Genomic DNA, 47,270 nt, shown 5'->3' on the forward strand with positions numbered 1-47,270 from the left:
TAGTTTTCAACTGAGAAACCCGGAAAATACCGCCGCTGGCCGCTTATTCTTCCGGATGGTTTCTACGATAGTTCAGATAGCTCTCCAAAATAATCGCCGCCGCCAGCTGGTCCACCGTTTCTTTACGTTTTTTGCCTCTGGTATCCGTTTCATTGAGAAAGCCGATGGCGGACACGGTAGTGCCGCGTTCATCCCACAAACGCACTGGAACTTCCACCATTTTTTCCAGCCGCTGGGCAAATTCTTCGCATAATTTTGCCCGGTCGCCGATGGTGCCGTTCATATTGATGGGATGTCCCACTACAATTTCTTTCACGTCATACTCCACTGAGGCCACTGCAACTTTTTGCAGGACGCTTTCAAAATTTCTATCGTGAATGACCCCTATGGGGGAAGCCAAAAATTCTGTTTTATCGCAGCAGGCAAGCCCCGTGCGAGCGTCGCCGAAATCTACCGCCATAATTTTCATAATCGATCTCCTGTCTCTTATTTTATTTTACCGCCGCCGGAGGTTTGGTTTTCCACCAGGCCACATCGCTGGGGCAGGTCTCTTTGTTTGGAAGATGAGAAGCGTCGCTGAGATATAGGATCCGAGGCCGCAGATCTTTATCATATTCAATAAGATTTACCGAGGTATTCTCGCACCAGCCTATTTCATTTATTTTTTCCACGCCCCAGCCATGAAGAAAACACTGATAATTGCGGATAGCGCATCCATGAGAAAACACCGCGATGGTCTTTCCTTGGTTTTCCTGTAAAATGGCTTCGATCCCCCGCTGCATCCGCTGGTATACCTGTTTCATACTCTCTCCGCCCGGAGCGGTGAAATGGGCCGGATCATTTTCCCACAGATCAAACTCTCTGGGAAACAGCTGAGGCAGATCGGCAAAAGAGTGTCCCTCAAACCGGCCGCCGTCAATCTCAATGATCTCCTTTTTCAGGAAAATAGGCAGATGATAATATTCATTGACCGCTTTCGCAGTTTCATATGCCCTGATCAGCGGGCTGGAGTAGATTGCCTGAATGCCATATTCCTTGCACCGCCGCGCCAAAAATTTGATCTGTTCCTGTCCGCGCGCGCTCAACTCGCCGTCCAGCCGCCCCTGAAACACCCGGTCGATATTTCCCTGTGCCTGGGCGTGGCGGATTAGGTATAGTCTTGTCATCCTCAGCACCTCTCATTCAGCGGACAAAGCCAATTACCAGGGCTTTACCGTGCCGACAATTTCATTGATATCGCGGACGCCCTGCTGATCCAGCCACTGGTCTATTCCCTCGATTACCTTTAGGGGAACATACGGGTCGTAAAACAGAGCCGCGCCGATCTGTACCGCCCGGGCGCCTGCCATCATCATCTCAACGGCGTCCTGCCATTTCTCAATTCCCCCCATGCCCACCACCGGGATACTCACCTGGCTGGCCACCTGCCAGACCATACGCACCGCAACCGGAAAGACCGCCGGGCCGGAGAGTCCCCCTACATTGTTATGGAGTATGGGGCGGCGGGTAGCGATATCAATACGCATCCCCAGCAGGGTATTGATAAGGGAAACAGCGTCGGCCCCCGCGTCCTGTACTGCTTTGGCAATGGATACGATATCTGTTACATTGGGGGAAAGCTTAACCATCATAGGTTTTGTCGTATATCTGCGCATATGGGAAACCACATTTCCCGCCGAAGCGCAGCTGGTGCCAAAAGCTACGCCCCCTTCTTTTACATTGGGGCAGGAGATATTTACTTCCAGCATGTCGATTTTGCTGCTGTCCAGCCGCTCGGCAATAGCGCAGTAGTCCTCCAAAGTGCTCCCCGCCACATTGGCGATCAGCACCGTGTCCCGCTTTTCCAAGAAAGGCATATCGTTTTGTAAAAACGCTTCTACTCCCGGATTTTGAAGCCCTACGGAATTAAGCATTCCTTTTGGCGTCTCGGCGATCCGGGGAGGAGGATTGCCCTGCCGTTCCCGGATAGTCATTCCTTTAAGCGAGATACCGCCCAACTTCTCCATCGGGTACATTTTATCATATTCCCGTCCGAAGCCACAGCATCCAGAGGCCGTGATTACTGGATTTTTAAAGGAAACCCCAGCGATATTTACACCAAGCTTCGCCATTAAAACACCACCTCATCTCCATCAAATACCGGGCCGTCCTTGCACACATGGGTAAAAATTTCTTTGCCGTCCCGCACCGTACGGCAGGCGCACACCAGACAGGCGCCAACCCCGCAGCCCATACGCTCCTCCAAGGAAACTTTTGTCGGTACATTGGCTTGCTGAGCGATGGAAACCACTGATTTGAGCATAGGCATAGGACCGCAGGCGCAGATCAAATCCGCCGGCCCCTGTTCCAGGCGTTCTTTTAACAGCCCGCTGACAAATCCATGATATCCGGCGGAACCATCGTCGGTGGCAAGGCGGGTGTCGCAGCCCAAAGATTCAAAGTCGCTTTTTAAAATTACCGCCTGGGAATTTCGGAATCCGATAATGGCGGTGGCGTTTTTTCCATAATGGGCCGCTGTCTCCACCATGGGCGGCACGCCGATTCCGCCGCCCACAACGATCACCTTATTTTCAGGGGAAAGCAGGGGAAACCCATTGCCCAAGGGACCCAAAATATCCATGCTGTCCCCCACAGAAAGGTGGGACATCTCTTGCGTTCCCCCGCCGCGCACTTCAAACACCAAACGGATGGTTTGCCGCTGCCTGTCAATTTGGCACAAGGAAATCGGCCGGCGCAAGGTAAAACCGTCCGCCCGAATGTGGACAAACTGCCCGGCTGCCGCTTGGGAAGCGATGGGAGGACAATACACCGTATAATCAAAAATCCCAGGAGCCAGTTCTTTTTTTGCCGTGATGGGAAAAAGCGACTGAATATAGGACATAATTTCACAATCCTTTGCTCGAAGTAAGCGTTACCGCCCAATTTAGAAAAAAGCCTGTCAAAAAAGGCGCTCCACTCTTTTTCTTATTATACTATACCCCCGTGACGGTTACAACGCTCAATCCAACACAAATCAGTAAGATTTTGCTGAACAAAGCTTGCAATTTTCATATAAAAGGACTAGAATAGCACTTGCTGAAAAATCTATTCTTTCAGTGGCCAGTCGCAAGTTCCTGGCCGCCGGCGGAAAAATTTTCCCGCCGGCAAAACAGCGCTCTGGCAAAATCCAAAGCTGTCAGCGCGCGGGCCGAGATGATCGGTCTTACTACGAAAGGAAAACTGAATATGAAAACAACAAACACCAAACGCATGGTAACCGCGGCGATGATCGCGGCTGCCTACACCGCAGTGAGCCTGGTGCTTTTGCCCCTGAGCTTTGGGCCGGTCCAGGTGCGGGTCTCTGAAGCCCTGACGCTGCTTACGGTATTTAGTCCGACCGCTGTTACCGGCGTCACCTTGGGCTGTGCTTTAACCAACGCCATCGGTTTGGCCACCGGCGCCAATATTATTGGCATACCGGATATCATTTTTGGCACCGCCGCGACCCTGGTGGCCGCCGTTTTAAGCTGGAAACTGCGAAAAATCCGATTCTGCGGCCTTCCGATAGCATCCTGTCTGCCGCCGGTAATTGTTAACGCTCTGGTCATCGGCGGGGAGCTTACTTATGTTGGCAGCGCAGGATTTCCTCTTCCTATTTTTCTTATCAACGCCGCTCAGGTGGCCTTAGGGCAGATCGCCTCCTGCTGTGTTATAGGGCTTTTGATGGTATATTTCATGGAGAAAAAAGGACTGGATAAGAAGATTTTTGCTGAAAGATAAAACAAACCGGGGAACTTCAAAATAGAAGTTCCCCGGTTTATTTATTATTCTTTATTCTTTTTCTAAGGTGTCTTCTCCTTGGATCACATATTTATTTAGCCCGTGAAAAGCGCAAAAGGTAGTGGTAAAGTTGGCCCAAGAGAAGAAAAAAGGAACCACCAAAAAAGTAGTCACGGGGAAAAACAACAACAGTAGAACAGCGATTATCGCAACAATCAGCAGAGCAAGAATATTATATCCCAGACATACAAACGACAGAATAAAAGAATTTTTAAACACCAATTTGATGGGCAGATCAATCGTGGAAACCATCGGGAACACATACAAGGACATGAGCAGCAAAACAAAAAAGATGGTAGTCACAATCGCGAAGGGAACAACCAGCAGTTTGTTTTCCTGAAGGATCTTCCAGTATATCCCCAAAGCGGAAGCAGACAGCAGCATGCCGCCAAAAACGATTAGGCCGGTGATCAGACCTTTTTTAAAATCCGCTTTAAAGCAGCCCCAAAAATCCCACCATAGAAAATGGTTGGTATCCCGCACCATTTTTGAAGTGATTTTTGCCATAGCGGTTACCACAGGACCTAAAAATATAAGGGGAACAAAGAAAGAAAACAGTTTAAATCCAGGGGGGACAGATAACGCCAATACAATGCCGATAATAATCATAGGCAGAGCAAACAATAAAAATAAGAAGTTGAGTTTTACCAGTTCCAGCAGTTCCCGCCAGAGAATTTCAAAATACAAAGCAAGTCCTTTTTTCTTTGGAGCATCCTTTGGAATTCCCGGGCCGGGCCGGCTATACCGGTCTTTGAAAAAGCCCATTTACGTGACCTCGTTCCATAAAAAATATATAATAGTATAGCATAAAATCAAAAAAAATCAAATAAAGGGGGCGGAGATCCTCCGCCCCCAAATAATGGGTAAAATCAGTTGCAGATAGTTTTTTCTGTTTCTTTATCGAACAGATGAATTTTAGTTCCGTCGATAGCAATTTTAATGGTATCGCCGTCTTTTGCGCTGGAGCGAGGTGGAACCCTGGCGATCATCTTTGTGCCGTTTGTGGTGAAGTACAGATAAATTTCAGAACCCATCAGCTCTGCCAGGTCAACAGTACATTCAATGGTGCTGTTGGTATCTATACCCATGTAAACTTCTTCATCATGCAGGTTTTCCGGACGGATACCCAGAATAACTTCTTTTCCTACATAGGGAGCAAGAACTTCTTCCGGAGCCTTGGTCTTCGGAATTTTGATGGAAGAGTCGCCGAACTTGGCTACAAACTGATCTCCGTCTTTCTGGATAGTAACAGGCAGGAAGTTCATCTGAGGAGAACCGATAAATCCTGCTACGAACATATTGCTGGGTTCATCATACAATTTTTGCGGAGTATCCACCTGCTGGATGAAACCGTCTTTCATAACAACGATCCGGTCGCCCATGGTCATCGCTTCGGTCTGGTCATGGGTTACGTATACGAAGGTAGTTCCCAAACGTTTATGAAGCTTTGTAATCTCGGAACGCATCTGGGTACGCAGTTTGGCGTCCAAGTTGGACAGAGGTTCGTCCAACAGGAATACGGCTGGATTACGAACCATCGCACGGCCCAGGGCCACACGCTGTCTCTGACCACCGGAAAGCGCCTTCGGCTTACGGTTGAGAAGATGTTCAATATCCAGGATTTTCGCCGCTTCTTCTACTTTTTTCTTAATTTCCTCTTTAGGAGTTTTGCGCAGCTGCAGGCCGAACGCCATGTTTTTAAACACGGTCATATGGGGGTACAACGCGTAGTTCTGGAATACCATGGCGATATCCCTGTCCTTAGGAGCCACGTCGTTTACCAGTCTGTCGCCGATATACAGCTCGCCTTTGGTGATTTCTTCCAGGCCTGCGATCATACGCAGAGTTGTGGATTTACCACAGCCGGAAGGTCCGACAAGGATAATAAACTCCTTATCTTCGATTTCAAGGTTGAAATCATGAACGGCGGTAACGTCGCCAGAATAAACCTTATAAATGTTCTTTAAGCTAATGCTAGCCATGAAATGCCCTCCTAATAGTAATTTATTGATTTAAGAATAAAATACTGTTATAATTAGTATTGTTACCTGATAATACTATTTTAGCAGGAACCTTATTAATTCACAATAGTAAAAAATTGATATATAGGGTGAATTATTGATGTTTAGTACGGATGCGATGGAATACGGGCGTTTTTTGCCGGATATGCCCGCGCCGGGTGATTTTTCGGGGGCGTACCCTTGTTTGTGTGTGTTCGAGAAAGCGTCTCGCCGCACAGTGCCGGTTTCGGATACTTTGCCCGGGCTTATTTATCTGCTGTCCGGCAGCGGATATGTGGAATATTTGGAATCCAGGCACACCTACCTGCCGGACAGCTTGCTTGTGGTGCCGGACATGTCTTTGTTTGTACTGGACCCGCTGGAGGACACGGAATATTTGTGTTTCGTCCTCTCCCAGGGCGGGGAGCTGATCGACCAGATATCCCAAAGGGCGGGAGCGGTTCTGGCCTTGGAAGGGGACAATGGGATCGATCAGAAGATGGGAAAACTATGTTTTGATCTCCAGTCCGGCCAGATAGCGTCGCCCTACTTGCTGTCCGCCCGGATGTATGAAATTCTTATGGGGGCGCTGGCTGCGTGCGAAAATAAGAAGGGAGGAGGATACCCGCCTTTGGTCCGGCAGGCGATCAGTATTATCCGGGAGGAATACGCCTTTTTGGCAGGGGTGGAAGAACTGGCCCAGATGCTGGAGGTGACGAAACCTCACCTTATCCGAACCTTTACAAAAGCTACGGGGATGTCCCCGGGGAAATATCTTGTCCAGGTAAAGATGGAAAACGCCTGCCTAATGCTTCAAAACCGGGACTACAGCATCGATATGATCGCCAGTATGGTGGGATATTCAGGGGCAAACTATTTTTGCCGGGTTTTTCGCCAGCATACAGGAGAAAGTCCCGGGGAATACCGGGCCCGCCATTTTGCGCCGTCGGCCAGCCGGGAAAAGGAACAAAAACTCAAAGAGCTGGAAGGAATTTACCATGTATAACAAAAAATGGCGGTTGTGAAAAGCGTAGTTTTATATTTCGGCTTTAAATCTGACAATAAAAACCCGCAGAGCCTTTAGCAATGCGGGTTTATTTATTGTACACCGGGGACAAAAAGACGCCTCGCGCCGCAGGCGGCGCCAAATAAAAACAGCCAGTCTTTTGACTGGCTGTTTTTATTTGGTGGGAGGAGATGGATTCGAACCATCGAAGCTGAAAGCAACAGATTTACAGTCTGCCCCCTTTGGCCACTCGGGAACCCTCCCATATTCATATTTTAATGGAGCTGGTGGACGGACTCGAACCCCCGACCTGCTGATTACAAATCAGCTGCTCTACCAACTGAGCTACACCAGCACGCACACCATCCCCAATAGCGACGAATTTTAGTTTATCATAACTGTACATTATTGTCAACAGATTTTCAGAGCAAAAATAAAATTTTCCCGATTTTCGGGGAAATTTGCCCCTGGGCAAAAGTCCAGGGGCTTCTTTTTCAAATTGCTTCGAAATACTGGCGCAGCATGCTTAAATAGTTTTCCGAAAGAAGGAAACTGCCGTCCTCCTCAGAGAGAGAACCGGACAGAGGGAGATTTCCCGCCGCATCCGCTTCCAGTCCGGCAAGGAAGTTTGCGGATTTCTGCCGCTGTTCGTAATCAGAATAATTGATGTCCGTGTCAATAAGATTGATGATAAACTTGAATAGGGAAGGGGAGGTGTCCAGGGAAGCACAGGATTTATTTTGATTAATTATCGCAGCAATTAACTCCCCTGCGAGCTGACTGTTTTTTTCCGGGTCGGACGTTAGCTCCGGCCAGCCCAAAATATTTGCCACGTCCTGCCCATCCAGCTGCCGCTCCCCCGCTGGAATAGTAATCTCGTAGCCGTCTTTGGAATAAGAGATGTCATAAGGAACCTCAAAAACCACAGAACCGACCTTTTCGGCGATACGAAGAAAGGGAGCTTTTTCCAGGCGGACATATCGATCTACCTTTACTCCCAAGGTTTCCTGCAAAGCCTCCCGCACCCCTTTGCCGCCGCTTTTTTCATATACTTGAGCCAGAGTAGTTTTTTCGGCCTGCAAGGTGACCTGTGATTGCATGGGGAGTACGGTTAAGGGAATCTGCCCATATTGCGGGTTAAATCGGATCAGCAGTACGCTGAACGGCGCGGCACTTTTGTCCGCGCTTCCCATTACCGCCAAGGTAAACGTATCTACCGCCGGCGGCCGCCAGGCGGACTGGGGCTGGGTTTGAGGCTCTTGCTGCGCCTGGGGATTGATTACCGGCTGCACTACCAGCACAATCAGCATCATAATTACCGATAAAAGTACAAAACTTAGTCCAAAAGCCAAAGCGAAAGAACGAAAACGGTCTTTTTTTTCATCCATTGTTTTTACCCCTTGTCAAACGAATAAGATACTCTTATCATTGACAGGTTTTGGCGCCGGCTATACCGAAAAGTAAAAACTTGATTGCAACCGATACCATTTGTTTTGGAAAGTTTACACGATATCAACGAAAAAACCATAGGATATTATTGAATAACAAGGCCGTGTGTGCTACACTTTGACTATGTGAAATTTTAAGACAGTTTACCATAAAGGAGAGAAAAATTTTGATAAAACTTTATGATACGGGGGCTTATCTGGTAGACGGAAGGGAGCTTATTGCCGACGACCAAAACGCCCAGGCCAAATTAAGCTCCCTGATAGGGAAGGCTCCCTCCAAGGAAGAAGCGGCAAAAAATACGATTGCCTATTCCATTTTAAAGGCCCACAACACAGGAAAAGACATGGACAACCTGAAGATTAAATTTGACGCTCTGGTTTCCCACGATATCACCTATGTAGGAATTGTCCAAACGGCCCGCGCCAGCGGGCTGGAGAAATTCCCGCTGCCTTATGTGCTCACCAACTGCCACAACAGCTTGTGCGCCGTAGGAGGCACTATCAATGAAGATGACCATATGTTTGGCCTCTCCGCCGCCAAAAAGTACGGCGGGATTTATGTGCCGGCTCATCAGGCGGTTCTCCATCAGTATATGCGGGAGATGATGAGCGGCTGCGGAAAAATGCTGCTGGGCTCTGACAGCCATACCCGTTACGGCGCCTTGGGAACAATGGCCATTGGAGAAGGGGGACCGGAGCTGGTAAAACAGCTGCTGGATAAAACCTATGACGTAAAACGTCCGGGCGTGGTGGCGGTTTATCTTACCGGGAAGCCCCAGATAGGGGTAGGTCCCCAGGATGTGGCTATCGCCATTATCGGTGCAGTGTTCGCCAAGGGCTATGTGAAAAATAAAGTGATGGAATTTGTCGGGGATGGAATTAAAAATCTTGGCGTGGAATACCGCAATGGGATCGATGTAATGACCACCGAAACCACCTGTTTGTCCTCCATCTGGGCAACCGATGAGCAGGTAGAGGATTACTATGCCATCCATGGGCGCAAGGACCAGTATAAAAAACTCTCCCCAGGGCAAGTAGCTTATTATGACGGGGTGGTTTATGTGGATCTGTCCACCATTAAACCTATGATCGCTATGCCTTTCCATCCAAGCAACGCCTATGAGATTGACCAGCTCAACGCCAATCTGGAGGATATTTTGGCGCTGGTAGAAGAAACGGGAAGAAAACAAATCGACAATCCCAATATCCGCTTTACCCTCCGTGACAAGATCAAAGACGGCCGCTTGCTGGTGGATCAGGGCGTCATTGCCGGATGTGCCGGAGGCACCTATGACAATATCTGCGATGCGGCGGATATTTTAGCGGGCCATTCCATCGGGGTGGATGAGTTTGCGTTAAGCGTTTATCCAGCCAGTCAGCCGATTTTTATCCGTTTGGTAGATAACGGAGCGATTTCTAAACTCATGTCTGCAGGCGCTACTGTGCGTTCCGCTTTCTGCGGTCCATGCTTCGGCGCAGGGGACGTACCGGCCAATGGGGGCTTGAGTATCCGCCACAGTACCAGAAACTTCCCCAACCGGGAGGGCTCCAAACCAGGCAGCGGCCAGATTGCTTCGGTTGCTTTGATGGATGCTCGTTCCATCGCGGCCACCGCCTTAAACAAAGGAGTGCTGACCCCGGCTACCGACGTTGATTGTAACTTTACCAAACCCAAATATTATTTTAACGGCCAGGTCTATGAAAACCGGGTATACCATGGCTGGGGAAATCCAGATCCCTCCCATGAACTGAAGTTTGGACCGAATATTGCCGATTGGCCGGCCATGTCCCCGCTGACAGACCATCTGCTGCTGGGAGTAGCGTCCTTTATTACCGACCCGGTAACCACGACCGACGAGCTCATTCCGTCTGGGGAGACCTCTTCTTACCGTTCCAACCCGTTTAAACTGGCGGAATTTACCCTCTCCAGAAAGGATCCGGATTACGTTGGGACGGCCAAGAAGATCCATGACTGTGAGAAAAAGCGTCTTGACGGCGGCCTGCCTCTGAGCGAGGAACCTCTTTATCATTTGGTTTCTTTAATTAAAACAATTCCCGGCAGCGAAAATGTGAGGGAAGAAGCCAAAAAAGGAGAGATCGGGATCGGCTCCTTAGTATATGCAGTAAAACCGGGGGATGGTTCCGCCCGGGAACAGGCTGCCTCCTGTCAGAAGGTATTGGGCGGCTGGGCAAATATTGCCAAAGAATACGCAACCAAACGCTATCGCTCCAACTTGATCAACTGGGGGATGCTTCCTCTTTTGATTGAGGGTGAGCCGGTGTTTGGAAAATACGATTGGATTTTCCTGCCGTTTATCCGCAAGGCGATTGAGGAAAAGAAAGAAAAAATCCAGGCGTATGCCTTGGTGGGAGATCAAGTGCGGCCGTTTATTGTAACATTAGGGGATCTTACAGACGACGAAAGGGAGATTATCCTTTCCGGCTGCCTGATCAATTACTATAAAAATCATTAAACAGAAACGGGCGCTTCGCCAGGAAGCGCCCGTTTTCAATAAAAAAGCGGCGGGCATAACATGCTCGCCGCTTTTTACCATTTGTTTTTTACAGGGTTTCTATAGTGATACTGTCAATAGTGATATCCTCACTGGGTTTATTCTGTTCATCTCTTGCAGCGGAGGCGATCTGCTCCACCACATCCATTCCTTCGATCACCTGGCCGAAAACCGTGTCTTTGAAATCATAGTTGGGAACGCCGCCTACCTCAAGATACTTGTCAATTACCTTGGTGGGGAAGCCGCCGTCGATCATTTCCTGGCCCAGTTCCTCAGAAATGCCATTGTTCTGGATAATATAAAACTTGCTGTCGTTGGCGTCAGAAACGCCGTTATTGTTCATAGCGACCGCGCCGTTAAAATGCCACAAATTCAGGCTGTATTCATCGGCAAATTTACCGCTGTCAAAACTGCTTTCCCCGCCGTTGCCGGAATTTTCCGGGTCGCCGGTGCTGATACGTACGGTTGGGATCACCTCATAGAATTTCAACCCGTTGTAGTATCCTTTTTCCGCCAAAGCAATCCAGTTTTCTACCGCTTTGGGAGCTTCTTTATCATACAGAGCGATTTTGATATCGCCGGCGCTGGTTTTTATAGTAGCAACTTTGGTTCCAGCAGCGGGAGTATCAAACTGGATCAAGTTAATGGAAGCCTCATCAATCTCTTCATTGTGGGCTTTGATCTCCTCCGGATCAGTGGGAATGGAAGCCGCCGGGACATCGCTTTCACTGGGCGCGGCGTCCTCGGGTTTGTCTCCGCAGGCGGTCAATAGCAGGGAGAGGGCCAAAACGGCACAAAGAAGTACGAATAATTTTTTCACAGTATTTTACCTCCAAATATATTTCACATAAAATTATTAAAATCAAACTTTGACTCTCCCTATTTTACCACAAATTCCTGTAAAATCAATCTATCCGCAAGAGAATTAACAATTTACAAACAAATTCAAGGCGGCAGCGATTTTTTAAACCGCTGCCGCCTGTTTCATTTTATTTGTTGTTGGTATTACATTGGACTATCCCTTTACATTAATTTAACTCTTTCCATCTATCTAAAAGTAACGTTTTTTTATTCTATCGAAGTACTTAACAGTCCAATTAAGAGAAGTAGCTGATTTTTATTTTCGATAGAACATACTTTCAGTACCTGTCTGCCGCGGTTACTATCACAGCAAACCCGGACTTTCTTTACAATCCGGCGTCTTACGTTTACACTACTGTTTAGACATGAGAGTTTTTTGCCTGACCGGAATGGAATTTCTTTTCTCATGTGATACAAAATAGGATCATATACTAAAAAGATATTCGCTATACATAGTTTATACAGTTTGCTTTGGGATACCAACACTGCTTTGGATATAAACTTCCGGCTAGGCACAGGCTGTTTTATGTTCTCATTTACATTTTTCGTTCTTAACAGAGATACCTCCGTCAGTCAACGAAATAGAAATGTACACGTTTAAAATTTCCTGTTGGGAGCCGCGGTATAAATCCGCCTATTTTAGATCCGGCATTATAGATTATTTGTCTTGCCTGGGATTAACTCACCTTTTCTCATAAACCTCTTCTTTCATAAGAACTTCTTCTTTGAACGAAAGTATTTACTTGCTAAGGAAATTAACTTAGAGTCACTACAAATAACTAAATTTTCGTTTATCTCATGGATACTAAACTTACTAACTTCGCATATACCACAGACGAAACAGAAACTATAATGCTACCTATCCCTGTTTTGCTTCCCTTACAGGCTACTCGCCGGCGTACAGTTCCTCAATGTAAATGAGAAACTGTGCTGTTCGGAGTACATGGGAACCACCGCCTTTCCTTTTCAGGTTGATTGTTCATCTTCCTTGTTTGTACTCTTATTATATGCAAATATTTATATATTGTCAATAGGAATTTTTAACAATTCACATTTTTTATATATATTTTTAACAGTTATGAAAAATAATTGACATTTTAATAAAGTTGCACTATCATATATCTGTATAAAAGAGGAATAACAAAGAAAAATCCATATAACAAGGCATAACGCCGCAGTAAAGGAGAACAATATTATGGCCCAAAGCGAATACGGAAACGATATCCTTACCCTGGTCGATGAGGACGGACAGGAGCATGAGTTTGAGGTAGTGGATACCCTGGAGATGGGCGAGGAGCGCTATATGGCTTTGGTCGCCAGCTATGACGATCCCCAGGAAACCCTCGAGGACGACGGGGAACTGGTTATCTTAAAAGTATTGGAAGACGAAGACGGAGAGGAATATCTGGAAGCGATCCAGGAGGAGGAAGAGTTTGATCAGGTAGCCGCTATTTTTATGGAGCGCCTGGAAGACGATTTCGACTTTAACGAAGAGGATGAATAAACAGTAAAACTTCCTGCTGTGTCCGACAGCCCTGCTTAAAATAATCCAACACACTGTTTAACGGGAGTCTGACTTCCGTGCTATGATTGCAGACCTCCCCATTTTGGGACGAAGGGAGCATGAACCCACGGAGAGGACGTACCCACCTTGTCTTGGGACGGGGTTAGCAGCGAGCAGGACATCGGCACCGCGGGATTTTTTCCGCCGGAAACTGAAAATTTAAAAAATAAGGCGGAAAACTCCGCCTTATTTTTATCCATAAAACAGGAGGACAAACCATTGAATGACTGGCTCCAGCGCACCCGGCTGCTTTTAGGGGAGCAGGCTGTGGAAAAACTGAAAAATGCCAAAGTGGCCCTGCTGGGGCTGGGCGGAGTAGGCGGCGCCTGCGCGGAGGCTTTGTGCCGCGCTGGGATAGGGTCGCTTATGCTGGTGGACAACGACAAAGTGGAGATCAGCAACCTGAACCGGCAGACGGCGGCCACAAGGGAAACGATCGGCCAGGAAAAATGCCGGGTTATGGGGGCGCGCTTAAAAGCGATCAACCCTGAGATTTCTCTTGTGCTGGAGAAGCGGTTTTATCTTCCCCAGGAAAGCGATTTTTTATATGACTGGGAACCGGACTATGTGGTTGACGCCATCGATACGGTGACGGCCAAGCTCCATTTAGCCCAGCAGTGCTATGAGCGGGGGATACCGCTGATTATGTGCCTTGGCACCGGCAACCGGCTGGATCCTGGAAAGCTGCGCCAGGGAAAAATGGAGGATACCGTCGGTTGCGGCTGTCCCCTTGCCAGGGTGATGCGCCGGGAACTGAAAAAGCGCGGCGTAGCAGGGCAGAATGTGGTATACTCCACGGAAGAACCAAAAAATGTGATCAGCGCGGCGAAGGATGGCCGTCACAGTCCGGCGAGCATTTCGTTTGTTCCGCCGGTAGCCGGGTATCTGATGGCCGCGGCGGTGGTAGGGGAGTTGACAGGATACAAATATGGGAAGTAGTATGCAGCAAATGATGGGATATATCCGCAAGGCGGTTACAGATTACCAGATGCTTTCTGATGGGGATAAGGTAGCGGTAGGCGTCAGCGGCGGGAAGGATTCCGTGGTGCTTTTGGCAGGGCTTGCCGGGGTGCGCCGGTATTTGGGAGTTGATTTTCAGCTGGAAGCGGTCACGTTGGATAATGGGTTTGCGGGTACGCCCATGGATTATTCTCCTCTCCAGGAGCTTTGCCGTCAGCTGGGAGTAGGGTACACTTTGAAAAGAACCGAGATCGGTTCGATTATCTTTGACGTGCGCCAGGAAGAAAACCCCTGCAGCCTGTGCGCCAGGATGCGCAGAGGCTGCCTGCATGATACCGCTAAAGCCCTTGGGTGCAACAAAATCGCCTTGGGGCACCATTTTGACGACGCAGTGGAAACTTTTATGATGAACCTGTTTAACGAAGGGAGAATCGGATGTTTTTCTCCGGTGACCTACCTGTCCCGCAAAGACGTTACTGTAATCCGTCCGCTGATTTACGCCCCGGAAAAGGAGATCCGCTCTGCACAGCGCAAAGCCGGTTTGCCGGTGGTAAAAAGCGCCTGTCCGGTGGATGGATGCACTAACCGCCAGTGGACAAAAGAGTTTTTAGCTAAGATGGAAAAAGAGCATAAAGGGATTACCAACCGAATTTTCGGCGCCATGAAACGGGGGCATATTTCCGGATGGTAACTCCTTTCAATAAATAAACCAAAGGAAAAGAAGGAGAGAGTAAAATGAATGTATTGGCACTTTATTCCAGCCCGAGAAGAAACAGCAACTCCACTTTCCTATTAAAGGAAATAATGAGCGCCGTCAAGGAAAAAGGAGTACATACAACCACTGAATTTGATGTGGCGAAAATGAACATCAAAGGCTGCCAGGCGTGCGAAGGCTGCCACAACCCCAAGGGAAACGGCGGGTGTGTGGTAAAAGACGATATGCAGCAGGTGCTGGCCGCAGTAAAACAGGCGGACTATATTTTTATGTCCACTCCCCTTTATTGGTGGAATATTTCCGCCCAGCTCAAAGCGGTGTTTGACCGTTTCTATTCCTTAAACAAGAAAAACGACCTGCAGGGGAAAACCATTCATCTGGTGATCACCGGCGCCTCTGAGGAGGATGATATCGGTTATGAGCTGGTGAATAAAACCTTTATGGAAATCTGCGATTATATCGGCTGTGAGTTTAAAATCCTGATAGTCAGCGGGGATGACAGCAATCCCGCCCAAAAAAATGAAAAGGCCATCGCCCAGGCCAAAGCCATTGGGGAAAGCCTTTAAAATGAAAAAGACGCCGGTCTAGCCGGCGTCTTTTATTTTTGCAGATACAAAGCAATTTGTCCGCACACAGGACACACCCCTGCGGCAATCTCCCCCGGCTTTGTCCGGCCGGGTTCCAGTTTAAGAGCACCATAAGTATTTACCTTTATTTTGTAGCCTTCCGCCATTTTTTGATGGCAGGAAGGACACATACGTTCATTCATAAAACCATTCCCCTACTCCGCTGTGTCTTCGTCCTCCGGCTCCTTGGGAAGCAGTTCTGCCCGGACTCGGGCGATTCGGCGGTCCTCCACCAAAAGGACGGTAAATTTTGCGCCTCCTACTTCTACGCATGGATGCTCGTCTGGAGCGGGGATACGTTCTAAAATTTCAGTAAGCAGTCCGCCGATGGTATCATAATCGGAATCTTCCGGCAGCTCGATATCCAGCAGACGCTCGGTTTCATCAATAGACAGGGTGCCGTCGATGGCGTAAACCCCTTGCGCCAGCTCAAAGACCTCTTCCTCCTCGCTGTCATATTCATCCTGAATATTGCCCACGATCGACTCCAAAAGGTCCTCCATGCTTACAATGCCTGCCGTTCCCCCGTATTCATCTACCGCCACAGCGATCTGCACCTTCTGGAGTTTAAACTGGGCAAACAGGTCTACGCATTTCATCCCTTCCGGGACAAACAGCGCCCGGCGCATATAGTTTTGGGCGCAGAATCCCTCTTCGTTTTTCCCAATCAGGCACAGCAGATCCTTTACGTACAGCAGTCCGATAATATCGTCGATATCGTCGCCGTACACCGGGATACGGGAGTATCCGCTGTCAATGGCCAAAGCGGTAATATCGTGCAGAGGAGCGGTTTTGGGGACTGCTATGAGCTCGGTACGGTGAGTCATAATCTCAGAAACCGTACGGTCATCGAACTCAAAGATATTGTTAATCATATCTTTTTCGCTCTGTTCGATCTGCCCCTTTTCATTTCCCACATCCACCATCAGGCGGATTTCCTCCTCCGTAACCGGTTCAGGCTCTTCTTGTTCATGCACCCCCAGCAGGGCGGCAAGCCCTTTGGAAACGGCGGTATTTAACAGGACGAACGGTTTGCACAGGCAGGAAAAAAACCAGCACAGCCGGGCCAAGGAACGGGAAACCCCCTCCGGATAACGACAGGCGATCCGATAGGGCAGCCGATCGCAAAAAATGCCGCACGCCAGCACGACCGCCACAGTGGAAAGAAGAATTAATATTAGACTGGACGCAGGCCCTGCGCCGTCCATCAGACGGGTACGAAGCGCCAGGCGCAGTATCGTAAGGCAGCCGGCAGTAGCGATAATAACCGTACAGATCAGTTTTGCAAGTTTAATCCCATCAAAAAAATCAGAGGGGCGTTTTAAAAGCTTGAAGATGAAACGCTCGATCTTCTCCTGAGAAGAAGACATTTTTTTTACCTTACTGTCGCTCAGAGCAGTAAGAGCAGTGCTGCCTGCGGTAAGCAGGGCATTGATTAACAAGAAAACGATAATTAAAAACAAATACGCAGTCAAATTGCCGTCGGGGTCCATGAAGCGTTCCTCCCGTATTTCTAAGGTTTTAGTCCCACTAAAATCTGTATTTAATATACCCATTTTAAGTACAATTGTCAATTTTACTTGGAAAGAGGGCAGAATATTAGAAAAATCTCGGTAACTCCCTTGTATTTTACAGGAAATCATATTTACAACCGGGGGTAAAGGTGATAAAATCTATAAGGATAGGTGCCTGTCTGTTTTATGGTTAAGAAGGCAGGAAAATCTAATATTTTACTAATCCTAATTAGTATAAATTTTTTAGGGAGGAAGATATAACATGGCAAGAAAAATGAAAACCATGGACGGTAACAACGCTGCGGCTCACGTTTCGTATGCGTATACCGACCTGGCGGCCATCTACCCAATCACACCGTCCTCGGTAATGGCTGAGGTCACCGACGTATGGTCGGCCCAGGGACGTAAAAACATTTTCGGCAATGAAGTAAAGGTTGTTGAAATGCAGTCCGAAGCAGGCGCCGCGGGCACCGTGCACGGATCTTTGGCGGCGGGCGCTTTGACCACCACCTATACCGCTTCTCAGGGACTTCTTTTGATGATCCCGAACATGTACAAAATCGCCGGTGAACAGCTTCCGGGGGTAATCAACGTTTCCGCCCGTGCGATAGCTTCTCACGCACTGAGCATCTTCGGCGACCATTCGGACATTTATGCGTGCCGTCAGACCGGATACGCTATGCTTTGCGAAAGCAGCGTTCAGGAAGTTATGGACCTGACTCCAGTGGCTCACTGCGCCGCGGTAAAAGGCCGGGTTCCTTTCTTAAACTTCTTTGATGGTTTTAGAACCTCTCATGAAATTCAGAAAATCCAGATTTGGGATAATGACGATCTGGCGGACCTGATCGATATGGATGCGGTCAACGCGTACAGAAAGAACGCTCTGAACCCGGAACATCCGGTTCTTCGCGGTACCGCGCAGAATCCGGATATCTTCTTCCAGGCCAGAGAAGCCTGCAACAAGTTCTATGACGCTCTGCCGGAAGTGGTCGAGCAGTATATGGACAAGATCAACGCCAAAATCGGCACCGACTACAAACTGTTTAACTACTACGGCGCTGCGGATGCGGACAATGTAATCGTAGCTATGGGTTCCGTGTGTGATACCATCGATGAGACCATCGATTACCTGAACGCCAACGGCAGAAAAGTGGGTCTTGTAAAAGTTCGCTTGTACCGTCCGTTCTCTGTAAAACATCTGTTGGCAGTATTGCCGGATACGGTTAAGACCATCTCTGTTCTCGACAGAACCAAAGAGCCGGGCTCCTTGGGCGAACCGCTCTACCTGGATGTAGTGGCGGCGCTCAAAGGCACCAAATTTGAAAGCTGCAAAGTACTGGGCGGCCGTTACGGCTTGGGTTCCAAAGATACCACTCCTGCGCAGATTATCGCTGTATATGACAATGCGGTGAAAGGCCAGAAAGAAAGATTTACCATCGGCATCGAAGACGATGTTACCTATCTGTCCCTGCCGATAACTGAAAATCCGGACACTACTCCGGAAGGCACCACCAGCTGTAAATTCTGGGGCCTTGGTTCTGACGGCACCGTCGGCGCCAACAAAAACTCCATTAAAATTATCGGTGACCATACTGATATGTATGCTCAGGCATACTTTGCGTATGACTCCAAGAAGTCCGGCGGCGTTACCGTTTCTCACTTAAGATTCGGACACACCCCCATCCGTTCCACCTATCTGATCAATAAAGCGGACTTTGTTGCCTGCCACAATCCTTCTTATATCGGCAAGTACGATATGGTAGAGGACCTTAAGGACGGCGGCACCTTCCTGCTCAACTGCGGCTGGGATATGGATGAGATCAACGCCAGAATGCCTGGAAAAGAAAAACGCTATATGGCGCAGCACAATATCCAGTTCTACACCATCGACGGCGTTGCCATCGGCCGTGAGCTGGGACTGGGCGGACGTATCAATACGGTTCTGCAGTCTGCGTTCTTTAAGCTTGCTAATGTTATTCCTGCGGCGGACGCCATTAAATATATGAAAGACGCCGCTACCGCTTCCTATGGCAAGAAAGGCGAGAAAGTAGTAGCGATGAACCATGCCGCTATTGAAAAAGGCGCAGAAAGCGTTCACAAGATTGAAATCCCGGCGGACTGGAAAAATGCTCCGGATACAGAAAACGAAGTGAAAGCTACCGGCGACAGAAAAGACTTGGTTGATTTCGTAAACGATATTCTGATCCCAGCCAACGCTCAGCGGGGCGATAAACTGCCGGTATCCACCTTCAGCGGCCGGGAAGACGGCACCTTCCCCCAGGGCTCTGCCGCTTATGAAAAACGTGGAATTGCCGTGGATGTTCCCTGCTGGATTCCGGAAAATTGTATCCAGTGTAACTTCTGTTCTTATGTGTGTCCTCATGCGGTTATCCGTCCGGCGGTTATGAGCGCGGAGGAAGCTGCGAAGGCTCCGGAAGGCATGAAGATGGTGGATATGACCGGTATGCCTGGTTATAAATTCGGCATGACGGTTTCTGTTTTAGACTGTACTGGCTGCGGTTCCTGCGCCAATGTCTGCCCGGGCAAAAAGGGAAACAAGGCTCTGGAAATGAAAAAGCTGGACACCCAGCTGGATCAGCAGGAAAAATTTGCTTATGGCTTCGATCTGCCGGTGAAACCGGAAGTTGCGGACAAGTTCAAACCTACTACCGTAAAAGGAAGCCAGTTCAAACAGCCGCTGCTTGAGTTCTCCGGCGCTTGTGCGGGTTGTGGTGAAACTCCGTATGCGAAGCTGGTTACCCAGCTGTTTGGCGACAGAATGTATATTGCCAACGCCACCGGTTGTTCTTCCATCTGGGGCGGCTCGGCTCCTTCCACTCCGTATACTGTTAATAAAGAAGGACATGGTCCTTCTTGGGCAAACTCCTTGTTCGAGGATAATGCGGAATACGGATATGGTATGTATCTGGCGCAGGCTACCCTGCGTAACCACCTGATCGAGAAAGTAAGAGCTTTGGCGGAAGGCGCGCAAAAGGCTTCTGTAAAAGCGGCTTGTGAAGGTTATCTGTCCACATTGGACGACGGCGCTGCCAACAGCGCGGCCACTGCTGCCATGGTAGCGGAGCTCAGCGCCTGCGGCTGCGATGAGGCGAAGGAAATCCTCAAGGATAAAGAGTTCCTGGCGAAGAAATCCAACTGGGTATTCGGTGGAGACGGCTGGGCGTTTGATATCGGATTTGGCGGTTTGGATCATGTGATCGCTTCCGGCGAAGACGTTAACATCCTGGTATTTGATACGGAAGTTTACTCCAATACCGGCGGACAGTCCTCTAAAGCGACTCCTACTGGCGCTGTGGCTCAGTTTGCCGCCGCTGGTAAGGAAGTAAAACAGAAAGATTTGGCCGCTATCGCTATGAGCTATGGCTATGTGTATGTAGCTCAGGTTGCTATGGGTGCGGACTACAATCAGTGTATCAAAGCTTTTGTTGAAGCGGAAAGCTATCATGGCCCATCCCTCATCATTGCTTACGCTCCTTGCATCAACCACGGAATCAAAGGCGGCATGACCATTGCTCAGACCGAAATTAAGAGAGCGGTGGAAGCTGGTTACTGGCACAACTTCCGGTTTGACCCGCGTCTTACCATCGAAGGTAAAAATCCGTTCCAGCTTGACTCCAAGGCTCCTACCGCGGACTACAAAGCGTTCATCGAAAACGAGGTTCGTTACAGCTCCCTGGTTAGAAGCTATCCGGAAAGAGCAGAAGAACTGTTCGCGAAAGCGACCCGTTCCGCAAAAGAGAAATACGATCATTTGCTCCGTCTTTCCAAACTCTACGATGTAGAATAAGTCAAATAACAGAAAAGGCGGTTCCCATACGGGAACCGCCTTTTTGCTTTGTTTGGGGAGGATATAAAGCGAAAAACCGCCCGCTGTTTTTCACTTTAGAGGCGCGGCAAAACGATTCATCACTCCTTGTTTCAAGTGTGCGCGGGGCGCAAAACCGCCCGCGGCGTTCTTTTTTACCGCTGAGTTAAGACTGTTAAACCTGGATATTTCGCCCTGGGGCCGGCGGATGCGCAGCGCCGGTATGGAAATATGCCGGCTTTGGGCGTCAGGCCCGGTTGAAGGGGAACGGATTTTTATTTTTAATAAATTTGGAAAGAGATGTTTGTAAAAAAGCAAAGAGAGGGAGATACTAAAACCAAAGGGGGCGTTTTGTGTGTCGCTGGTAAAGATAAAAGAGATGTACAAAATTTACAACGAAGGTGAAAATGAGGTGAGAGCGCTGGCAGGCGTTTCGCTTAATATAGAGAAGGGGGAATTTGTAGCGATTGTAGGCCAGTCGGGAGCAGGAAAATCCACTTTGATGAACATGCTGGGATGCTTGGACCTGCCCGACCAGGGAGAGTACGAACTTAATGGAAAAAATGTGGCGGATATCGCCGAGCTGGAACTGGCTAAAATCCGCAATCGGGAAATCGGCTTTATTTTTCAGGGGTTTAATCTGATTCCCAGTTTAAGCGCGTTGGAGAATGTGGAGCTGCCGCTGATCTACCGGGGAATGAAGCGAAAGGAACGGGGGGAGCTGGCTATGTCGGCGTTAAGACGGGTGGGGATTTCCAACCGGGCCAACCACCGGCCCTCCCAGCTATCCGGCGGTCAGCAGCAGAGGGTGGCGATTGCCCGGGCAATCGCCGCCCGCCCGCCGATTATCCTGGCGGACGAGCCTACTGGAAACCTGGACAGCGCCTCCGGAAAAGAGGTCATGGGGATACTCCACGAACTGCATCAAGAAGGGAAAACCATCGTACTGATCACTCATGACGAGGGCATCGCCGCGTCCGCCCAGCGAGTGATACGGATTGTGGATGGAAATGTAATAGAAGACGTTACAAACGCTTCTTAAACAAAAAACCGCCGCCCAAAAGAAAAGGGCGGCGGCTTTTTTTATTCCTTAACGATAATAACGCTCTCAAAAGGGGCTAAAGCGTCGTTTTCCATTCTGCCAAAAAGAATAGTTCCGCTACGAAACTCCGCCGGCAGGATAGGAGAAACCGGATGATCTGTGCGGTTGACAGCAGCATAAAAGCGCGTCTTCCCGCACACCCGGCAGAAGGCTGCCGCTTCCCCGGTAAAATATACCGGGATATACTCCCCGCTGGAAAGACCGGGATATTCCGTACGGATTTTTCCAAGGGAGCGCAGCGCCTGGAGCAGTTCCTGATCCTCCCGGCCCCAAGGATAGCAAGTGCGGTTAAAGGGATCCTTATATCCGTATAATCCCGCCTCATCCCCATAATAAAGACAGGGAATACCAGGCAGCATATACTGGATTACCGAAGCCAGAATAAACAGCCGTTTCCCCATCTGATAGCGCTCAGGGGACAGCGTGTTGTGCTGCGCCTGCCATTCCCGATTGTTCTGATCAACAGGATCTCCGATCAGAGCGGTAATAGCCCGCTCGGTGTCATGGGTTGACAGAGAGGTCATCAGCACCTCCAGCACCGGTTTGGGATAGTGCTCCAAAATATCCATAATTCCGTAAAACAATTGGTTGACGTCCCCATAGCGCAGGTAAGAAAGGATAGCGTTTTTCCAGGGGTAATTCATCACCGTATCCAGCTGACGGCCTTGCAGATACCGGCGGCGCACCCCGTAGCTGATTTTTACCGAGGCGTCCTCCCACACTTCGCCGATCACAGCGTAATCTGGGTTTTCCTCCTTCACCGATCGGGTAATCTCATCTAAAAAGCTGTCGGGAAGCTCGTCCGCTACGTCCAAACGATATCCGCTGGCGCCTGCCCGGAGCCACTTTTTAAGCACCCCTTGTTCTGCGCAGATAAAATCCACATAGGAAGGCTCATGCTCGTTTACATCCGGCAGAGTTTCAAATCCCCACCAGGAGCGATACTTGCAAGGATAATCAATAAAGTCATACCACTTCCGGAAAGGACTGTTAGGGTCGTTATACGCCCCGCCGTTCCCATAACGCCTATTCTTATTAAAATAAACGCTGTCGCTGCCTGTATGATTGAACACCCCATCCAGAACAATATGGATTCCTAATTCCCGGGCTTTTCCGCAAAGCTCCCGGAAGTCCTCCTCCGTCCCCAAAAGCGGATCAATTTTATTATAATCCGCCGTATCGTACCGGTGATTGGAGTGAGCCTCAAAAATCGGGTTCAGGTAGATGGTGCCGACCCCCAGACTCTTTAAGTAATCCAGCTTGGAAGCAATCCCCTTCAGGTCGCCCCCAAAATAATCTGAATTGGTGATTTTTCCTTCCTGATTGGGGCGATAGTGGGGCCATTCATACCAGTCCTGATGAATCACCCGGTCAGGGGGGACATTTTCCTTGGGAACGCCGCTGCTGCAAAAACGATCGGGAAAAATCTGATACATAATCCCCCCGGTTAAAACCTGCGGCGCTTTCATTTCAGCGTCATATACACTTAGCTGCCACATGCCGTCCCCCTGGAAATCCATTTTGGCAAACCCGCCTTCGTCCCGAAAAACACAAACCGTCTGCCCGGCAGAAACCACCTCAAACCGATAAAAATACAGTTGAGGCTCCTGGGGGGTGAAGGTACAGGTATAACTGTGATACACCCCGTCGCTTTTTTCATATTCCATGGAGATTCTCTCAGGCTGATCCCATACATCTACCTTGTACATCAAAAGGACGGGGCGCCCCACCCGGCCAAGAATGGGAAACAAAATACGGAAAGTAACGGTTTCCCCTGCTTTTACCGCTCCAAAAGGAGATTTATGAAATATGTCACGGCTGTCAAATAGTACCGCGTCCAAAATAAAATCACTCACAATCTAATACATTTTCAAAAAATCAGCGGGCAAAACCATTGTTTGCCCGCTGTCAGCGCTACAGTGTGAAAAGCGTTATAACTGCATTCCCCAAATATTGCGGGCATATTCCATAATCGCCCGATCGGCACAGAAATAACCGGATTTAGCGATATTTATCAGGGACATCTTTTGCCATTTCATTCTATCCTCATATACCTTAGAGGCTTTGTTTTGGATAGCGCGGTAGGAGTCAAAATCCGCCAGAACCATATAATGGTCGTCATACCGCAAATTGTTGGCGATATCAGGGAAGGTCTGCCCTTGAATACCGCAAGAAAGCATATCGATCATCCGTTTAATTTCACGGTTTTTATTATAATAATCCGTTGGACGATATCCTTTTTCCCGCAGATGCGCCACCTCCGGGGCGGTCATGCCAAAATAGAAAATATTATTTTCCCCTACCAGTTCTCCGATTTCCACATTAGCTCCGTCCAGGGTTCCCACCGTCACCGCGCCGCTGAGCATCAATTTCATGTTGCCGGTACCGGAAGCCTCCGTACCTGCCAAGGAAATCTGCTGGGAAATCTCACTGGCGGGCATGAGAAGTTCAGAGATGGTCACGCTGTAGTTTTCCAAAAAGACGATCCGCAGCTTTTCCCGGACAGACGGATCCTTTTCAATCATATCCCGCAAGGTACAGATGAACTTAATAATCTGTTTGGCCAAAAAATATCCTGGGGCGGCTTTGGCCCCGAAAATGTAGGTTTTTGGAATAAACGGCTCGTTGGGATGATCCTTGAGATAAAGATACTGAGAAAGAATATGCAAGGCGTTTAAATGCTGGCGTTTGTACTCATGGAGCCGCTTGACCTGCACATCAAAAATAGAATCCAAATTGACCTTGACCCCGCTGGTCTGCTCAATATAATTGGACAGGCGAAGCTTGTTTTCCTGCTTTACTTGGGCAAGCCGGGTCAGCACAGCGCTGTCGTCCGCAAACTTTTCCAACTCTTCCATCCGGGAAAGATCCTTTAGCCAGCCGTCCCCGATGGTATCGTTAAGAAGATTGGTAAGTCCTGGATTGGACTGATACAGCCAGCGCCGGGAGGCAATTCCATTGGTGACATTTTTGAATTTTTTCGGAGTCAGAAGATAATAATCGTGGAAAACGCTGTCTTTGATAATTTGAGAATGGAGCTTAGATACTCCGTTAACGCTCTGAGAAGCGATGACCGATAGATTTGCCATGCGCACCTGGTAATCATAAATAATACGCATCCGGTCGATATCATAATTGTCGTATCGGCGATCTTTTAAGGTGTCAACGAACCGCCGGTCGATTTCACAAACGATCTGATAGATACGGGGAAGCAGATTGCGGAAAATATCTACGTTCCATTTTTCCAACGCCTCGCTCATAACTGTATGGTTGGTGTAGGCAAAGGTACGGGTAACAATATCCCAGGCTTTTTCCCAGGAATAGCCGCAGTCATCCAGCAAAACCCGCATCAATTCAGGAATTGCCAGAGCCGGATGGGTATCGTTTATCTGCACCGCGTTTTTCTGAGCGAAATTATCCAGCGTACCGTAGGTGGTGATATGCCGGCGGATAATGTCTGAAATAGAAGCGGACACCAAAAAATACTGCTGTTTTAAGCGCAGTACCTTTCCTTCCGTATGGTTGTCGTTAGGGTACAGCACCTTGCTGATGGCTTCGGACATCGCCGACTGTCCGATGGCGTTGACATAATCCCCCCGGTTAAAACTTTCCATATCAAAACCGGGACTTTGCGCTTTCCATAAACGCAGAACAGCCACGCCCTCGCTGTCATAGCCGGAGACGTACATATCATAGGGCACGGCGGTCACGGTGGTATATTCTACATGGTTGGTCCAATGATGCCCGGCCTCCCATCCTTCCTCAATGCGTCCGCCGAACTTGATCGCTACGCTGCGGTCGGGTTTCATCTTGATCCATACATTTCCCCCAGGAAGCCAGTAATCGGGGGTTTCTGTCTGCCAGCCATCGATAATCCGCTGTTTAAAGATCCCATATTCATAAAGGATGGAATATCCCATAGCGGGCAGTTCCTGGGTAGCCATCGCATCCAGATAGCAGGCGGCTAAACGTCCCAGTCCGCCGTTGCCCAGCCCGGCGTCCGGCTCCAGCTGGTACATGCGCTGGATATCAATCCCCAGTTGTTCCATGGCGGCCTGCGCCTCTTTGTGAATTTCCAGGTTGTAAAGACTGTTTTTTAAAGAGCGCCCCATCAGAAATTCCATGCTGATGTAATAGATGCGTTTTTTTGCTTGCGCGTTATGATGGGCGGAAAATACTTTTTGTTTTTCTGCGAGGATTTCCCGAACCACCAAACAAAGGGCCTGATAATACGCTTCATCTGAGGCGTGTTCCGGATCAATGCCCATATCGTTATTCATAGTATCCAAAATCAAGTTTTTCAAAACTTCTGTGGTATATTGCTTCTTACTATTCATTATGTTCCTCCTGCCAGGCAGTAGATATATGTAAAGATACACTATTCTTAAATTAGCCTGTATTAAATTATAACTTAATTATGCCCCCTGCGCAAGTAAATTAACGATACAGCAAATGTAAAACCCTCTGGGAAAAAATTGAGAGAAACTCTTTTTTAATAGGGGAAAATGTATTATACTATATATTATATGGGAAACAGACAGAGAGGTCCCAAAAAAGAGAATGTACAGACGGGTTGCGCCGTCTTATGAATATAGGAGGAAAAAATGAACAAGGTAAGAATTAGTATTAATGGAGTGCATTATACGATCTCTACGCCGGAAAGCGAAGAATATGTCCTTTCTCTGGCGCAGGAACTGGATGGACAGATCAAAGAAATTGTCGAAAAAAATTCCAATATTTCGTTTAACGACGTTATGGTATTATGCGCCATGAATTATGTGGACGCATATAAACGCAGCGAGGAAAACGCGGACCGTATGAGAAACCAGATATCAGAATATTTGGAAGACGCGGCCAAGGCGAGAATTGAATTGGACGATGTAAAAAGAGAAAACGCCAATTTGAAAAAGCAGCTTGAGGCGAAAAATACCCAGCATGGAGCATAAAGTCTTGCCGGAGATATTGGCCCCCGCGGGAAGCGCCGAGGCCCTTTACGCAGCGATTGCCTGTGGGGCAGATGCGGTCTATTTGGGAATTGACGTGCTTAACGCCCGCCGGGGGGCGGAAAATTTCACTGCCGAAAATTTAAGACAGACGGTTGCAAACGCTCATATTAAGGGGGTTAAAGTATATTTAACCCTTAATATTGTCGTACTGGAAAATGAGATTTCCCAGCTAATGGATACCGTCAAATTGGCCTGTGAGGCGGGCGTGGATGCGGTGATTGTACAGGATCTGGGAGCGGCGGCTCTGATAAAAAAATGCGCCCCCGCCCTTCGAATGCACGCTTCTACCCAGATGGCAGTGCACAACCCTGAGGGGGCCAGGGTACTGGAGGAGCTTGGATTTTCCCGGGTAGTGCTGGCGCGGGAACTGAGTAAAGAGGAGATTGCCGCCGTAGTTCGCTTCACTTCTATGGAAGTGGAAGTGTTTGTTCACGGGGCTCTTTGCATGTGCGTGTCCGGACAATGCTATCTTTCCAGCGTACTGGGGCAGAGAAGCGGAAACCGGGGACTGTGCGCACAGCCCTGCCGCTTGAGCTTTCAATCGGCGGCTACCGACTATGCCCTTTCCCTTAAGGACATGAGTTTAATTGCCCGGGCGAGGGAACTTCAGGAGATTGGCGTGGCCTCCTTAAAAATCGAGGGCCGCATGAAGCGCCCGGAATATGTCGCTGCAGCGGTAACCGCTTGTCGTGACGCCTTGGAAGGAAGACCGGTTGATCTGGAAAGGTTACAATCTGTATTTTCCAGAAGCGGATTTACAGATGGTTATTTTTCTGGCCGTCGGGATTTAACCATGTTTGGTGTCCGGCACAAGCAGGATGTCCTTGCCGCCGCAGGGGTTTTAGGAAAACTGGAAAATCTATACAATGAGCCGAAAAAGCATATTCAGAAGGTAGGCGTGGAGTTCTCCTTTTCCATGCAGGCAGGGAAGGCCGCTTCACTTGAGGTCACCGACCAGGATGGAAATTCGGTATCTGTAGACGGACAGACGCCTGAAATTGCTGTCAATAAACCCACGGATGAGGCGCGGGTGAAAGCCGCCCTGGAAAAAACCGGCGGTACCCCGTACCGGGTGGAAAGTATTCGGATACAGCTCGGAGAGGGGCTGATGATGCCCGTATCCCTTATAAACGCCATGCGCCGGGACGCTTTGGACAGGCTGGACGAGATCAGAGCGAAGCCGAAAACAATACAGTTTACCGACAGGCGGGAGCTGCCTTTGGGCGTATTGCACGCCCAAAGACCCGCTTTGCGGGTGCGCTGCGCGCGCAGCTCCCAGCTATCCCGGTATTTGCTGGAGCAGGCGGAGATGGTAATTCTTCCTGTGCCGGAGATGGAAAAGCTTTGTAAAGCAGAGCCCCTTGTCAGTCGAGAAAATCTGTGCGTAGGGCTACCGCGGATGCTGTTTTCCGGGCAGGAGCAGCTCATTAGCCGGCTGAAAATTTTAAAGGAACAGGGAATTTCCCACGCCTCCGTGGGAAACTTAGGTGCGCTGGCCATTGGAAAGCAGCTGGGGTTTCATTTGCACGGGGAGTGCTTTTTCAATGTGGTCAATTCTTATGGAGCGGACGCCCTGGCCCGTCTTGGCCTGAAAGATTTGGAACTTTCTTTTGAGCTGGGGTTAACAGCGGCCAAGCGCCTGCGCTCCCCCATTCCTTACGGAGTGGCCGTGTATGGACATCTTCCTTTGATGACAGTGCGCAACTGCCCTGTAAAAGCAGCGGTAGGCTGTCAGAGATGCCAGGGGGGAGAAAACAAGCTGACCGACCGCAAGGGCAATGATTTTTTAGTAAACTGCGCCTGGGGATGCAGTGAAATTCTCAACCCGGTACCACTGTTTATGGGGGACCGGATGGAGGAGCTTTCCGGATTGGATTTTGGGGTGCTGCGCTTTACCCAGGAAACGGCACCGGAGTGTGAAAAGATAGTAAAGCTGTACCAAGAAGGCGGGAAGGCGCAGGGCGCGTTTACCCGGGGACTGCTGTATAAAACGATTTATTAGGGGGATGGATATGAAGATAAAATTAGTAAGGGAAAACGCCGCTTTGCCTAAACGGGCCACTGATGGCAGCGCAGGATATGATTTGTGCGCGTGCATTTGCGAACCGGTCGATATTTTGCCAGGCCGTACAGAAAAGTTCCCCACTGGGGTAGCGGTACAGATCACGCCGGGATATGCCGGATTTGTATTCGCCAGGAGCGGGCTTGGGATCAAACATGGGATTGTGCCTGCCAATGCGGTGGGTGTGATTGACAGCGACTACCGGGGAGAGATTATGGTGGGGCTTCATAACCAGTCGGAAGTGGCTTTCACCATCCAGCCAGGGGAAAGAATTGCCCAGCTGGTATTTTTGCCGGTATACACACCGGAATTGGAAGAGTCGGAAGATTTGGAGGATACGGTGCGGGGGGCAGGGGGCTTTGGCTCCACAGGAAAATAAGGAGTCACACAATTGACATAAGCAGGTGTTAGTATGAAAAAAGCGATACTCTTGATATTTTATATTGTTGCGGCTGTAGTAGTAGGGGCGCTGGTAGCGGCCATCGCGGGACAGATTCCTTTTTTGTCCTGGCTTGCGTTTGGAAAAAGCATAGGACTCTCGGTGGACAACCCTATGGTGTTGGACCTGTCGGTGCTCCGCATTGCTTTCGGATTTGAAATCGGAATTACAGTAGCGCATATTTTCTGCTTTATCGGGGCGTTTTTTGCTTACCGGGCCACAGTAAAAGCGTTAAGGATAGGAAGACAGAAGCTTGATGAAGAATAAACTGATATTAGCGTCGGCGTCACCCCGCCGGCAGGAACTGCTAAAACTGATCACAGAGGATTTTATTGTGAAAGTTTCTCATACGCCGGAGAAGCTTCCCCAGGGGATGGAGCCGGATCCGGCAGTAAAGCTGCTGTCCCGGCGCAAGGCGTTGGCGGTAGCGCGGCAAGAGCCCCAGGCGATTGTCATCGGAGCGGATACCGTGGTATCTGTGGACGGAGAAATATTGGGAAAGCCAAAGGGACAGGCGCAGGCGGCCCAAATGCTCCGGCTTCTTTCCGGAAGAACCCACCAGGTGTACACCGGCGTAGCCATTGTCACCCCAGAGGAAGAAATGGTATTTTCCTGCGGTACAGGGGTAGTATTTTCTCCTTTAAGCGAAGAGGAAATCCAATGGTATATCTCTACGGGAGAGCCGTTTGATAAGGCCGGCGGCTATGGAATACAAGGATTTGGCAGCATATTTGTAAGGGAAGTGCAAGGAGACTTTTTTAATGTGATGGGACTTCCGGTGAACCTTTTGTATCACAAATTAAAACCATTGCTGGAGAAAATAAGCGAATAAACTGTAAAAACCTTGGAATGTTAACAAATATTTTGTTGTGTATTTACAGTTTGTGGTATATAATATTCTGGATAATGCGAAAATTCTTAAAATTCTAAGGGGGACGTTGAATGTTTTCGAAAGATATCGGTATCGATCTGGGTACTGCCAATACCCTGATCTTTATGAAAGGGAAAGGAATTATTATGCGGGAGCCATCGGTTGTAGCGGTGGATACCCGAAACGATACAGTACGTTATGTAGGAAAAGAAGCAAAGGAAGTAATCGGAAGAACCCCTGGCTCGATTGTTGCAGTGCGTCCCTTAAAAGATGGAGTAATTGCGGATTTTGATATTACTGCAAGCATGCTTCAGATATTTATAAAAAAAGTATTTAACAATTCGATGCTGGCCCGTCCCCGGGTAATTATCTGTATCCCATCCGGGGTAACGGAAGTAGAGCGCCGCGCAGTAAAAGAAGCCGCTTTTAAAGCGGGCGCGAAACATGTCTCTATTATCGAAGAGCCCATGGCGGCGGCGATCGGCGCAAACCTGCCTGTAGCGGAAGCCACAGGCAGCATGGTGGTGGACATCGGCGGCGGTACCAGCGAAGTGGCAGTCATCTCCCTGGGAGGAATTGTAGCGGCAAAATCGGTCCGGGTAGGCGGGGATGAGCTGGATGTCTCTATTATTCAGTATATTAAAAAGAAATATAATCTTTTGATCGGCGAGCGCACCGCGGAGGATATTAAAATCCAGATTGGTTCCGCTTATCCCTATGAAGGGGAAGGATCTATGAATATTAAGGGCCGCGATCTGATGGACGGCCTACCGAAAAATATAGAGATTACCTCTCTGGAAATCAGAGAAGCATTGGCGGATCCATTGTCCATGGTGCTCGACGCTATCCGCACCACACTGGAGAGGACGCCTCCGGAACTATCGGCGGATATTATTGATCATGGGATAACTCTGACCGGCGGCGGCGCGCTGCTGCGGGGGCTGGGCGAGCTGATTTCAAAAGAAACAGGAATGCCGGTTTATACCGCGGAAAACCCATTGGACTGTGTAGCGATGGGTACCGGTAAGGTATTGGATGACATTGATCGTCTCAGAGAACTTCTCTCTGACGATACCAGTGGAAAATATTGATGTAAACTGAGCAGGGAGAGCGCTTATGCCGCTGGCATTGGGCGGCTCCCCTGTCGTTTTCTAAGGGATAAAACAATTTTTGGGAGGAACGGGCTTGAACAATTTTTTTAAAAGCATTCATTTTAAAATATTGTTGGCTGTGCTGGTTGCGCTCATAGCGTTTATGCTGCGGGCGGCTTGGACCGGCGGGCTTTCTCCTGTCATGTCCCAGATGACCAGCATTTTTGTCACCCCTTTACAGAAGCTGTCCTCCTCCCTTTCGGATTCCGCCAGCGGTTTTTTCCGCCGGTATGCCATGGCGGATGAAATCGCCTTACAAAATGAGCAGCTGCAGCAGCAGATCAACCAGCTGCGGGATCAGTTGGTGGAGTTTGAACAGTACAAGCAAGAGAATGAAAATTTAAAGAAATATTTGGACCTCAAAGAGAAAAATCCAGATTTTGAACTGGAACCGGGAGCGGTAGTGGCCAGAGATCCCAACGACCGCTTTTATTCCTTTACTATAGACATAGGTTCCCTGGACGGGGTTTCCCTGCGCGACCCAGTCATTTGCGACGAGGGCCTGGTGGGAGTTGTCACAGAAGTGGGGCTGAACTATTCCAAGGTTTGGACTATTTTGGATGTGGGCGTGGACGTGGGCGCCTACGATGTGCGCACCAGGGATATCGGGATTGTACAGGGCGCCATCGACCTGGCCGGCCAAGGCCAGTGCAAGCTGGCGTATCTGCCCAGAGAAAGCGGCGCTTCGCCGGGAGATTTGATTGTGACCACCGGCGGCGGCATTTATCCGAAGGATTTAAAAATCGGGGAGATCGTTTCTGTAGATGTGCAGGCAGGAGGAATCTCTTTAAGCGCGGTGATCCAGCCGGTGGCGGATATCCGTACTTTGACCGACGTAATGGTTATCAAGTCCTTCCGGGGCCAGGACGGGGAAATAGCGGAAGCTCTGCCGGAGGAAAATGCCTCTTCCAGCGAAGCCTCTTTTGAGGACGAAATCCAGAGCTCCTCCCAAGATACCATCCAGGACGCTTCCCAGGGCCCCTCTTCTCAAGGGGCCTCTTCAGGTTCTTCGGAGGAGCAGCCATGAACAATAAGAAGTATATTTATGCAGCAAAATATTTTGTTTACTTTTTGGTGATGGTAGGGATGTATGTGCTGCAGACCACCCCCGGGTTTTTAAGCGTATTTGGTACAAAGCCGAACTTTGTCATCCCCGCGGCAATTTGTATCGCCATACTGGAAGGAGAGTTTGTCGGGGGAATTTATGGGGTATTGGGCGGCATATTATGTGATTTCGGCGGATTCATGCTGTTCGGGTTTCATTCGATTATTATGCTGATTGCCTGTGTAATCGCCGGACTGCTGACGATTTATCTTTTGCAGCCGGGAGTAATCAATTACGTACTGCTGGTTTTTGTTACCATGATGGTAAGAGGACTGCTGGAGTTTTTATTGGGATTTGCGGTATGGGGATATGAGCATGTGTGGATGATCCTTGTGTATAATATTTTGCCGGGAGTGATTTATACCGCGGCGGTCTCTCCGCTGATCTTTTATCTGTATCGCTGGCTTGACAGGGAATTTGAATTGCGGGTTCGGACATAGGAGTATGGAATGAAATTATCAAAGGAAAAAATTAGAATCATTATTTTAGCCTTTATTGTTACCTTGGTGCTGCTGATTTTTGCTCTGCAGCTGATGCAGATGCAGGTAGTACATGGAGAAGATTACGAAGCTTTGGTGGAAAAGGGTTGGATGTCCCAACAGATCGTCAAAGCGGCCCGGGGAGAGATTTTGGACCGCAATGGCCGCCCGATGGCAGCAAATGCCATTGGCCGGGATGTGGTGATCGATCAGGCGTTTTTGGAAAAGGGAAGCACCAACGCCATTATTTTAAAACTTATTGACATTATGGAAGAAGCGGGGGAAGAATGGATCGACAATCTTCCCATTACTGACACAGCTCCTTTCCGGTTTAAGGAAGGATATGATGATCAGATTGCTCGGCTCAAAAGCACTTTGGGCGTGGCGGAGTACGCGACGGTAGAAGATGTTGTGTATCATTTAAAGGAGCAGTATCGCCTGGAGGAGATGAACGACGAGGATTTCCGCAAGGTAGCGGGGGTGCGGTATGAAATGCAGAGAAGGGGGTTCGATCTGACTACCCCTTACACCTTCGCTACGGATATTAAGATAGAGACCGTGCCGAAAATTTTGGAGCGCAGCTTTGAGCTGGCGGGCGTAGACGTCATCGAAAGCCCCATTCGGCAGTATGTAAGCGGGGATATCGCCCCGCACATCATTGGACGCACCGGGGCGATCTGGCCGGAGGAATACCAAGAGCTTGCCGGCAAAGGCTATTTAATGAACGACGTGATTGGACGGGAAGGGGCGGAAGCCGCTTTTGAGGAATATCTGCGAGGCAAGGACGGTACCCGGCAGATTTACTTAAACTCCCAAGATGATGTGGTGGATGTGGTGGATGAGCAATTGCCCGTACCGGGCAATACCGTGGTGCTCACCATTGACGCTCAGCTTCAGAAGGTTACCCAGGACGCGATTGCCGCCCAGATCAAGCATTTGAATGAAACCTACCAGGAAGGAGAGGGCAAGGAAGCCAACGCGGGAGCGGCCGCAGTGGTTAACTGCAAAACCGGAGAAATTTTAGCTCTGGCCACCTATCCATCCTATAATCTGGCTACTTTCCAGGAGGACTATCAGACGCTGGCAACAGACGAGCTGTATCCAATGTGGAACCGGGCGCTGTTGGGACAATACGCTCCCGGCTCCACCTTTAAGCCTTGCGTGGCCTTGGGGGCGCTCAACGAGGGGATCATCACCGCCTCGGATACAGTCAACTGTCAGGGAGTATATACCTTTTATCAAGGATATTCCCCCCGATGCCTGGATTTTCACGGGAATATTAATGTAATTAACGCATTGCGCCACTCGTGCAATATCTTCTTTTATGATGTGGGGCGCAGGCTGGGAATCGATAAGATCGATGGGTACGCTGCTATGCTGGGTATGGGACAGCCCACCGGCATAGAGCTTCAAGAAGCCGTCGGACAGGTGTCCTCTCCTGCACTCAAGGAAGCCCGCAGGGAAAAATGGCAGGCGGGCGATGTGCTCCAGGCATCCATCGGGCAGATGGAAACCCTGCTCACCCCGCTGCAGATGGCAAATTATGCGGCGACTCTTGCTAATAACGGCAAACGAATGAAGCTGACCATTGTAAAAGCCATCAAATCCTATTCCTTTGATGAAACGATTATGGAACACGAACCGGAAGTGGTGGAAGTGGTGGATGCGTCCCCAGAAGCGTTCGCTACTGTGCGGGAAGGCATGGTTGCCGTGTCCCGAATCGGTTCGGCCAGGGCTACCTTCGGTGGGGATTATCCCATGAACGTAGCGTCCAAAACCGGTACGCCGGAAACGTTGGCGGAACCTAACTCCACCTTTATCTGTTATGCTCCGGCGGAAGATCCGGAACTGGCGGTGGCGGTGGTGATTGAAAAAGGGTGGCATGGCTATACCGGCGCGCCGGTAGCCAAGGCGGTATTCGATCAGTATTTCTTCTCTTCCGGCAGCAAATCTTCCTCCTCGCCGGAATATGATACGTTAATTCAGTAAAAAAAATTCCTATGAAAGGAGGCGCGGCATGGCGCAGGTTATTTTAATCACTTCTGGCAAGGGTGGTACCGGAAAATCGGTAGTCTGCGCTTATTTGGGGGCTGCGTTGGCAAAACAGGAAAAAAAGGTGCTTTTGATCGAGGGGACCCACCGCTCTCTGGATGTGATGTTTGGAATTGCCGACCGGGTGGTGTATGACCTGTCGGATGCCGCAGCGGGAAGATGTGAGCTTACGGATGCGGTATTTCCTTGCGGTGAACGGGAAAATCTCCATTTGATCTGCGCGCCGGTAGGCCGGGAGTTCTCCTGTGACGCCTCTACCTGGAAAGAAATTTTAAAAGCTCTGGACGGGCATTTCGACTTTATCCTGGTGGAAGCGGATGGGACCAAAGAACAGTTAGAACAGTTATTCGCGCCTACAGCGGATCGAGCAGTGATTGTGTCTACGCCTGATCAAATCAGTGCCCGAGCGGGACGCATCGTCTCGGATAAATTGTTCGGAGCGGGAATTAAAGACATCCGTTTATGTGTCAATATGCTGGGGCAGGATTTTGCAAAAAAGCGCCCTATTCCCCATTTGGACTGGCTGATTGACAATATTTGCGCCCAGCTGATTGCCGTCGTTCCCCTGGATCATTCTATTATGGATGGGATATCGACGGAAAACCCGTTAAATATGGCAAATGTGACTAAAAGTGTATTTGACAATTTTGCACAAAGAATTATGGGTAACTATATTGATTTATTGGTTAGATAAGTGCTATAATAGATAACGAGGTTTTGTACTCACTTAGATGAGGGAGGATTGCTAATGAACATAGCGCTCATAGCACACGATTCTAAAAAAGAGCTGATGGTTCAGTTCTGTATCGCTTATTGCGGTATTTTCAGCAGACATAATATATGCGCTACGGGAACCACTGGTAAGTTAGTGGCAGAGGCAACAGGCCTGGAAGTATTTCGTTTTTTAGGCGGGTCCCAGGGAGGAGATCAGCAGATCGCCGCCCGGATTGCCTGCAATGAAATAGATTTATTGTTGTTTTTCCGTGATCCGATTAAAGCGAACCCCGGCGAGCCGGACGAGGCGGGCCTGCTTCGTTTGTGCGACGTGCATAATATCCCGGTGGCAACAAATATCGCCACTGCGGAAGCTCTTATCCACGCGTTAGAACGGGGAGATTTGGATTGGCGTAATATTGTAAATCCCAGCCATTAAAAAGCAGTTTTATATTTGAAAAAGGCGTTATGAGTCAGGAGCAGTACCTGTAAATTGGCGAACAGAGAGGGTATCGTAGGCTGAGAGAGACCCCCGCCGCAAGGTTTGCAGAGAAGGACGTCTGGCCAGCCCGCTGCGAGAAACAGCGCGCTCCCTGCGTTAACGGGTTTAAAGCGAAACACACTGCAAAACGGATGTGTGTTTAAACCAGGGTGGCACCGCGTGGAAAATCCTCGTCCCTTGTACCGATACGGTATATAGAGACGAGGTTTTATCATTTTTTGTTGCTTTTTTTAAAAAAACCAGGTATGATCGGTGAAGAATAGATAAATGATTGAAATTAATATAAGGAGTTGGCAACATGGCAATCATCACAAATGCCCCTAGAGGCACCCAGGATACTCTGCCGTCCCAAAGCTATAAGTGGCAGCATATAGAGCAGACTGCTCTGGACACGGCAAGACTGTTTGGATTCCGGGAGATCCGCACCCCCACCTTTGAGCACACCGAACTGTTTGCCCGTTCGGTAGGGGACACCACCGACGTGGTCCAAAAAGAAATGTACACCTTTGAAGATAAAGGCAACCGTTCTATCACCCTGCGCCCGGAGGGAACGGCAGGCGTTTTGAGGGCGGCTTTGCAAAATGGGCTGTTAAACGACGCCCTGCCTGTAAAGGCCAGCTATCTGATCAGCTGCTTTCGCTATGAAAAGCCTCAGGCGGGACGCCTCAGGGAGTTTCATCAGTTTGGCGTGGAGATGCTGGGAAGCGCTTCCCCGGTCGCGGACGCCCAGGTAATCGCCGTGGCTAAAAGTATTTTTGATACCCTGGGAGTGACCGGCCTGCGCCTGGAGATCAACTCCATTGGATGCCCTGCGTGCCGGGCGAAATATCATCAAGCTTTAAAGGAATATTTTTATTCCCACCAGGAAGACTTGTGCGACACCTGCAAAGACCGGCTGGAGAAAAACCCCATGCGCATTTTGGACTGCAAGAGTCCGGTTTGTGCGGAAATCGCAAAAAACGCCCCGGTGGTGCTGGATTATATTTGCGATGACTGCAAGGTTCATTTTGAAAGCCTTCAGTCCAATCTGGACGCTATGGGAATAGAGTATGTGGTCAACCCTACTATTGTTAGAGGATTGGACTATTATACCCGTACGGTGTTTGAGTTTGTGGCCACCGGAATCGGCGCCCAAGGCACTGTATGCGGGGGCGGACGGTATGATGGGCTGATTAAAATGCTGGGCGGCCCGGACACCCCGGCCATTGGTTTTGCTATGGGGCTGGAGCGGCTGCTGCTGGTAATGGAGCAGTGCGGCTGTGAATTTCCGCCGGAAATGGGCTGTACAATGTATATCGGCAGCATGGGCCCAAAAGCTGCGCTGAAAGCGGTTGAGTTGTGCGCCGCCCTGCGGGAGGAAGGTTTCTATGGGGAGTGCGACACAGTAGGACGCAGCGTGAAGGCGCAGATGAAGTATGCGGATAAATTGGGAGCGAAATTCAGCTGCATCATCGGAGAAGATGAACTTGCGCAGAACAAAGCGAAGATTAAGAATATGAAAACGGGAGAGACTCAGGAAGTCTCTCTGGACAGCGAATCTTTTGTGGATTTTATCTACGGCGGCACCATCGACGAGATGGTGGACTATACTGACGGGCTGATCGATTTGAAAATTAGCCAGATGAACTTACAGAAGAAGGGTGAAGAAGATGAGTGAAACAATGAAGGGACTGAAAAGAACCAAATACTGCGGGCAGTTTACCGCTGAGGATATTGGAAAAGAGGTTACTGTTGCAGGGTGGGTACAGAAAACCCGTGATTTGGGCAACCTGGTGTTTATTGATTTAAGGGACCGCAGCGGAATTGTTCAGCTGGCATTTGACGACGGCACCGATCGGGAGGTGTTTGAAAAAGCTGCTGGAGCCCGGGCGGAATTTGTTCTGATGGCAAAAGGGGAGGTTCGCCGCAGGGAATCTGTCAATAAGGAGATCCCTACCGGAGAAGTGGAAGTATACGTCAGCGACCTGCGGGTGCTGGCCAAATCCCAAACGCCGCCTTTTGAGATTACGGACCAAACCAATGTAAAAGAAGAGCTGCGGTTAAAATACCGCTATCTTGACCTGCGCCGGGGCGAGATGCAGCAGAGTATTATCCTGCGTCATAAAATCGCCAAGGTAGCCAGGGACTATTTCGATGAAAACGGCTTTTTGGAGATTGAAACTCCTGTGCTGATCAAATCTACCCCGGAAGGGGCCCGGGACTATCTGGTGCCCAGCCGGGTGCATCCAGGCAGTTTTTATGCCCTGCCCCAGTCGCCCCAGCTGTATAAGCAGCTGTTGATGCTTTCCGGTTACGACCGGTATATGCAGATTGCCCGCTGTTTCCGGGACGAGGATCTGCGGGCGGACCGTCAGCCGGAATTTACCCAGATTGACCTTGAAATGTCCTTTGTGGAAGAAGAGGATGTAATGAGCGTCAACGAAGGGTTTATTGTCCGTGTATTTAAGGAAGTGCTGGGAGTGGATGTGAGCGCCCCGTTTCTGCGCATGCCTTACGAGGAGGCGATGAACCGGTTCGGTTCGGACAAGCCGGATACCCGGTTCGGGCTGGAGCTTACGGATCTGTCCGATTTGCTTGAAAATTGTGAATTTAAGGTGTTTAAGGGCGCCTTGGAGACCGGCAGCGTCCGGGCGATCAACGTAAAAGGAGCGGCCCATCAGCTTTCCAGAAAAGAAATTGACAAGCTGACCGATTTTGTCAAAACGTACCGGGCAAAAGGATTGGCGTTTACAAGAATTACGGAGGAAGCGGAATCTTCCTCTTATGAAAAGTTCCTTTCCCAAGAGGAAAAGGAGGCGATTCGCCAGCGTATGGATGCCCAGGTGGGCGACGTAATTTTAGTAGTGGCCGATCCCAGCAATCAGGTGGTGTACGACAGCCTGGGGGCATTGAGAGTGGAATTGGCGGGACGTTTGGGCCTGATTAAGAAAGGAACGTATAATTTCTTATGGGTGACCCAGTTTCCGCTATTTGAATACAGCGAAGAGGAAGAGCGGTTTGTAGCCAAACATCATCCGTTTACCTGCCCGGCGCTGGAAGATTTAGACAGAATCGAAAGCGATCCGGCAGGCTGTCACGCCCGGGCGTACGATATGGTGCTTAACGGCTGCGAGGTAGGCGGCGGCTCAATCCGTATCAACACACCGGACTTGCAGGAGAGAATGTTCCGGGCGCTGGGGTTGGATGAAGCCACTGCCAACGAGCGGTTCGGGTTCCTGCTGGAAGCGTTTAAATACGGCGCGCCGCCTCATGGCGGCATGGCTTACGGGCTGGACCGTCTGGTGATGCTGATGCTGGAAAAAGACTCCATCCGGGATGTGATCGCCTTCCCCAAGGTGCAGAACGCCAGTGAATTAATGAGCCAGTGCCCGGCGCAAGTGGACGAAAAGAGTCTGAAGGATTTAAGCATTAAGATTGATATTCAGGAATAGTTTTTTTAAAACCATCGGAGGACAGGCGTTTACGCCTGTCCTCCGGCCTTGCTTTTATATGAGAAAAATGTGATTTGAGTTTGGAGCATAAAAGAGAAAATATGAGAAAATGAAAGAAAACAGAAGAAATGAATTTGTAGATTAATTTTTTAGGAAAAAACTGTTGACAAACTATTTTTTGTACTATATAATACAAGTTGTCGTCATGCGAGATATATTATCTTGTTATAAATTAAAGCCAGATTTGGAGGAAATACGGTATGTCTACTACAATGCCAAAAGCCGGCCAGATTACCCGTAAGTGGTATATTCTTGATGCTGCTGGCAAACCGCTGGGTCGTACAGCCGCTACTGCCGCTGTGATCCTGCGCGGAAAACATAAACCAACCTTTGCGCCCCATGTGGATTGCGGTGACCATGTAATCATCATCAACGCGGAACAAGCAGTTCTGACCGGGAAGAAACTGGATCAGAAAATGTATCGCCATCACACCGGATGGGTTGGCGGCCTCAGAGAGGTAAAGTACAGCAAATTGATGCAGGAAAATCCGGAAAAAGCGATGATGCTTGCTGTAAAAGGTATGATCCCTGACACAGTGATCGGCCGTCATGCTTTGACCAGAGTCCGTATCTATCGCGGTGCGGAACATAACCATGCGGCTCAAAAGCCCCAGGCATGGACACTGTAAGGAAAGGGGAATTTTAAATGTACGAATCTAAGCCTTATTTTTATGGCACAGGCAGAAGAAAACATTCTGTATCCAGAGTAAGACTTTATCCCGGTACTGGTTCTATCACCATCAACGGCCGTGATATTGACGATTACTTCGGACTTGAAACCTTAAAGTTGATCGTTCGTCAACCGCTGAACCTTACAGATACCGTAGGGAAGTTTGACGTTGTATGTACGGTTTCCGGCGGCGGTGTTTCCGGCCAGGCCGGCGCTATCCGTCATGGTATCTCCAGAGCCCTTCTTCAGAATGGGGATGAGATGCGCCCGATCCTGAAAAAAGCCGGGTTCCTCACTCGTGACCCACGTATGAAAGAGCGTAAAAAGTACGGTCTCAAGGCAGCACGTCGTGCACCTCAGTTCAGCAAGAGATAATCTGCTGTTCAAACCGTATCAAAATGGTTCAAAAACCCCGGAAAATCAAGGTTTTCCGGGGTTTTACTGTATCTAAACGGGCTGATATGGTTTGACCAAATTTGGCAAATCAAGAGCCGTTTTCACCCAATTTTTAGTGGTTAAATATAGGACAACCGGCAAAAATGGGGGTAAAAAAAGGGGTTAGTGGTTAAATTATAGGACAACCGAGAGCCGATTTTGGGGGTGTTTTTCGTCCCTCCTTTCCCTCGTTTTGGGCTGTGGCAGTTTGACATAGTTTGACCTAATTTGAATAATTGAATATGAATTTGATATAGCACTCAGTATAAAATGACTGGGTGCTTTTTTCATTTCAGGAACTCGTATTCCGGCGATAGAAAGAGCCGTCACTTCACTTTTTATTTTGGAGTGGCGGCTTTTTCTATTTCCAGAAGCAACAGCAACAATTAGAAATGAGGTGAAGTCAATGAACACGCAAATCATTGCCATTGCCAACCAGAAGGGCGGCGTTGGCAAAACCACTACCTGTGCCAATCTTGGAATCGGTTTGGCGCAGGCTGGAAAGAAAGTCCTGCTGATCGACGGAGACCCGCAAGGTAGCCTGACGATCAGCCTGGGCAATCCTCAGCCGGACAAGCTGCCCTTTACCCTGTCCGACGCGATGGGCCGTATCCTGATGGACGAGCCGCTGCGCCCCGGCGAGGGTATCCTGCACCACCCAGAGGGTGTAGACCTGATGCCTGCGGACATCCAGTTATCCGGTATGGAGGTATCCCTGGTAAATGCCATGAGCCGTGAGACTATCTTGCGGCAATATCTGGACACGCTGAAGGGGCAATACTCCCATATTCTCATCGACTGCCAGCCCTCCCTGGGGATGCTCACAGTCAATGCGCTGGCCGCTGCGAACAGGATCATAATTCCCGTTCAGGCGGAGTATCTGTCCGCCAAAGGGCTGGAACAGCTGCTCTCCACGGTAAACAAGGTAAAGCGGCAGATCAACCCCAAGCTCCAGATAGACGGTATCCTGCTGACGATGGTTGACAGCCGAACCAACTTTGCCAAAGAGATCTCCGCACTTTTGCGAGAGACCTATGGCAGCAAGATCAAAGTATTCGGCACAGAGATTCCCCATTCTGTCCGGGCAAAGGAAATCAGCGCAGAGGGAAAAAGCATTTTTGCCCATGACCCCGGCGGCAAGGTGGCAGAGGGCTACAAAAATCTGACGAAGGAGGTGTTGAAACTTGAAAAGCAGCGCGAAAAAAATAGAGCTGGCCTCGGTAGATGATCTGTTCTCCACCGAAGAAGGCCGCCAGGATGCAAAGCTGGAAAAGATTCAGGAAATTCCGTTGTCTGAACTGCATCCGTTCAAGAACCACCCATTCAAAGTCAAGGATGACGAAGCAATGATGGAGACCGCTGACAGTATCAAGCAGTATGGCGTTCTGGTTCCGGCCATTGCCCGACCGGACCCGGAGGGTGGCTATGAGCTGGTAGCCGGACACAGGCGGCACAGAGCCAGTGAGCTGGCAGAAAAGGAGACTATGCCGGTCATTGTTCGGGATTTGGATGATGATGCCGCCACGATTATTATGGTTGACAGCAACTTGCAGCGAGAAAGCCTTCTTCCAAGCGAAAGAGCATTTGCTTATAAAATGAAGCTAGATGCCATTAAGCACCAAGGAGCCAGGACGGATTTAACTTCGGCCCAAGTTGGGCCGAAGTTGACTGCGGCAGAAAAAATCGCGGAGAACAGTCCAGATAGCAAATCACAGATTAAGAGATTTATCCGTCTGACAGAGCTGATTCCTGAATTGATGGATATGGTGGATGAAAAGAAGATCGCCCTGAACCCTGCCTATGAGCTGTCCTTTCTTAAAAAAGAGGAACAGGTAGACCTGCTGGACGCGATGGACAGCGAACAGGCTACCCCTTCCCTTTCCCAAGCCCAGCGGCTCAAGAAATACAGTCAGGAGGGGCATCTGACCCTCGATATGATGCGCGTCATCATGGGTGAGGAAAAGAAAAGCGATCTGGATCGAGTGACATTTACCTCTGACACCTTGCGGAAGTATTTCCCCAAAAGCTATACGCCCCAGCGGATGCAGGAAACCATCATCAAGCTACTGGAGGCATGGCAGAAAAAGCGTCAGAGAGACCAGGAACGATGAAAGGAGCCGCCTATGAGGGATATTTCAGCCCGTGAGCTGAAAGGACACAACATTCTCGCCGTAGAGAGGTTTTGGGATAATACCCGCTGGATGATCGAGTTTTCCGTCCTGCGTCCCAGCACTGCTTACGGCAGCCCCGGAGATGAAATGCGGTTGTTTTTGACTGAGGACGGGTATCAGGCCGCCCTGCAAAGCCAGCAGCGCCGGGAGATCAAGATCAAGCGTTACGCTCGTGTGATTGAGGGACATATCCTCGATTTCAAACCGGGAAAACGCCGCCGCTCATAAACCCATACAACGAAAGGAAAGGAATGACTATGTGTACGGTAAAGGAAATTCAAGAAGCAATCCGGGAAGATTGCAAATCTCAGCATGACATGGATTCAACGGATATTGACCGCGTGATGCAAACACTTCCTTTCGCCCAGGAGGAGCCATTTACAGAGGCGCGTCCCCAAAAGCCGCTGTTTTGGTTCTATGCAAGAAAATTTGAAAAGCGTTGAACACCGCAATTCTTTGAAATGAGGATTGCGGTTTTTTGTACCCAAAATTCGGAAGGAGTGAGGTCGATGGCCGTTTTTCGCATTGAACGGACCCGTGATTATACCGTGATGAGCAATCATCATTTACGAAATGCAAACCTGTCGTTAAAAGCCAAGGGGCTGCTTTCCATGATGCTGTCGCTGCCGGAGGATTGGAATTACACCACCCGTGGCCTTGCAAAGATCTGTAAGGAGGGCGTGGATGCCATAGGTGCTGCCCTGCGTGAACTGGAAGGAGCCGGATATATCGTGCGCCATCAGAGACGCGATAAAAGTGGGCGGATCACAGATACCGAGTATGTCATCTATGAACAGCCCCAGCCAGATATGTCCCAGCCGGATACGGCTTCACCAGATACGGAAAACCCGGATATGGTAAAACCGGATATGGTAAAACCGGATACGGAAAAGCCCGCAGAATTAAATATAGAGAAATCAAATACAGAAAAATCAATTACTTATGGATCAAGTACCGATTCCATTCCCTTCCGGGAAACAGCGGCGGCAAGACCGCCGGAACGGAAAGGAAGGGATGCGATGTCTGTCACAGAGATAGAAAATTATCGGGAGTTGATTTTGGAGAATATCGAGTATGACTGCTTGAAGCAGCGTTATCCTCTCTACCTGGATGACCTGAATGAGATCGTAGAGCTGTTGGTTGAAACGGTCTGTGCCAAACGAAAGACTACCCGGATCTCTGGGGCAGACTTCCCTCACGAGATCGTGCGTTCCCGTTTTTTGAAACTGGACAGCTCCCACATCGAGTTTGTCATGGACTGTCTGCAAAAGAATACCACCCAGGTACGCAACATGAAGCAGTACCTGCTTGCAGTGCTGTTCAATGCGCCTACCACCATGAACAATCACTTCACTTCATTGGTCAACCACGATATGCACGCAGGCGGCTGGTAAAGGCCGCCTTTTATCATGCCAAAGGAGGCACGACATGAACCAGATGGAAATTTTCAAAAACCCGGAGTTTGGCAGTATCCGGGTCATCGAAGAAAACGGCAAATACCTGTTCTGCGGAACGGATGTGGCTGGCGCTTTGGGGTACAGCAATCCCCGCGATGCAATTATCCGCCATTGTAGGTATGTCGTGAAACGCGACGCACCTCACCCACAAAGCCCTGACCGCAAAATCAGTATGACTTTTATCCCCGAAGGAGATTTGTACCGCCTAATCGTTCACAGCAAATTGCCATCGGCAGAACGGTTTGAACGGTGGGTGTTCGATGAGGTCCTGCCTACCATTCGTAAGCACGGGGCCTATCTCACAAAAGAGAAGCTGTGGGAGGTAGCTACTTCCCCGGAGGCTCTGATGAAGCTCTGCTCAGACTTGTTGGCTGAGCGTGAAGCGAATATTTCTCTGCGTAAGGAAAATGCACAGCTGGAGGGCAAAGCCGCTTTCTATGACCTGTTCATCGACTTAAAACACAGCACCAATCTCAGGACTACCGCCAAAGAGTTGGATGTTCCGGAGCGCCGGTTTGTCCGGTTTCTGATAGAACGGCGGTTTGTGTACCGCACGGCATCCGGCAATGTGCTGCCTTATGCCAATGTGAAAAATGCGGGGCTGTTTTGCGTCAAAGACTACTGCAATCACGGTCATACCGGTTCTTACACGCTGGTTACGCCCCAGGGCAAGCTCTACTTTGCCCAGCTGCGGGAGATGATCTTGCTGGTCTCATAAGAACGGAAAGGAAGTGGGTTTTATGCAGGAAAGCAAAACAATCGGTCAGCTGATGGAGGAAATGCGCCAGAAAGCCGGGGCGCAGAACTACCACGGCCATGACTACATGGATCTCCAGCGATTTGCGGAGAACACACGGCACATGATTATTTTTGATGTGCTGACGCATGATTCCCCGGTGGGCTGGAAAGGAGAACGGACCCGCCTGTTTTTGTCAGATATAGGCTATGAAAAAGCTCTGGACAGTCAGGCAAAGGGGCAGATCAAGATTCTCAGCCATGCAAAGGTCAGAAATGGAGATTTGTTTTATGACCACAAAGAACAGATACGATAGGAGGAATCTGATATGAATGAGGAAAAGAAAGTACCCTTCAAGTGGGAATATGGGGAAGAAACCATATCACTGCAACTTGGGATGTATGCGAATAATCAGCGGCTTTATATCGGCATGATTACCCATACAGAAGATGGAGCGGAGCCGTTTGCAGATATGACGGTGAACCTTCCGGGGTATTCCCTGGACCCCGGAGAGGCGTTTATTTCCGGTGACATCAGCAAGGACTTGCTGCGATTCATCAAAGAGAACAAATTGGGGAAAGTGCTTCCCTACCAGGTGCAATCCGGTTATGGGAAATATTCTGCCGTTGCCTTTGATTTGGAGAAATTGAAGGCATTTGATCCCAAAGGTGTGGCGGAGTTTCGGAAAGAGTGGAATCTGCCGGATAAGAAGCCGGTAAAGAAAAAGAGCCGCGGGATGGAGCGATGAAGAAATATCTTCTCCGGCGGCTGGTGGTCCCGCCTTAGAAAGAAATGCACCACCCCTGCACATTTTGTGGAAAGGAGGCGATGAAAATGCAGGAAGAAGTGGAAAACAGGACTTTAACGCTGGTTGTCAGCGGAACAAAGTTCACCGGTCGGTTGCTTAAAGCCGCCATCAGCAAGTACCTTGCCCACTGCAAGGAAAAGAAGCTGCAAAAGCAGAGAAGCCGTGACGCTCCTGTGACACCCCACGGCAAACAGACCGTCAAGCAGCTCATTGGTCAAAATCAGGGGATCTCCAATATCGAGATCACAGACCCCTCCATCAAGGAATTTGAGAAGATCGCCCGGAAATATGGTGTGGATTATGCGGTGAAGAAAGACCGCAGCAGCTCCCCGCCCAAGTACCTGATCTTTTTCAAAGGCCGTGACGCCGATGCGCTGACCGCTGCATTTACCGAGTACACCAGCAAAAAGGTCAAGAAGGCCGAGAAAACGGAACGCCCGTCTGTGCTGGCAAAACTCAGTCAGTTCAAAGAGATGGTCAAAAATGCCGTGGTGGACCGCACCAAGCGAAAGGAGCTGGAACGATGAAAAAGCAGTTTGACATCAAAAAGCTCGTTTTGCTGAACCTGCCTTATCTTTTGATGGGGCTGTTTGCCACGAACTTCGGGGAAGCGTGGCGGCTGGCTCAGGGGGCAAATGCTTCGGAGAAATTCCTTTCCCTGTTTGCTGTCCTGCCTGGGGCGCTGCAAAGTTTCTGGCCCAGCTTGCACCCGTTGGATCTTTTGGTGGGGCTATGCTGCGGAGCTGGCCTGCGTCTGGCGGTGTACCTCAAAAGTAAAAACGCCAAGAAGTATCGGCATGGACTGGAGTATGGCTCTGCCCGTTGGGGAACCCGTGAGGATATTGCTCCCTACATCGACCCGGTATTTCAGAACAATGTGATTCTGACGAAAACCGAGAGCCTGACCATGAATAGCCGCCCCAAGGACCCCAAGACCGCCAGAAACAAAAATGTGCTGGTGATCGGCGGCTCCGGTTCCGGTAAGACCCGCTTCTGGCTCAAACCGAATCTGATGCAGATGCACAGTTCTTATGTGGTCACAGACCCCAATGGTAATTTACAATAAGGATAAAGGGAGCGCGCACCCTCAAGAAAGGAGGTTACACCCCATGAAGAAACAGCCGGACAAGGGAAAAATCACAGCCCTGTACGAGCGTCTTTCCCATG

45 protein-coding genes, 2 tRNA genes, 1 other RNA gene and 1 pseudogene are annotated in these 47,270 nt (G+C 49.4%); 35 read left to right on the plus strand and 14 right to left on the minus strand.

Translation table 11 applies throughout. From position 1 onward, the window contains the following. Positions 1-43 precede the first annotated feature (43 nt). Genes ruvX through H8705_RS10500 form a run of 4 tightly spaced genes read right to left on the minus strand, consistent with a single transcriptional unit; the run spans position 44 to position 2,881 of the window. A complete protein-coding gene (gene ruvX / locus H8705_RS10485; protein ID WP_262395729.1) occupies positions 44-469 on the minus strand; it encodes a Holliday junction resolvase RuvX in 426 nt (141 codons plus the stop codon). 22 nt (positions 470-491) lie between these two features. Further along, on the minus strand, positions 492-1,166 hold the full coding sequence (locus H8705_RS10490; protein WP_262395730.1) for a histidine phosphatase family protein: 675 nt from the start codon (positions 1,164-1,166) through the stop codon (positions 492-494). A gap of 33 nt (positions 1,167-1,199) precedes the next feature. After that, positions 1,200-2,111, minus strand: a complete 912-nt coding sequence (locus H8705_RS10495; RefSeq protein ID WP_262395732.1) for a dihydroorotate dehydrogenase — start codon at positions 2,109-2,111, stop codon at positions 1,200-1,202. Beyond that, positions 2,111-2,881, minus strand: coding sequence for a dihydroorotate dehydrogenase electron transfer subunit (locus H8705_RS10500; protein WP_262395734.1), 771 nt, complete (start codon positions 2,879-2,881; stop codon positions 2,111-2,113). The genes H8705_RS10495 and H8705_RS10500 overlap by 1 nt, the downstream gene beginning before the upstream one ends. Positions 2,882-3,072: 191 nt before the next feature. On the opposite strand from H8705_RS10500, the gene H8705_RS10505 reads away from it, so the two are divergent. Next, positions 3,073-3,759 carry a QueT transporter family protein gene (locus H8705_RS10505; RefSeq protein ID WP_262395735.1) on the plus strand — a complete coding sequence of 229 codons (687 nt, stop codon included), beginning with the start codon at positions 3,073-3,075 and terminating at the stop codon, positions 3,757-3,759. 51 nt (positions 3,760-3,810) lie between these two features. Here H8705_RS10505 and H8705_RS10510 read toward each other — a convergent pair whose 3' ends face one another. Next, on the minus strand, positions 3,811-4,584 hold the full coding sequence (locus tag H8705_RS10510) for a DUF624 domain-containing protein (RefSeq protein WP_262395736.1): 774 nt from the start codon (positions 4,582-4,584) through the stop codon (positions 3,811-3,813). A gap of 104 nt (positions 4,585-4,688) precedes the next feature. Next, complete coding sequence (locus H8705_RS10515) at positions 4,689-5,801, minus strand: ABC transporter ATP-binding protein (RefSeq protein WP_262395737.1); 1,113 nt, start codon at positions 5,799-5,801, stop codon at positions 4,689-4,691. A gap of 139 nt (positions 5,802-5,940) precedes the next feature. Between H8705_RS10515 and H8705_RS10520 the strand changes: the two genes are divergently transcribed. Next, positions 5,941-6,825: a helix-turn-helix domain-containing protein gene (locus tag H8705_RS10520; RefSeq protein ID WP_262395738.1), complete on the plus strand. Its 885-nt coding sequence runs from the start codon at positions 5,941-5,943 to the stop codon at positions 6,823-6,825. A gap of 179 nt (positions 6,826-7,004) precedes the next feature. Here H8705_RS10520 and H8705_RS10525 read toward each other — a convergent pair. The 3 genes from H8705_RS10525 to H8705_RS10535 all read right to left on the minus strand — a co-directional run bounded on the left by H8705_RS10525 (position 7,005) and on the right by H8705_RS10535 (position 8,213). Beyond that, a tRNA-Tyr gene (locus H8705_RS10525) sits at positions 7,005-7,089 on the minus strand. Between the two features lie 15 nt (positions 7,090-7,104). Next, positions 7,105-7,180, minus strand: a tRNA-Thr gene (locus H8705_RS10530). Positions 7,181-7,319: 139 nt separating this feature from the next. Beyond that, positions 7,320-8,213, minus strand: coding sequence for an LCP family protein (locus H8705_RS10535; protein WP_262395739.1), 894 nt, complete (start codon positions 8,211-8,213; stop codon positions 7,320-7,322). A gap of 227 nt (positions 8,214-8,440) precedes the next feature. Between H8705_RS10535 and H8705_RS10540 the strand changes: the two genes are divergently transcribed. After that, positions 8,441-10,747: a hydratase gene (locus H8705_RS10540; RefSeq protein WP_262395740.1), complete on the plus strand. Its 2,307-nt coding sequence runs from the start codon at positions 8,441-8,443 to the stop codon at positions 10,745-10,747. A gap of 88 nt (positions 10,748-10,835) precedes the next feature. Here the strand turns inward: H8705_RS10540 and H8705_RS10545 are convergent, their stop codons facing one another. After that, positions 10,836-11,606: a peptidylprolyl isomerase gene (locus H8705_RS10545; RefSeq protein ID WP_262395741.1), complete on the minus strand. Its 771-nt coding sequence runs from the start codon at positions 11,604-11,606 to the stop codon at positions 10,836-10,838. A gap of 1,236 nt (positions 11,607-12,842) precedes the next feature. Between H8705_RS10545 and H8705_RS10550 the strand changes: the two genes are divergently transcribed. The 5 genes from H8705_RS10550 (at position 12,843) to H8705_RS10570 (ending at position 15,452) form a co-directional block, all read left to right on the plus strand. Then, positions 12,843-13,151, plus strand: a complete 309-nt coding sequence (locus H8705_RS10550) for a DUF1292 domain-containing protein (protein WP_262395742.1) — start codon at positions 12,843-12,845, stop codon at positions 13,149-13,151. A gap of 7 nt (positions 13,152-13,158) precedes the next feature. Next, positions 13,159-13,351, plus strand: a non-coding RNA gene (ssrS, locus tag H8705_RS10555) — 6S RNA. Between the two features lie 79 nt (positions 13,352-13,430). Next, on the plus strand, positions 13,431-14,150 hold the full coding sequence (locus tag H8705_RS10560; protein WP_262395743.1) for a tRNA threonylcarbamoyladenosine dehydratase: 720 nt from the start codon (positions 13,431-13,433) through the stop codon (positions 14,148-14,150). Continuing rightward, positions 14,140-14,862: a tRNA 2-thiocytidine biosynthesis TtcA family protein gene (locus H8705_RS10565; protein WP_392392084.1), complete on the plus strand. Its 723-nt coding sequence runs from the start codon at positions 14,140-14,142 to the stop codon at positions 14,860-14,862. The genes H8705_RS10560 and H8705_RS10565 overlap by 11 nt, the downstream gene beginning before the upstream one ends. Positions 14,863-14,906: 44 nt before the next feature. Continuing rightward, entirely contained in the window at positions 14,907-15,452 is a 546-nt protein-coding gene (locus H8705_RS10570) for a flavodoxin family protein (RefSeq protein WP_262395744.1), read from the plus strand. Between the two features lie 32 nt (positions 15,453-15,484). Here the strand turns inward: H8705_RS10570 and H8705_RS10575 are convergent, their stop codons facing one another. Continuing rightward, the gene (locus tag H8705_RS10575; protein WP_262395746.1) at positions 15,485-15,655 is read right to left on the minus strand and encodes a hypothetical protein; all 171 of its coding nucleotides are present in this window, start codon (positions 15,653-15,655) and stop codon (positions 15,485-15,487) included. A 12-nt stretch (positions 15,656-15,667) separates the two neighbouring features. Next, a complete protein-coding gene (locus H8705_RS10580; RefSeq protein ID WP_262395748.1) occupies positions 15,668-17,005 on the minus strand; it encodes a hemolysin family protein in 1,338 nt (445 codons plus the stop codon). Between the two features lie 283 nt (positions 17,006-17,288). On the opposite strand from H8705_RS10580, the gene nifJ reads away from it, so the two are divergent. Beyond that, positions 17,289-20,834, plus strand: a complete 3,546-nt coding sequence (gene nifJ / locus H8705_RS10585) for a pyruvate:ferredoxin (flavodoxin) oxidoreductase (protein ID WP_262395749.1) — start codon at positions 17,289-17,291, stop codon at positions 20,832-20,834. A 397-nt stretch (positions 20,835-21,231) separates the two neighbouring features. Next, positions 21,232-21,894 carry an ABC transporter ATP-binding protein gene (locus H8705_RS10590; RefSeq protein WP_262395776.1) on the plus strand — a complete coding sequence of 221 codons (663 nt, stop codon included), beginning with the start codon at positions 21,232-21,234 and terminating at the stop codon, positions 21,892-21,894. A gap of 41 nt (positions 21,895-21,935) precedes the next feature. Here H8705_RS10590 and H8705_RS10595 read toward each other — a convergent pair whose 3' ends face one another. Further along, positions 21,936-23,810 carry a glycoside hydrolase family 13 protein gene (locus tag H8705_RS10595; RefSeq protein ID WP_262395750.1) on the minus strand — a complete coding sequence of 625 codons (1,875 nt, stop codon included), beginning with the start codon at positions 23,808-23,810 and terminating at the stop codon, positions 21,936-21,938. 75 nt (positions 23,811-23,885) lie between these two features. Continuing rightward, positions 23,886-26,291: a glycogen/starch/alpha-glucan phosphorylase gene (locus tag H8705_RS10600; RefSeq protein WP_262395751.1), complete on the minus strand. Its 2,406-nt coding sequence runs from the start codon at positions 26,289-26,291 to the stop codon at positions 23,886-23,888. 267 nt (positions 26,292-26,558) lie between these two features. Here H8705_RS10600 and H8705_RS10605 point away from each other — a divergent pair, with 267 nt between their 5' ends. From H8705_RS10605 to H8705_RS10725, 25 genes and pseudogenes are all read left to right on the plus strand, one after another. After that, positions 26,559-26,900 (plus strand): cell division protein ZapA, encoded by a 342-nt coding sequence (locus H8705_RS10605; protein WP_262395752.1) that lies wholly within the window; start codon positions 26,559-26,561, stop codon positions 26,898-26,900. Further along, on the plus strand, positions 26,890-28,962 hold the full coding sequence (locus H8705_RS10610) for a peptidase U32 family protein (RefSeq protein ID WP_262395753.1): 2,073 nt from the start codon (positions 26,890-26,892) through the stop codon (positions 28,960-28,962). Before H8705_RS10605 ends, H8705_RS10610 begins: the two co-directional genes overlap by 11 nt. Before the next feature lie 4 nt (positions 28,963-28,966). After that, positions 28,967-29,401, plus strand: coding sequence for a dUTP diphosphatase (gene dut, locus H8705_RS10615; protein ID WP_262395754.1), 435 nt, complete (start codon positions 28,967-28,969; stop codon positions 29,399-29,401). Between the two features lie 33 nt (positions 29,402-29,434). Continuing rightward, positions 29,435-29,728, plus strand: a complete 294-nt coding sequence (locus tag H8705_RS10620; RefSeq protein ID WP_262395755.1) for a DUF4321 domain-containing protein — start codon at positions 29,435-29,437, stop codon at positions 29,726-29,728. Then, positions 29,718-30,293, plus strand: a complete 576-nt coding sequence (locus tag H8705_RS10625; RefSeq protein ID WP_262395777.1) for a Maf family protein — start codon at positions 29,718-29,720, stop codon at positions 30,291-30,293. The genes H8705_RS10620 and H8705_RS10625 overlap by 11 nt, the downstream gene beginning before the upstream one ends. Before the next feature lie 110 nt (positions 30,294-30,403). Further along, complete coding sequence (locus H8705_RS10630; protein ID WP_262395757.1) at positions 30,404-31,423, plus strand: rod shape-determining protein; 1,020 nt, start codon at positions 30,404-30,406, stop codon at positions 31,421-31,423. 94 nt (positions 31,424-31,517) lie between these two features. Further along, entirely contained in the window at positions 31,518-32,510 is a 993-nt protein-coding gene (mreC, locus tag H8705_RS10635) for a rod shape-determining protein MreC (protein WP_262395758.1), read from the plus strand. Continuing rightward, positions 32,507-33,028 carry a hypothetical protein gene (locus H8705_RS10640; RefSeq protein WP_262395759.1) on the plus strand — a complete coding sequence of 174 codons (522 nt, stop codon included), beginning with the start codon at positions 32,507-32,509 and terminating at the stop codon, positions 33,026-33,028. The genes mreC and H8705_RS10640 overlap by 4 nt, the downstream gene beginning before the upstream one ends. 9 nt (positions 33,029-33,037) lie before the next feature. Next, positions 33,038-35,056 carry a penicillin-binding transpeptidase domain-containing protein gene (locus H8705_RS10645; RefSeq protein ID WP_262395760.1) on the plus strand — a complete coding sequence of 673 codons (2,019 nt, stop codon included), beginning with the start codon at positions 33,038-33,040 and terminating at the stop codon, positions 35,054-35,056. Between the two features lie 28 nt (positions 35,057-35,084). Continuing rightward, on the plus strand, positions 35,085-35,813 hold the full coding sequence (locus H8705_RS10650) for a nucleotide-binding protein (RefSeq protein WP_262395761.1): 729 nt from the start codon (positions 35,085-35,087) through the stop codon (positions 35,811-35,813). A 54-nt stretch (positions 35,814-35,867) separates the two neighbouring features. Next, on the plus strand, positions 35,868-36,272 hold the full coding sequence (mgsA, locus tag H8705_RS10655) for a methylglyoxal synthase (RefSeq protein ID WP_262395762.1): 405 nt from the start codon (positions 35,868-35,870) through the stop codon (positions 36,270-36,272). A 361-nt stretch (positions 36,273-36,633) separates the two neighbouring features. Next, positions 36,634-37,992, plus strand: coding sequence for a histidine--tRNA ligase (gene hisS, locus H8705_RS10660; RefSeq protein ID WP_262395763.1), 1,359 nt, complete (start codon positions 36,634-36,636; stop codon positions 37,990-37,992). Then, positions 37,985-39,766 carry an aspartate--tRNA ligase gene (aspS, locus tag H8705_RS10665; protein ID WP_262395764.1) on the plus strand — a complete coding sequence of 594 codons (1,782 nt, stop codon included), beginning with the start codon at positions 37,985-37,987 and terminating at the stop codon, positions 39,764-39,766. The genes hisS and aspS overlap by 8 nt, the downstream gene beginning before the upstream one ends. 260 nt (positions 39,767-40,026) lie before the next feature. Beyond that, positions 40,027-40,455: a 50S ribosomal protein L13 gene (gene rplM, locus H8705_RS10670; RefSeq protein ID WP_262395765.1), complete on the plus strand. Its 429-nt coding sequence runs from the start codon at positions 40,027-40,029 to the stop codon at positions 40,453-40,455. 17 nt (positions 40,456-40,472) lie between these two features. Then, positions 40,473-40,871, plus strand: coding sequence for a 30S ribosomal protein S9 (gene rpsI / locus H8705_RS10675; RefSeq protein WP_262395766.1), 399 nt, complete (start codon positions 40,473-40,475; stop codon positions 40,869-40,871). A 466-nt stretch (positions 40,872-41,337) separates the two neighbouring features. After that, the gene (locus H8705_RS10680; protein WP_062807365.1) at positions 41,338-42,159 is read left to right on the plus strand and encodes a ParA family protein; all 822 of its coding nucleotides are present in this window, start codon (positions 41,338-41,340) and stop codon (positions 42,157-42,159) included. Next, positions 42,116-43,042, plus strand: coding sequence for a ParB/RepB/Spo0J family partition protein (locus tag H8705_RS10685; protein ID WP_062807364.1), 927 nt, complete (start codon positions 42,116-42,118; stop codon positions 43,040-43,042). The genes H8705_RS10680 and H8705_RS10685 overlap by 44 nt, the downstream gene beginning before the upstream one ends. Before the next feature lie 12 nt (positions 43,043-43,054). Beyond that, positions 43,055-43,330 (plus strand): DUF5720 family protein, encoded by a 276-nt coding sequence (locus H8705_RS10690; RefSeq protein ID WP_006775625.1) that lies wholly within the window; start codon positions 43,055-43,057, stop codon positions 43,328-43,330. A gap of 29 nt (positions 43,331-43,359) precedes the next feature. Next, on the plus strand, positions 43,360-43,545 hold the full coding sequence (locus H8705_RS10695; protein WP_008982210.1) for a hypothetical protein: 186 nt from the start codon (positions 43,360-43,362) through the stop codon (positions 43,543-43,545). Between the two features lie 66 nt (positions 43,546-43,611). Then, positions 43,612-44,496 (plus strand): DUF6017 domain-containing protein, encoded by an 885-nt coding sequence (locus H8705_RS10700; protein WP_262395767.1) that lies wholly within the window; start codon positions 43,612-43,614, stop codon positions 44,494-44,496. A 34-nt stretch (positions 44,497-44,530) separates the two neighbouring features. Beyond that, complete coding sequence (locus H8705_RS10705; RefSeq protein ID WP_062807363.1) at positions 44,531-45,277, plus strand: BRO family protein; 747 nt, start codon at positions 44,531-44,533, stop codon at positions 45,275-45,277. Positions 45,278-45,299: 22 nt separating this feature from the next. Further along, the gene (locus H8705_RS10710) at positions 45,300-45,611 is read left to right on the plus strand and encodes a DUF5720 family protein (protein ID WP_062807362.1); all 312 of its coding nucleotides are present in this window, start codon (positions 45,300-45,302) and stop codon (positions 45,609-45,611) included. Between the two features lie 12 nt (positions 45,612-45,623). Next, positions 45,624-46,043: a DUF4313 domain-containing protein gene (locus tag H8705_RS10715; protein ID WP_057571461.1), complete on the plus strand. Its 420-nt coding sequence runs from the start codon at positions 45,624-45,626 to the stop codon at positions 46,041-46,043. 86 nt (positions 46,044-46,129) lie between these two features. Continuing rightward, complete coding sequence (locus tag H8705_RS10720) at positions 46,130-46,630, plus strand: PcfB family protein (protein WP_062807361.1); 501 nt, start codon at positions 46,130-46,132, stop codon at positions 46,628-46,630. Beyond that, a pseudogene (locus H8705_RS10725) lies at positions 46,627-47,163 on the plus strand (type IV secretory system conjugative DNA transfer family protein); the annotation flags it as partial. The gene H8705_RS10720 and the pseudogene H8705_RS10725, both read left to right, overlap by 4 nt. Between the last annotated feature and the right edge of the window lie 107 nt (positions 47,164-47,270).

The organism is Youxingia wuxianensis, from assembly GCF_014385085.1.
In the GTDB taxonomy this organism is placed as follows: Bacteria; Bacillota; Clostridia; order Oscillospirales; family Ruminococcaceae; genus Youxingia; species Youxingia wuxianensis.

Bases quoted from the DNA above. Each gene is read 5' to 3' on its own strand.
- ruvX (WP_262395729.1), bottom strand. From the start codon at position 469: ATGAAAATTATGGCGGTAGATTTCGGCGACGCTCGCACGGGGCTTGCC.
- H8705_RS10490 (WP_262395730.1), bottom strand. From the start codon at position 1,166: ATGACAAGACTATACCTAATCCGCCACGCCCAGGCACAGGGAAATATC.
- H8705_RS10495 (WP_262395732.1), bottom strand. From the start codon at position 2,111: ATGGCGAAGCTTGGTGTAAATATCGCTGGGGTTTCCTTTAAAAATCCA.
- H8705_RS10500 (WP_262395734.1), bottom strand. From the start codon at position 2,881: ATGTCCTATATTCAGTCGCTTTTTCCCATCACGGCAAAAAAAGAACTG.
- H8705_RS10510 (WP_262395736.1), bottom strand. From the start codon at position 4,584: ATGGGCTTTTTCAAAGACCGGTATAGCCGGCCCGGCCCGGGAATTCCA.
- H8705_RS10515 (WP_262395737.1), bottom strand. From the start codon at position 5,801: ATGGCTAGCATTAGCTTAAAGAACATTTATAAGGTTTATTCTGGCGAC.
- H8705_RS10520 (WP_262395738.1), top strand. From the start codon at position 5,941: ATGTTTAGTACGGATGCGATGGAATACGGGCGTTTTTTGCCGGATATG.
- H8705_RS10535 (WP_262395739.1), bottom strand. From the start codon at position 8,213: ATGGATGAAAAAAAAGACCGTTTTCGTTCTTTCGCTTTGGCTTTTGGA.
- H8705_RS10550 (WP_262395742.1), top strand. From the start codon at position 12,843: ATGGCCCAAAGCGAATACGGAAACGATATCCTTACCCTGGTCGATGAG.
- H8705_RS10565 (WP_392392084.1), top strand. From the start codon at position 14,140: ATGGGAAGTAGTATGCAGCAAATGATGGGATATATCCGCAAGGCGGTT.
- H8705_RS10570 (WP_262395744.1), top strand. From the start codon at position 14,907: ATGAATGTATTGGCACTTTATTCCAGCCCGAGAAGAAACAGCAACTCC.
- H8705_RS10575 (WP_262395746.1), bottom strand. From the start codon at position 15,655: ATGAATGAACGTATGTGTCCTTCCTGCCATCAAAAAATGGCGGAAGGC.
- H8705_RS10580 (WP_262395748.1), bottom strand. From the start codon at position 17,005: ATGGACCCCGACGGCAATTTGACTGCGTATTTGTTTTTAATTATCGTT.
- nifJ (WP_262395749.1), top strand. From the start codon at position 17,289: ATGGCAAGAAAAATGAAAACCATGGACGGTAACAACGCTGCGGCTCAC.
- H8705_RS10590 (WP_262395776.1), top strand. From the start codon at position 21,232: ATGTACAAAATTTACAACGAAGGTGAAAATGAGGTGAGAGCGCTGGCA.
- H8705_RS10600 (WP_262395751.1), bottom strand. From the start codon at position 26,291: ATGAATAGTAAGAAGCAATATACCACAGAAGTTTTGAAAAACTTGATT.
- H8705_RS10605 (WP_262395752.1), top strand. From the start codon at position 26,559: ATGAACAAGGTAAGAATTAGTATTAATGGAGTGCATTATACGATCTCT.
- H8705_RS10610 (WP_262395753.1), top strand. From the start codon at position 26,890: ATGGAGCATAAAGTCTTGCCGGAGATATTGGCCCCCGCGGGAAGCGCC.
- dut (WP_262395754.1), top strand. From the start codon at position 28,967: ATGGATATGAAGATAAAATTAGTAAGGGAAAACGCCGCTTTGCCTAAA.
- H8705_RS10620 (WP_262395755.1), top strand. From the start codon at position 29,435: ATGAAAAAAGCGATACTCTTGATATTTTATATTGTTGCGGCTGTAGTA.
- H8705_RS10625 (WP_262395777.1), top strand. From the start codon at position 29,718: ATGAAGAATAAACTGATATTAGCGTCGGCGTCACCCCGCCGGCAGGAA.
- H8705_RS10630 (WP_262395757.1), top strand. From the start codon at position 30,404: ATGTTTTCGAAAGATATCGGTATCGATCTGGGTACTGCCAATACCCTG.
- H8705_RS10640 (WP_262395759.1), top strand. From the start codon at position 32,507: ATGAACAATAAGAAGTATATTTATGCAGCAAAATATTTTGTTTACTTT.
- H8705_RS10645 (WP_262395760.1), top strand. From the start codon at position 33,038: ATGAAATTATCAAAGGAAAAAATTAGAATCATTATTTTAGCCTTTATT.
- H8705_RS10650 (WP_262395761.1), top strand. From the start codon at position 35,085: ATGGCGCAGGTTATTTTAATCACTTCTGGCAAGGGTGGTACCGGAAAA.
- mgsA (WP_262395762.1), top strand. From the start codon at position 35,868: ATGAACATAGCGCTCATAGCACACGATTCTAAAAAAGAGCTGATGGTT.
- hisS (WP_262395763.1), top strand. From the start codon at position 36,634: ATGGCAATCATCACAAATGCCCCTAGAGGCACCCAGGATACTCTGCCG.
- aspS (WP_262395764.1), top strand. From the start codon at position 37,985: ATGAGTGAAACAATGAAGGGACTGAAAAGAACCAAATACTGCGGGCAG.
- rplM (WP_262395765.1), top strand. From the start codon at position 40,027: ATGTCTACTACAATGCCAAAAGCCGGCCAGATTACCCGTAAGTGGTAT.
- rpsI (WP_262395766.1), top strand. From the start codon at position 40,473: ATGTACGAATCTAAGCCTTATTTTTATGGCACAGGCAGAAGAAAACAT.
- H8705_RS10680 (WP_062807365.1), top strand. From the start codon at position 41,338: ATGAACACGCAAATCATTGCCATTGCCAACCAGAAGGGCGGCGTTGGC.
- H8705_RS10690 (WP_006775625.1), top strand. From the start codon at position 43,055: ATGAGGGATATTTCAGCCCGTGAGCTGAAAGGACACAACATTCTCGCC.
- H8705_RS10695 (WP_008982210.1), top strand. From the start codon at position 43,360: ATGTGTACGGTAAAGGAAATTCAAGAAGCAATCCGGGAAGATTGCAAA.
- H8705_RS10700 (WP_262395767.1), top strand. From the start codon at position 43,612: ATGGCCGTTTTTCGCATTGAACGGACCCGTGATTATACCGTGATGAGC.
- H8705_RS10705 (WP_062807363.1), top strand. From the start codon at position 44,531: ATGAACCAGATGGAAATTTTCAAAAACCCGGAGTTTGGCAGTATCCGG.
- H8705_RS10710 (WP_062807362.1), top strand. From the start codon at position 45,300: ATGCAGGAAAGCAAAACAATCGGTCAGCTGATGGAGGAAATGCGCCAG.
- H8705_RS10715 (WP_057571461.1), top strand. From the start codon at position 45,624: ATGAATGAGGAAAAGAAAGTACCCTTCAAGTGGGAATATGGGGAAGAA.
- H8705_RS10720 (WP_062807361.1), top strand. From the start codon at position 46,130: ATGCAGGAAGAAGTGGAAAACAGGACTTTAACGCTGGTTGTCAGCGGA.